Annotated in this window: 39 protein-coding genes and 5 pseudogenes; 19 read left to right on the top strand and 25 right to left on the bottom strand. The window is 61.7% G+C overall.

The window, feature by feature from the left end; translation table 11 throughout:
• Positions 1-102: 102 nt before the first annotated feature.
• Complete coding sequence (locus tag APH30_RS08370) at positions 103-603, bottom strand: ATP-dependent zinc protease (RefSeq protein ID WP_009682544.1); 501 nt, start codon at positions 601-603, stop codon at positions 103-105.
• A gap of 182 nt (positions 604-785) precedes the next feature.
• Here APH30_RS08370 and APH30_RS08375 point away from each other — a divergent pair, with 182 nt between their 5' ends.
• Positions 786-1,673 (top strand): acyltransferase, encoded by an 888-nt coding sequence (locus tag APH30_RS08375; RefSeq protein WP_054912218.1) that lies wholly within the window; start codon positions 786-788, stop codon positions 1,671-1,673.
• 223 nt (positions 1,674-1,896) lie between these two features.
• Positions 1,897-3,246, top strand: a complete 1,350-nt coding sequence (locus APH30_RS08380) for an APC family permease (protein ID WP_054912219.1) — start codon at positions 1,897-1,899, stop codon at positions 3,244-3,246.
• A gap of 258 nt (positions 3,247-3,504) precedes the next feature.
• Here APH30_RS08380 and APH30_RS08385 read toward each other — a convergent pair.
• Positions 3,505-3,798, bottom strand: a pseudogene (locus tag APH30_RS08385) (DUF2780 domain-containing protein); the annotation flags it as partial.
• Positions 3,799-3,895: 97 nt separating this feature from the next.
• On the opposite strand from APH30_RS08385, the gene APH30_RS29900 reads away from it, so the two are divergent.
• A complete protein-coding gene (locus tag APH30_RS29900; RefSeq protein ID WP_082416130.1) occupies positions 3,896-4,678 on the top strand; it encodes an RHS repeat-associated core domain-containing protein in 783 nt (260 codons plus the stop codon).
• A 175-nt stretch (positions 4,679-4,853) separates the two neighbouring features.
• Here the strand turns inward: APH30_RS29900 and APH30_RS28650 are convergent.
• A pseudogene (locus APH30_RS28650) lies at positions 4,854-5,198 on the bottom strand (hypothetical protein); the annotation flags it as partial.
• 257 nt (positions 5,199-5,455) lie between these two features.
• The gene (locus APH30_RS08390; RefSeq protein ID WP_054912220.1) at positions 5,456-6,031 is read right to left on the bottom strand and encodes a DUF2780 domain-containing protein; all 576 of its coding nucleotides are present in this window, start codon (positions 6,029-6,031) and stop codon (positions 5,456-5,458) included.
• Between the two features lie 229 nt (positions 6,032-6,260).
• Between APH30_RS08390 and APH30_RS27685 the strand changes: the two genes are divergently transcribed.
• Positions 6,261-7,244, top strand: coding sequence for an RHS repeat-associated core domain-containing protein (locus APH30_RS27685; RefSeq protein WP_082416131.1), 984 nt, complete (start codon positions 6,261-6,263; stop codon positions 7,242-7,244).
• An 84-nt stretch (positions 7,245-7,328) separates the two neighbouring features.
• Here the strand turns inward: APH30_RS27685 and APH30_RS28655 are convergent.
• Positions 7,329-7,463 (bottom strand): annotated as a pseudogene (locus APH30_RS28655) (formaldehyde dehydrogenase, glutathione-independent); the annotation flags it as partial.
• Positions 7,464-7,774: 311 nt separating this feature from the next.
• On the opposite strand from APH30_RS28655, the gene APH30_RS08395 reads away from it, so the two are divergent.
• The 3 genes from APH30_RS08395 to APH30_RS08405 all read left to right on the top strand — a co-directional run bounded on the left by APH30_RS08395 (position 7,775) and on the right by APH30_RS08405 (position 8,819).
• Positions 7,775-8,017, top strand: a complete 243-nt coding sequence (locus APH30_RS08395) for a hypothetical protein (protein WP_009682550.1) — start codon at positions 7,775-7,777, stop codon at positions 8,015-8,017.
• Between the two features lie 163 nt (positions 8,018-8,180).
• Entirely contained in the window at positions 8,181-8,450 is a 270-nt protein-coding gene (locus APH30_RS08400) for a DUF3077 domain-containing protein (protein WP_051095432.1), read from the top strand.
• A gap of 162 nt (positions 8,451-8,612) precedes the next feature.
• Entirely contained in the window at positions 8,613-8,819 is a 207-nt protein-coding gene (locus APH30_RS08405; protein ID WP_054912221.1) for a hypothetical protein, read from the top strand.
• A gap of 44 nt (positions 8,820-8,863) precedes the next feature.
• Here the strand turns inward: APH30_RS08405 and fdhA are convergent, their stop codons facing one another.
• The 7 genes from fdhA to APH30_RS08440 all read right to left on the bottom strand — a co-directional run bounded on the left by fdhA (position 8,864) and on the right by APH30_RS08440 (position 17,977).
• Positions 8,864-10,063 (bottom strand): formaldehyde dehydrogenase, glutathione-independent, encoded by a 1,200-nt coding sequence (fdhA, locus tag APH30_RS08410; protein WP_009683378.1) that lies wholly within the window; start codon positions 10,061-10,063, stop codon positions 8,864-8,866.
• 362 nt (positions 10,064-10,425) lie between these two features.
• Positions 10,426-11,283: a formyltetrahydrofolate deformylase gene (gene purU, locus APH30_RS08415; protein ID WP_054912222.1), complete on the bottom strand. Its 858-nt coding sequence runs from the start codon at positions 11,281-11,283 to the stop codon at positions 10,426-10,428.
• A gap of 12 nt (positions 11,284-11,295) precedes the next feature.
• On the bottom strand, positions 11,296-11,928 hold the full coding sequence (locus APH30_RS08420) for a sarcosine oxidase subunit gamma (RefSeq protein ID WP_009683376.1): 633 nt from the start codon (positions 11,926-11,928) through the stop codon (positions 11,296-11,298).
• Between the two features lie 168 nt (positions 11,929-12,096).
• Positions 12,097-15,111 (bottom strand): sarcosine oxidase subunit alpha, encoded by a 3,015-nt coding sequence (locus APH30_RS08425; protein WP_054912223.1) that lies wholly within the window; start codon positions 15,109-15,111, stop codon positions 12,097-12,099.
• Complete coding sequence (locus APH30_RS08430) at positions 15,108-15,443, bottom strand: sarcosine oxidase subunit delta (RefSeq protein WP_009683373.1); 336 nt, start codon at positions 15,441-15,443, stop codon at positions 15,108-15,110. The genes APH30_RS08425 and APH30_RS08430 overlap by 4 nt, the downstream gene beginning before the upstream one ends.
• Positions 15,444-15,457: 14 nt before the next feature.
• Positions 15,458-16,708 (bottom strand): sarcosine oxidase subunit beta family protein, encoded by a 1,251-nt coding sequence (locus APH30_RS08435; RefSeq protein WP_003255680.1) that lies wholly within the window; start codon positions 16,706-16,708, stop codon positions 15,458-15,460.
• A 15-nt stretch (positions 16,709-16,723) separates the two neighbouring features.
• Complete coding sequence (locus APH30_RS08440) at positions 16,724-17,977, bottom strand: serine hydroxymethyltransferase (protein WP_009683372.1); 1,254 nt, start codon at positions 17,975-17,977, stop codon at positions 16,724-16,726.
• Positions 17,978-18,319: 342 nt separating this feature from the next.
• On the opposite strand from APH30_RS08440, the gene APH30_RS08445 reads away from it, so the two are divergent.
• Positions 18,320-19,360, top strand: a complete 1,041-nt coding sequence (locus APH30_RS08445) for a low specificity L-threonine aldolase (RefSeq protein WP_054906170.1) — start codon at positions 18,320-18,322, stop codon at positions 19,358-19,360.
• Between the two features lie 106 nt (positions 19,361-19,466).
• Here APH30_RS08445 and APH30_RS29905 read toward each other — a convergent pair whose 3' ends face one another.
• The 4 genes and pseudogenes from APH30_RS29905 to APH30_RS08460 all read right to left on the bottom strand — a co-directional run bounded on the left by APH30_RS29905 (position 19,467) and on the right by APH30_RS08460 (position 22,135).
• Positions 19,467-20,204 carry a methyl-accepting chemotaxis protein gene (locus tag APH30_RS29905; RefSeq protein WP_371262805.1) on the bottom strand — a complete coding sequence of 246 codons (738 nt, stop codon included), beginning with the start codon at positions 20,202-20,204 and terminating at the stop codon, positions 19,467-19,469.
• Between the two features lie 126 nt (positions 20,205-20,330).
• Positions 20,331-21,404, bottom strand: a pseudogene (locus APH30_RS29910) (cache domain-containing protein); the annotation flags it as partial.
• A 201-nt stretch (positions 21,405-21,605) separates the two neighbouring features.
• Positions 21,606-21,908, bottom strand: coding sequence for a cell division protein ZapA (locus APH30_RS08455; RefSeq protein ID WP_029886391.1), 303 nt, complete (start codon positions 21,906-21,908; stop codon positions 21,606-21,608).
• On the bottom strand, positions 21,905-22,135 hold the full coding sequence (locus APH30_RS08460; protein WP_009683367.1) for a hypothetical protein: 231 nt from the start codon (positions 22,133-22,135) through the stop codon (positions 21,905-21,907). Before APH30_RS08460 ends, APH30_RS08455 begins: the two co-directional genes overlap by 4 nt.
• Positions 22,136-22,429: 294 nt before the next feature.
• Between APH30_RS08460 and APH30_RS29915 the strand changes: the two are divergent.
• Both APH30_RS29915 and APH30_RS29920 read left to right on the top strand, forming a co-directional pair.
• Positions 22,430-23,185: pseudogene (locus APH30_RS29915) on the top strand (MCP four helix bundle domain-containing protein); the annotation flags it as partial.
• The gene (locus APH30_RS29920) at positions 23,177-24,040 is read left to right on the top strand and encodes a methyl-accepting chemotaxis protein (protein ID WP_371262807.1); all 864 of its coding nucleotides are present in this window, start codon (positions 23,177-23,179) and stop codon (positions 24,038-24,040) included. The pseudogene APH30_RS29915 and the gene APH30_RS29920, both read left to right, overlap by 9 nt.
• 103 nt (positions 24,041-24,143) lie before the next feature.
• Here the strand turns inward: APH30_RS29920 and gbcB are convergent, their stop codons facing one another.
• Positions 24,144-25,244, bottom strand: a complete 1,101-nt coding sequence (gene gbcB / locus APH30_RS08470) for a glycine-betaine demethylase subunit GbcB (protein WP_009682911.1) — start codon at positions 25,242-25,244, stop codon at positions 24,144-24,146.
• 295 nt (positions 25,245-25,539) lie between these two features.
• Here gbcB and gbcA point away from each other — a divergent pair, with 295 nt between their 5' ends.
• Positions 25,540-26,832, top strand: coding sequence for a glycine-betaine demethylase subunit GbcA (gene gbcA, locus APH30_RS08475; RefSeq protein WP_054912226.1), 1,293 nt, complete (start codon positions 25,540-25,542; stop codon positions 26,830-26,832).
• A 92-nt stretch (positions 26,833-26,924) separates the two neighbouring features.
• Here the strand turns inward: gbcA and APH30_RS27700 are convergent, their stop codons facing one another.
• The 7 genes from APH30_RS27700 to APH30_RS08505 all read right to left on the bottom strand — a co-directional run bounded on the left by APH30_RS27700 (position 26,925) and on the right by APH30_RS08505 (position 36,245).
• The gene (locus tag APH30_RS27700; RefSeq protein ID WP_082416132.1) at positions 26,925-27,791 is read right to left on the bottom strand and encodes an RHS repeat-associated core domain-containing protein; all 867 of its coding nucleotides are present in this window, start codon (positions 27,789-27,791) and stop codon (positions 26,925-26,927) included.
• Positions 27,792-28,412: 621 nt separating this feature from the next.
• Positions 28,413-29,183 (bottom strand): electron transfer flavoprotein subunit beta, encoded by a 771-nt coding sequence (locus APH30_RS08480; RefSeq protein ID WP_054912227.1) that lies wholly within the window; start codon positions 29,181-29,183, stop codon positions 28,413-28,415.
• 10 nt (positions 29,184-29,193) lie between these two features.
• Positions 29,194-30,426, bottom strand: a complete 1,233-nt coding sequence (locus APH30_RS08485) for an electron transfer flavoprotein subunit alpha/FixB family protein (protein ID WP_029886396.1) — start codon at positions 30,424-30,426, stop codon at positions 29,194-29,196.
• Complete coding sequence (gene dgcB / locus APH30_RS08490) at positions 30,426-32,378, bottom strand: dimethylglycine demethylation protein DgcB (RefSeq protein WP_054912228.1); 1,953 nt, start codon at positions 32,376-32,378, stop codon at positions 30,426-30,428. The genes APH30_RS08485 and dgcB overlap by 1 nt, the downstream gene beginning before the upstream one ends.
• Positions 32,379-32,583: 205 nt before the next feature.
• Positions 32,584-34,644 (bottom strand): dimethylglycine demethylation protein DgcA, encoded by a 2,061-nt coding sequence (dgcA, locus tag APH30_RS08495; RefSeq protein ID WP_019096852.1) that lies wholly within the window; start codon positions 34,642-34,644, stop codon positions 32,584-32,586.
• Between the two features lie 15 nt (positions 34,645-34,659).
• On the bottom strand, positions 34,660-35,190 hold the full coding sequence (locus APH30_RS08500) for a DUF5943 domain-containing protein (RefSeq protein ID WP_029886397.1): 531 nt from the start codon (positions 35,188-35,190) through the stop codon (positions 34,660-34,662).
• Between the two features lie 77 nt (positions 35,191-35,267).
• Entirely contained in the window at positions 35,268-36,245 is a 978-nt protein-coding gene (locus APH30_RS08505) for a dipeptidase (protein WP_009682902.1), read from the bottom strand.
• Positions 36,246-36,530: 285 nt separating this feature from the next.
• Here APH30_RS08505 and APH30_RS08510 point away from each other — a divergent pair, with 285 nt between their 5' ends.
• The 3 genes from APH30_RS08510 to APH30_RS08520 all read left to right on the top strand — a co-directional run bounded on the left by APH30_RS08510 (position 36,531) and on the right by APH30_RS08520 (position 38,469).
• The gene (locus tag APH30_RS08510) at positions 36,531-36,947 is read left to right on the top strand and encodes a lysozyme inhibitor LprI family protein (RefSeq protein WP_054912229.1); all 417 of its coding nucleotides are present in this window, start codon (positions 36,531-36,533) and stop codon (positions 36,945-36,947) included.
• Between the two features lie 138 nt (positions 36,948-37,085).
• On the top strand, positions 37,086-37,778 hold the full coding sequence (locus tag APH30_RS08515; RefSeq protein WP_054912230.1) for a hypothetical protein: 693 nt from the start codon (positions 37,086-37,088) through the stop codon (positions 37,776-37,778).
• A gap of 73 nt (positions 37,779-37,851) precedes the next feature.
• Complete coding sequence (locus tag APH30_RS08520) at positions 37,852-38,469, top strand: hypothetical protein (RefSeq protein ID WP_033690411.1); 618 nt, start codon at positions 37,852-37,854, stop codon at positions 38,467-38,469.
• Between the two features lie 3 nt (positions 38,470-38,472).
• Here the strand turns inward: APH30_RS08520 and APH30_RS08525 are convergent, their stop codons facing one another.
• Positions 38,473-39,420 carry a GlxA family transcriptional regulator gene (locus APH30_RS08525; protein WP_054912231.1) on the bottom strand — a complete coding sequence of 316 codons (948 nt, stop codon included), beginning with the start codon at positions 39,418-39,420 and terminating at the stop codon, positions 38,473-38,475.
• Between the two features lie 142 nt (positions 39,421-39,562).
• On the opposite strand from APH30_RS08525, the gene choX reads away from it, so the two are divergent.
• From choX to APH30_RS08550, 5 genes are all read left to right on the top strand, one after another.
• Positions 39,563-40,507, top strand: a complete 945-nt coding sequence (gene choX, locus APH30_RS08530; RefSeq protein ID WP_054912232.1) for a choline ABC transporter substrate-binding protein — start codon at positions 39,563-39,565, stop codon at positions 40,505-40,507.
• A gap of 122 nt (positions 40,508-40,629) precedes the next feature.
• A complete protein-coding gene (locus tag APH30_RS08535; protein WP_054905537.1) occupies positions 40,630-41,514 on the top strand; it encodes a 3-keto-5-aminohexanoate cleavage protein in 885 nt (294 codons plus the stop codon).
• Positions 41,515-41,577: 63 nt separating this feature from the next.
• On the top strand, positions 41,578-42,543 hold the full coding sequence (locus tag APH30_RS08540; RefSeq protein ID WP_054912233.1) for an L-carnitine dehydrogenase: 966 nt from the start codon (positions 41,578-41,580) through the stop codon (positions 42,541-42,543).
• Between the two features lie 10 nt (positions 42,544-42,553).
• Entirely contained in the window at positions 42,554-43,048 is a 495-nt protein-coding gene (locus APH30_RS08545) for a thioesterase family protein (RefSeq protein ID WP_054912234.1), read from the top strand.
• Positions 43,049-43,334: 286 nt separating this feature from the next.
• Positions 43,335-43,521: hypothetical protein (locus tag APH30_RS08550; protein ID WP_054912235.1), on the top strand; the 187-nt coding region annotated here is incomplete at its 3' end.

Consider the following 43,521-nt stretch of genomic DNA (forward strand, 5'->3'; position numbering starts at 1 on the left):
GCGGGCATGCCCGCGAATGCCTCACCGGGGTCCCACAGGAAACAACTGCCCAATCCTGACCCAATCAGCGCCCGACCTGTTTGCCCTCCCTCAAGCTACGTATCAGCAGTCTGGCTTGCCAGCAGTAAATTTCTTCGCTGGGTTGACCGCCGCCTTGAACTCGCGCAGCGCCTTGGAGCCAATCAACAGCGGGTAGTTGAAGTTGCTGCGGTCCACCAGGTTCACTTCGACAGTGCGTTTCACGTCACCCAGGCACAACTGCAGGTCGACCACCGGGCGCTTGGAAACTTCCGGCGTATCCCCTTCGTCTTCCTCATCGGCCCGCCCTTTGATCTTGCTGATACGCGAGACCTTGTGCTCGTAAACTTTGCCATCGGCGTCCTTGGTCGCCAGGCGAAAGCGCACCCACTCATCGCCATCGCGGGTGAACAACTCGATATCCTTGGCCGACAGCGAGGCGGTAAAGGCGCCGGTATCCATCTTGGCTTTCAACGTTTCGCCCAGCTCGGGCAGGGCGATGTTCTCGTAGCGGCCGTAGAGGGTAGGGTCGGCGGCCATTACCGGCAGTGACAACAACGACAACAGGGCAAGCAAAGGTTTCACAGGCAGGCTTCCTTCAAAGAGGTCAGTGCTTAGACTGCACTGGCAGGATAGGTTCGTTGTCACAAGGTTATCCAACATGTTGTGAAACATTTGTTCCTGCCGCCGGGCATTGGACATTTGGCGTAGGCCCCGGCGCTGCTTATCATTGCGCCCTGCCAACTTCATACAACAAGAGTTTCCTTATGCGTCGCCTGCTTACCGGCATTCTTACGACCACCCTGCTGCTGCTCAACACCTTGGTGCTGATCTGCCCGCTGCTGGTCTTCGCCCTGCTCAAACTGGTGTTGCCGGGCCGTGGCCGTGACTATGCCTCGTGGGCGGTGATGTGGGTGGCCGAAACTTGGTCGGAAATCGACAAGGCCATCTTTGCCCTGTGCATCCCCACCCACTGGGATATCCGCGGCGTCGAGAACCTGCGCAAGGACACTTCCTACCTGGCGGTGAGCAACCACCAGTCCTGGGTGGACATTCCGGCCCTGATCGAAAGCCTCAACCGGCGCACGCCGTTCTTCAAGTTCTTCCTGAAAAAAGAGCTGATATGGGTACCGCTGCTGGGGCTGGCCTGGTGGGGGCTGGATTACCCGTTCATGAAGCGCTACAGCAAGGCTTTTCTGGCCAAGCACCCCGAGCTGAAGGGCAAGGACCTGGAGATCACCAAGGCCGCCTGCGAGCTGTTCAAGCGCCAGCCGGTGACCGTGGTCAACTACCTCGAAGGCACACGCTTCACCGACGCCAAGCGCCAGGCGCAACAGTCGCCATACCGTTACCTGCTCAAGCCCAAGGCCGGTGGCGTGGCGTTCGTGCTGGCGGCGCTGGGTGAGCAGCTCGATGCGCTGCTGGACGTGACCATCGTGTACCCAGGCAACAAGGCGCCGGGGTTCTGGGATTTGCTCAATGGCAGCATTAGCCGGGTGATTATCGACATTCAGTTGCGTGAGCTGGACCCTGGATTATGGGCGGGGGATTACGAGAACGATCCTGAATTCCGCCAGACCGTGCAGGCCTGGGTGAACCAGTTGTGGTTGGACAAGGACCAGCGGATCGAGCAACTGCGGGGGGAGATGGGCTGAGGTCTTTACCGCCTGATGGGGCCTCTTCGCGGGTGAACCCGCTCCTACGCAGGGTGGTGCTACCTTCGGGCTTGGGCTGCCACCCGCGGCCCGCTCAGGCAGCCCAACAATACGATTAAAAGCCAGGCTAATAATCAACATAAGGATTACTTTTTTGTCATCCCCCACTCAAGTGGATAAAAATCGACCAAAGCACAACTAAAAAAACGCTCTGGATCGTTCGATGGCCAACCCACCCAGCTCCAACTCCGCTCAGCTTCGCCGTGTTCTCGGCCTTCCGGCCCTGGTGTTCTTCGGCCTGGTGTACATGGTCCCGCTAACCATCTTCACCACCTATGGCATCGTGACAGAGCTGACCGGGGGCCGCACCGCCAGCGCCTACATGGTCACCCTGGTGGCCATGCTGTTCACCGCCGCCTCCTACAGTTTCATGGTCAAGCGTTTCCCAGTGGCAGGCTCGGCGTACTCCTACACCAACATGGCTTTCGGCCCCAACATCGGTTTCCTCGCTGGCTGGTCGCTGCTGCTCGACTATCTGTTCCTGCCGATGATCAACTACCTGTTGATTGGCTTGTTCCTCAATATCGCCTTCCCGGCCATCCCGGCGTGGTCCATTGCGCTGGCCTCGATCGCCCTGGTCACCGTGCTCAACGTGGTCGGCATTCATTCGGTGGCCAAAACCAGCAACCTGATCGTCGGCGCGCAGATCGTCTTCATCGTGGTATTCGTGGCCCTGTCATGCCAAACGCTGGCCGGCCAGCCGCTCGACCTGCTGTCACCGCTGCTGGGTGACGGCTCACAACCTGGCTTTGGCGCGCTGATGGCTGGTGCGGCGGTATTGTGCCTGTCGTTCCTTGGCTTCGATGCCGTTTCGACCCTGGCTGAAGAATGCCGCGATGCCCGCCGCGACGTGCCACGGGCGATCATCCTCACCACCCTGTTCGCTGGCGTACTGTTCACCGTGCTGGCCTATGTCAGCCAACTGGTCATGCCGGGCACCACCTTCGCCAATGCCGATGCGGCGGCCAACGAGGTGATGTTCAAGGCGGGTGGGCAGTTCCTGGCCAACTTCTTCACCGCAGCTTTTGTTGCCGGCAGCCTGGGCTCGGCGCTGGCCTCGCAGGCGGCAGTGTCGCGCATCCTGTTCACCATGGGCCGTGACAACGTGCTGCCGCGGCGCAGCTTCGGTTACCTGTCGCCACGGTTCGGTACCCCGGTGTTCGCCATTTTGCTGGTGTCGGCGTTTTCGCTGCTGGCGTTGGTGATCGACCTGGCGACCCTGGCCTCGCTGATCAGCTTTGGTGCGCTGGTGGCGTTTTCGGCGGTGAACCTGGCGGTGGTGAAGACCCACTTGATGGATGACGGGGCGCAGCGCAACCTCAAGGGGCTGCTGTGCTATGGCCTCGTGCCGCTGGTGGGCCTGGCGTTGACCTTGTGGCTGTGGACCAGCCTGTCGGCGCTGACCCTGGTGATCGGCCTTTGCTGGTTTGCCCTGGGTCTTGCCTACCTGGCCGTACTGACCGCCGGCTTCCGCCGCCCGGTGCGCCTGGTGGACTTCACAGAAACAGCCTGACTCCGCTTTCCTGGGCTTAACTCCGCTTTCCCGGGCTTGACTCCGCTTCCCGGGCTTAACTCCGCTTTCCCGGGCTTGCGCGGTCGCTTGTAGGAGCGGCCTTGTGTCGCGAAAGGGGCGCGCAGCGGCCCCGGCAATCTTTGACGCGAAGCTGAAATCCTGGGGCCGCTGCGCAGCCCTTTCGCGACACAAGGCCGCTCCTACAGGACAGCGCCAGCTTTCAACGGCTGTGATGCCAGCCCTGGCGCTAAAGAACCATCAGACCGAAGGCTGAGCCAACGGCGCCGGCGGCGTCCATGAACTCGGTATCCATGCCCAGGGCCTTGATGGCATTGTCCAGGTCGCGGCGGTTCTGCCCGTCGTTACCCAACGCCTTGTCCAAGGCCGACTGGCTACCCTTGTTGCTGCCCAGCAAATCCCCAAGCCACTTAGCCCGCCCAGGGCATTGGCAGCCGACAACGGGTCCAGGCCCGGAATCGCCTTGGTCAGCTGGCCTTAGTCCTCGCTGCTCAGACTGTTGCGTGCCAACCCCAACATCGCCCCGCCCCGCCCACGGTGTGGGAGCATTACAGGCTGTTATTTCTATCAGTATCGAATTCTCGGCAGTTGGTCAAAATGCTCAGGTCCCCTACAGCAGGTCAAACCAGACATGAACAACCATAAGAGCGAAAGCCATCGGGAAAGTCATCACTACTCAGTTTACGGTCATGATCCGAAATTGCCCTCAGGGAAGACGTTGCTTGGCTTCAACGGCGAACACTTGCAGATTGCCACCGCAAGTTACCATCTCGGCAGCGGCTATCGGACATACAGCCCTGCTTTGATGAGATTTTGCTCACCTGACAGCTGGAGCCCCTTTGGACTGGGAGGGATGAATCCCTACATCTACTGTGGCGCAGATCCTGTAAATCGGAATGATCCGAGCGGCCACATGCTTAAAACGATTAAGGGCCGGCGTTACAAAGTCACCGAGAACTACGCAGTTCAGATAATTGGTGCGCCAGTGAGTCCCGGGCCAGTGATTTCGCAACCTGTCACCTCAAGCCGCCGCAGCCTTGGTCAAAATGTCGGAAAATTAGTCAGCCAATTCGAAACGCGTACAGTTACTAACGGATCGCCCACGGCAAACGTTTCACGCATAATGCAACCCTCCCGCCAAGTAAAACCTGTAGCGATCGTTGCTCCGGTTCAACGCCAGAATCAGCCAACCCAATTGCCTCCCCACCCCAACCGCCGAGGCTTCACGACTCCAAATCCAACAGCTGATGCTGCTGGATACCATCCAGAGGAGCTCACTAGATCACCGAGTGTTACTCGCAGCAGGAGTAGTTCACCCGCGTCGACTAACTCATGGGATGAATGGCGCCGGAACCCCGAATCCGTGGAACGCGAGTTGAACGAGGGAATCGCTGCAGCTATCAGACGAAACTAGCCATCACGCTGAAACCGCTCAGGCCCCAAAGCTTCAGCGCGAGTGCTCGAAACTGTTATTTCTGCCAGTATCAAAAAAATACCTGCAACGGTCCAGAACAGGCGCCAGGCAGTTCCCATTCATCCACTGCGGCAGGGACTTCAACCATGAACAAAGTACCGAAGGAAGACGATCACCTCATGGTCGGGGTCTGGCCGGTGTGGAAGCTGTGCGACTTGGCCCAGCCCAGGCCGAAGCGGATGCTCAGCGCGTCGATCTTGGCGGCAGCGTCCACCGCGCCCGGGTCTTCGGTCACGTACAGGCCCGGGATACCGATGTTGCCGGCTACGCGGGTAACCTGCATCAGCGAGTTCAGCGGGGTGTCCTTGTGGGCCTAGCCGGCAGTGACGGCGCCGTGGTAGCCGCTTGGCAGGATGTCCGACAGGCAAGTCAGGTCACGGATATACTCCATGGCCTTGCCGCGCTCGGGCAGTTACAGCATGTTGAAGTCGGCGTAGGGCACCAGCACGTATTCGGCCCGTACCGACCGCCGGCTTCCGCCGCCCGGTGCGCCTGGTGGACTTCACAGAAACAGCCTGACTCCGCTTTCCCGGGCTTGCGCGGTCGCTTGTAGGAGCGGCCTTGTGTCGCGAAAGGGCCGCGCAGCGGCCCCGGCAATCTTTGACGCGAAGCTGAAAACCTGGGGCCGCTGCGCAGCCCTTCGCGACACAAGGCCGCTCCTACAGGACAGCGCCAGCCTTCAACGGCTGTGATGCCAGCCCTGGCGCTAAAGAACCATCAGACCGAAGGCTGAGCCAACGGCGCCGGCGTCGTCCACAAACTTCCCAGGTTCTGCAACAGCGAACCAGCAATCCCCTGCTGCCCCAGGTACTGCAGCAACAACGGCGCGAACTGCCCGATCATGCCGGTATCCATGCCCAGGGCCTTGAAGGCATTGTCCAGGTCGCTGCGGTTCTGCACGTCGTTACCCAACGCCTTGTCCAAGGCCGACTGGCTACCCTTGTTGCTGCCCAGCAAATCCCCCAAGCCACTTAGCCCGCCCAGGGCATTGGCACCCGACAACAGGTCCAGGCCCGGTACCGCCTTGGTCAGCTGGCCATAGTCCTCGCTGCTCAGACTGTTGCGTGCCAACCCCAACATCGCCCCCGCCCCGCCCACGGCCTGTTCGGGGGTGATGTTCAACTGGCTGCCCAGGGTGTTGAGCAAATCGGCCTGCGCCTGGGGCGCCTGTACCTGGCCTTGCTGTTGCTGGTTTTGCATGGCGGATACGGCGTTGGCGGCGTCGCTGAGGTTGAAGGCGAACACCGGGCTTGCGGCCAGGGTCATCAGGGTTGCCAGGGTGAATGCTTTCATTGGAGGGACCTCATGGGCCGGAATGGCAAGGGAAACTTGGTTTTGTTGGACTGGAAGGCTGCAAGGTTGTTCCAGGCCGATCATCGGCCCATCATCGTGCAAGGCCTGAAGCGTTACCCTGCAACCTACCCGCGGGCGAAACGCCTCCACCTATCAATATTGCCAGTTGTTGCCGTTGGAAAGGACGAGCAAAGTGAAGCCACATCAATAACACCTCTGGACCGTAACCATGACTTTTGCCTCCCCAAGCAAGAATGATCAGGCCCCAGACGCCTCGGCTAGCTCCATCGCCAAAAACGGACCCGCTCGCGCGATGCACTTCTACCAAGATAAAAGACTGGCCACGGAAGTCACCCTGCAAGGTCATCGACACATCGTATGGGCAGCTGACATGGCGTTGGCCCAGCTTGAACAGTCGAAAAGAGCCAAAGTGCTGAAGGTTGACCAAACCAACTCGGTACTGGGTGTACCAGCAGAATTAGCAGCGTACACGCCTTATGGTCATTTACCCGCGGATAAAGCGCTCGCCTTAATTGGATTCAACGGCGAATGGCGTGACCCCTTGGCTCAAGGCGATATGCTGGGTGCGGGACGACGGTTGTACGCTCAGGCTATCAAGCGCTTCTGCAGCAGTGATCTGCAGAGCCCTTTCGGTGAAGGTGGATTGAATTCCTATGCGTACTGCGCAGGCGACCCGATTAATTATATCGACCCTACTGGCGAGATGCGGTTGCCGCTATGGCTAAGTAACACCTTATCAAAACTCGGGAACCATATCACCAACTTTGCCATCTACGGAGTTCACTCACCTAAAGCGAACGGCCCTAATCCAAGAATGAATATCACGTCCGATCTAAGCTCAGCCCGTGGTCAACTAGGTTCGAACAGCAACATCAATCTAGCCTCTCCGGCATTAGATAAATTTGCGCGACGCCCATCTGGAGCCGCGGCCCCGACCGCTGCAGATAACATCCACACCCGTGTGCAAAATCCAGTCGCCAAAGGCATGACAGATCTGTCCGAGCAAAGATTGCACACAACGCCTTACTCCCTTCAAAAGGACCTGAAGCCCAAATCAAATGTTCATATAAATAGAAGTACCGGACGTGGCTGGAAGGGTTCAGGCAATCTGGCCGCAGTAATGCAGACTTTCTTCGGTGCACTCGTAGTAGGCGTAGCAGTTTTTGTGATCGTCAAAAAAATACGAGAATGACGCCGAAGCAAAGGCAAAAGGCAAAAGGCAAAAGGCAAAAGGCAAAAGGCAAAAGGCAAAAGGATAGGTTGATCATCTGCACGCTACCACTTCGGCAATATTGATGCGGTCCCACATGATCGCCTGCATCAGCTGGCGGTTGTACTGCATGGTGGCTGTCTGGCCTGTGTGGGAGCTGTGCAACTTGCTCCAGCTCAGGCCGAAGCGGATGCCCAGCGCGTAATTCTCCCTATGACTTTCAGATTTTTACGCTTACTTGTAGGACGCTTCTGAATTACAGTCACAAGCCGCTTAAGCCATTGCGATGATCTGGGTTGGGCTCTAGTCTCGGGCGGTCGCTGCGAAATCAGCGGCCGGCTTTGACAGGCCGCACTCGTCAACCACATGGCTTTTGCCGTTATGGCAGCTGTGCATGGGGCACTCATGTGCGCCGGGTTTTGGTTGACCTACCGGTCTGTCAACCCATGTACAGCTGCCTCCCTCTTGTTTGACAGCAGGCCGGTGGTGGCATCACTTAGAGGTCATCCAGCATGCTTAAGATCGTCCCCGATCCACCCCACACTTACCATTCCCTAGAAGACACACTCATCCAGGCCGCGGAGTACGCCCTGTGCGCGCAAACGGTCGCGCAGCAGGCGGTGCTGCTGCAGCCCAAGTCGCCAGGCTCGGTACTGATCATGGCGACGATGCATGAACTCGAGGCGTTGCGAGCGCTGCTCGAGGCAGCCTTGATCCAGGCCCAGTTGCCTTCTGAGCCGCGGACGTTGCATTAAGGGCTTCAAGCCTTGCGTTGCCTGAGCTGGCCTCTTCGCGGCTAAAGCCGCTCCCACAGTGATTTTGCGCTCGGCTTTGCGCCTGTGACGAACCTGACCTGTGGGGGCGGGTTCACCCGCGAAGAGGCCGGAACAGGCGCAGCTAAGTTCAAGGGAATAAACAATGACAACAGAAAACACCAAACCCAATACCACCGTTGGCAAAACCATGTTTTACCAAGGCGAAAACAAGACCCACGCGTTGTTCTGCATCGCCCCAGGCATCCCTTGCCAGGATGCACGAGAACAAGCGTCGGAACTGATGGGCTATGTGCGGGATTTGACCATTGACGGCCTGATGGACAACAAACCGCAGTTGCTCTGGGCTTCACATTACCTGAGCGCGTTGGCCAAGGCGCTGATGGATGATGCTGAGTTGGGGATGATGCGCTAAGTGATGGGTTGGTAGGGCTGGCCTCTTCGCGGGCACGCCCGCTCCCACAGGTTTCGTGTGAGGCTGTAAAACTAGTACTTCTGCCAGTATCAAAATCCCTGCCGCTGTTCACAATGGGTTTCAAGCGACCTCCATTCATCCAGCACGGTAGGGACTTGAACAATGAGCAAAGCATCAAACAGTACGCTGTTCTTCTACCAGGGCGACAAGCTCTTTACCGTAAAAGAAGGCGATAAGGGTCGCACCATCGTGCGCAATGCGGAACAACCGCTGGCAGAGCTGAGTACAGACGACACCAAAGCCGGCGGCCCGCTGGCAACCGATCAGATGGGCTCGGTGCTTGCCGTGCAAGGCTCAGTCAAGCCATAAAAAAGAGCCCCTCAAGATGAGGGGCTCTTTTTTACATCACGCAATCAAGCAGCGCCCCACATCTTGTGCGGGTCGATCACAAACTTCTTCGGCACACCGGCATCAAACTCGCCATACCCTTCCGGCGCCTGGTCCAGGTTGATCACCTGCACGCCCACCACTTCGGCAATGTTGATGCGGTCCCACATGATCGCCTGCATCAGCTGGCGGTTGTACTTCATGGTCGGGGTCTGGCCGGTGTGGAAGCTGTGCGACTTGGCCCAGCCCAGGCCGAAGCGGATGCTCAGCGCGCCGATCTTGGCGGCAGCGTCCACCGCGCCCGGGTCTTCGGTCACGTACAGGCCCGGGATACCGATGTTGCCGGCTACGCGGGTAACCTGCATCAGCGAGTTGAGTACGGTGGCCGGGGCTTCGTGCTTGGCACCTTCATGGCCATGGCCGCGGGCCTCGAAGCCGACGGCGTCAACGGCGCAGTCCACTTCCGGCTCGCCGAGGATATCGACGATCTGCTCGTGCAGCGGGGTGTCCTTGGACAGGTCGACCACTTCAAAGCCCTGCGACTTGGCGTGGGCCAGGCGGGCCGGGTTGAGGTCGCCGACGATGACGCAAGCGGCGCCCAGCAGGCGCGCCGAGGCAGCGGCGGCCAGGCCGACCGGGCCGGCACCAGCGACATACACGGTGCTGCCTGGGCCTACGCCGGCAGTGACGGCGCCGTGGTAGCCGGTTGGCAGGATGTCGGACAGGCAAGTCAGGTCACGGATCTTCTCCATGGCCTTGTCGCGCTCGGGCAGTTTCAGCAGGTTGAAGTCGGCGTAGGGCACCAGCACGTATTCGGCCTGGCCGCCGGTCCAGTCGCCCATGTCGACGTAACCGTAGGCACCGCCGGCGCGGGCCGGGTTGACGGTGAGGCACACACCGGTGTGCATCTCTTTGCACGAGCGGCAACGGCCGCAGGCAACGTTGAACGGTACCGAAACCAGGTCGCCGATCTGCATGCGCTCGACGTCGCTGCCTTTCTCGACGATCTCACCGGTGATTTCATGGCCCAGAACCAGGCCGACCTGGGCAGTGGTGCGGCCGCGGACCATGTGCTGGTCGGAGCCGCAGATGTTGGTGGAGACCACCTTCAGGATCACGCCATGCTCGATTTTCTTGCCGCGTGGGTCCTGCATTTTCGGATAGTCGATCTTCTGCACCTCGACCTTGCCGGCGCCGAGATATACCACTCCACGATTGCCAGACATGCTCTTACCTCGCTTGATTTTTATTTATGCAGCGGTGGTTGAACGCGCCGCCATCCTTGGGCGGCATGTGTTTCTGGATGAGGGGAATTGTGGGCCGGATGGGGCCGGGTGCACTGACTGGGAGCGACAGGGAGATGCCTTTTAGCGGCAGGTTTGTCGTTGGAGGATATGGGGTAAGCAGAGGTGGTGGCCTGTGATATCCCTGTGGGAGCTGGCTTGCCGGCGATCACCGGCGTAGCCGGTGCCATACACCGCGTCGCCTGCTTCGCGGGCTTGCCCGCTCCCACAGGTACTGCGCTGGCTTTGAGTTCACGCAGTACCTGTGGGAGCGGCTTCAGCCGCGAAGAGGCCGGTACAGGTCATTACAGAACCACAGTCCGGTTGGCGTTGAGGAACACCCGCCGCTCGATGTGATACCCCACCGCCCGCGCCAGGGTCAGGCATTCGATGTCGCGGCCCTTGGCGATCAGGTCTTCCGGGTAATGGCTGTGGTCCACCACCTCGACGCCCTGGGCAATGATCGGCCCTTCGTCGAGGTCGTTGTTGATGTAGTGCGCCGTGGCACCGACCATCTTCACGCCCTTGTTGTAGGCCTGGTGATAAGGCTTGGCACCCTTGAACCCCGGCAGCAGCGAGTGGTGGATGTTGATCGCCCAGCCGTCCAGGCGCCGGCACAGCTCAGGCGACAGCACTTGCATGTAGCGCGCAAGAATCACCAGCTCGGCGCCGGTTTCCTCGATGACCTGCAACACCTTGCGCTCTTGCCCAGGCTTGTCCTTGGGGTCGAGGGCAAAGTGGTAATACGGGATCTTGTGCCAATGCGCCAAGGGTTCGAGGTCGGGGTGGTTGGACACCACCGCGACCACGTCCATGCCCAGTTGGCCAATGCGCTGGCGATACAGCAGGTCGTTCAGGCAGTGGTCGGCCTTGGACACCATGATCACCACTTTGGGGCGGTGATTCGGGGCGGTCAGCTCGAACACCATGCCGAACGCTTCGCCGCGGTCGGCAAGGCCGGCGCGAAAGCCGGCTTCATCGAAATCGTCCGGCTGGCGAAACTCCACGCGAATGAAGAAACGCCCCGACTGCCGGTCGTCGAAGGAGTGGTGCTCCGTCACGTAGCAGCGCTGCTCGAAGAGATAACGCGTCACCACGTCGACGGTGCCGAGCATGCTCGGGCAGTCGGCGGTGAGAATCCAGGTATCCGGTGCCCGACTCATGTTCTGCGCTCCTTAAGCCTCGATGCTCAGGCCGTACTCGGCCGAAGCGTCCTGCAGCCACAGCCACCAGTAGTCGGCGAAGCTGCGGCGAATCACCAGCTCCCAGGTGTCTTCGGCAGTACGGCGGATCACCAGTTGCGACTTGGCGAACACGGTACCGACGGCCTTGCCCACCGGGAAGTTGTTCGGGTGAACATCATAGCTGGTGGACTTCATCAGCACTTCACGTACATGGGGGCCGCGCAGTTCCAGCAGGCTTTGCCCGCCGCTCACATTGACCACCTGAATGTGCTGGCCTTCGAGGGCTGCACGCAGCTTTTGCTCGACCGCCAGTTCCTGGCCGCCAGGCACGATCAGCAACCACTCATCAGGGCCGACCCATTGCAGCGAGGTGTCGCCGTTGGCCACCACGGTCAGGGCTACAGGCAACTCCAGGCCCAGGGCCTTGTGTACACCCGCGGCGAACTCCGGGTCATGGCCATCGCCGCGCAGGGTCAGGTGGCCGAGAAACTTCTTTTCGCGCAGGGTTACGCCTGCGTTCTTGCGGCCTTTGCCAACCAGGCTGGCCAGGTCGGCGTGGTGCAGTGGCGACTGGGCCTTGGCCTCGGCGCCGGGGTTTTGCTGGAAGACGTTGATAGCGCTCATTTCTTACCTGCCTTGAATTCTGTTGTCGACCACGATGCCTGCAGGAAACGCCGGCCTTGTGGGAGCGGGCATGCCCGCGAATGCGAGGGTGGATTCACCGCCCTCTTCGCGGGCACGCCCGCTCCCACAGAGACCTCATTCCAACCAGGGACCATTGGTGCCGGGGCCTCAAACGTTCTGCCGCTCACCCTTCGGATCGAAGAACACCGAAGACACGATTTCCGCCTCGATCACGCTGCCATCCGCCTGCGGCGAGTAGACGCGCTCGCCCATGCGCTTGAGGCCGCCTTTGACCACGCCCATGGCGAACGAGTAGCCCAGCGAGTTGGACGCATAGCTGGAGGTCACATGGCCAACCATGTCCATCGGGATCGGCTGCTTGGGATCGAATACCAGCTGGGCGCCTTCCGGCAGCCACTTGGTCGGGTCGATCGGCTTCAGGCCCACCAGCTGCTTGCGGTTTTCACGCACGCAGTCTTCGCGGTTCATGCCACGCAGGCCGATCCACGAGAACGGCTTGTTGCGGCCCACGCACCAGCTCATGTTCAGGTCGTCCGGGTTCATCGAGCCGTCGGTGTCCTGACCGACGATGATGAAGCCCTTCTCGGCGCGCAGAACGTGCATGGTCTCGGTGCCATACGGGGTCAGGTTGTACTTCTTGCCCGCCTCGATGATCTGCTCCAGCACGCCCATGGCGTAGTTGGCCTGCACGTTCACTTCGTACGACAGCTCACCGGTGAACGAAATACGGAACACCCGGGCCGGTACACCGCCTACGTTGCCTTCCTTCCAGGTCATGAACGGGAAAGCTTCCTTGTCCATGTCGATGTCGGTCAGCTCGCTGAGCAGCTTGCGGCTGTTGGGGCCGGACAGGGTCATGGTGGCCCAGTGGTCGGTGACCGAAGTGAAGTACACCTTCAGCTCTGGCCATTCGGTCTGGTGGTACAGCTCCATCCACTGCAGCACGCGTGCAGCGCCGCCGGTGGTGGTGGTCATGATGAAGTGGTTGTCGCCGACGCAGGCGGTTACGCCATCGTCGAAGACCATGCCGTCTTCCTTGCACATCAGGCCGTAGCGGGCCTTGCCCACGTCGAGCTTGGTCCAGGCGTTGGTGTAGATGCGGTTGAGGAACTCACGGGCATCCGGGCCCTGGATGTCGATCTTGCCCAGGGTGGAGGCGTCCAGCAGGCCCACGCTGTCACGCACGGCCTTGCATTCGCGGGCCACGGCAGCATGGATATCTTCACCGGCCTTGGGGAAGTACCAAGGGCGCTTCCACTGGCCGACGTCTTCGAACTCGGCGCCGTTCTTCACGTGCCAGGCATGCAGGGCGGTGAAGCGTACGGGCTCGAACAGGTGACCACAGTGGCGGCCCGCTACCGCGCCGAAGGTGACCGGCGTGTAGTTGGGGCGGAACATGGTGGTACCCATTTCCGGAATGGTAATGCCGATGGAACGGGCGGCAATGGCCAGGCCGTTGATGTTACCCAGCTTGCCCTGGTCGGTACCAAAGCCCAGCGCGGTGTAGCGTTTGACGTGCTCGACCGACTCGAAACCTTCACGGGTGGCCAGTTCGATACCGGCGGCGGTCACGTCGTTCTGCTGGTCGACGAACTGCTTCGGCCCTTTGGTGCCCTTGTCGTGCGGTACCAGGAACAGCGCCACGGTGGCCTCTTCCTTGCGCGCAACGGTTTTCGGCAGGGTGCCAACGGTGGCCTTGAAACCAGCTTCGGTGGCCGCGCGAACGCCGCCTTCGAAACCATCGGCAATCACATCGCCCAGGGCGTAGACGCCATTGATGCCACCCACGCATTCGCGTTTTTGCGGCGCATCGCCCGGTACGAAACCGAGGATGTCGTCACGCCATACCGGGCGGCCGCCCAGGTGCGATGCCAGGTGAACGATCGGGCTGTAACCGCCCGACGAGGCGATCAGGTCGCACTCAAGGGTTTCGCCAGGGCTGGTGACCTTGTGCCCCTGCACATCGATCGCCGCCACACGGGCGCCGGTCACGTGCTTGCTGCCCTTGGCCTCGATCACGGCACTGGAGGTAAGGATGCGGATGCCTTTGGCACGCGCTTCTTCAACCAGCGAACCACGCGGGTTGTGGCGGGCATCGGCAATGGCGACCACTTGCAGGCCGGCATCGTGCCAGTCCAGCGCCGCGCGGTAGGCGTGGTCGTTGTTGGTCGACAGCACCAGCTTGCGGCCCGGGGCCACGCCGTAGCGGCGTACATAGGTGGACACGGCACCGGCCAGCATGTTGCCCGGCACGTCGTTGTTGCCGTACACCAGCGGCCGCTCGTGGGCGCCGGCAGCCAGTACCACGCGCTTGGCGCGCACACGGTGCACGCGGTGGCGTACCTGACCGATCGGGGCGCGGTCGCCGAGGTGGTCGGTGAGGCGCTCGTGAATGGTCAGGAAGTTATGGTCGTGGTAGCCGTTGACCGTGGCACGTGGCAGCAGGGTCACTTCCGGCAGGCCTTCCAGCTCTTTGACCACGGCGCTGACCCATTCGGCGGCAGGCTTGCCGTCCAGGGTTTCGCGGGTATCGAGCAGGCTGCCGCCGAACTCTTCCTGTTCGTCAGCCAGGATCACCCGGGCACCGCTGCGCGCGGCGGCCAGTGCTGCTGCCAGGCCAGCAGGGCCGGCACCGACGATCAGCACGTCGCAGTGCTGGTTCATGTAGTCGTAGCTGTCCGGGTCGTTCTGCAGCGGTGCACGGCCCAGGCCGGCTGCCTTGCGGATGTACTTCTCGTAAGTCATCCAGAACGATTTGGGGTACATGAAGGTTTTGTAGTAGAAGCCCGGCGGCATCATGCTGCCGCCGACCTTGCCCAGGATGCCCATGACGTCGTTGTTGACGTTCGGCCAGCCGTTGGTGCTGGTGGCGACCAGGCCTGCATACAGCGCCTGCTGGGTGGCACGCACGTTGGGGATCTGGGTGGCTTCGCTGGAGCCGATCTGCAGGATGGCGTTCGGCTCTTCGGTACCGGCGGCGATGATGCCGCGGGGACGCGAGTACTTGAAGCTGCGGCCAACGATGTCGACGCCGTTGGCCAGCAACGCGGCGGCCAGGCTGTCACCGGCATAACCCTGGTAGGTCTTGCCGTTGAAGGTGAAGTTCAGGACCTTGCTGCGGTCGATACGGCCGCCGCTGGCGAGGCGATAGGTCTGGCTCATACTTTTTCCCCTTGGCCTTTGACGGCGGACGGTGCGCTGGCAGCTTTACCGTTGGCGGTCACTTGCGGCTTTTCGCCAATCTTGTAGGTTTCCAGAATTTCGTAGGTCACGGTGTCGCGGGTGACGTTGAAGTACTGGCGGCAGCCGGCAACGTGGTCCCACAGTTCGTGGTGAATACCGCGTGGGTTGTCACGGTAGAACATGTAGGTACCCCACTCCTCGTCGGAGCAGGCAGCCGGGTCCAGCGGGCGGGCGATGTGCGCCTGGCCAGAGGCGTGGAACTCTTCTTCGGAGCGCAGCTCGCCGCAGTGGGGACAGAAAATATGCAACATGACGGTGTCTCCGGTTAGTGGGCGACGGCGGCGGCGCCGTGTTCGTCGATCAGTGCGCCGTTGTAGAAGCGGTCCATGGAGAACGGCGCAGCCAGTGGGTGCATTTCGCCCTTGGCCAGGCTCGCGGCAAAGACGTTGCCCGAACCCGGGGTCGCCTTGAAGCCGCCAGTACCCCAACCGCAGTTGAAGAACATGTTCTTGACCGGGGTCTTGGTGATGATCGGGCAGGCGTCCGGCGAGGTATCTACGATGCCGCCCCACTGGCGGTTCATGCGAACGCGCGACAGGTTGGGGAACATTTCGACGATGGCTTGCAGGGTATGCTCGATCACCGGGTACGAACCGCGTTGGCCGTAACCGACCCAGCCGTCGATACCGGCACCGATCACCAGGTCGCCCTTGTCGGACTGGCTGATGTAGCCGTGCACGGCGTTGGACATGATCACGCTGTCGATGATTGGCTTGATCGGCTCGGATACCAAGGCTTGCAGCGGGTGCGATTCGAGCGGCAGGCGGAAGCCGGCCAGCTTGGCCATGTGCCCCGAGTTACCGGCGGTGACCACGCCGACGCGCTTGGCGCCGATGAAGCCCTTGTTGGTTTCCACGCCGATGACGGCACCGTTTTCCTTGCGGAAACCGATCACCTCGGTCTGCTGGATCAGGTCCACACCCAGGGCGTCGGCGGCACGGGCAAAGCCCCAGGCCACGGCGTCGTGACGGGCCACGCCGCCGCGGCGCTGCACGGTGGCGCCAAGGATTGGGTAGCGGGTGTTCTTCGAGCAGTCCAGGTACGGGATTTCGGCCGCGACCTGGGCGGTGTTCAGCAGCTCGCCATCCACGCCGTTCAGGCGGTTGGCCGATACGCGACGCTCGGAGTCACGCATGTCCTGCAGGGTGTGGCACAGGTTGTACACGCCGCGCTGGGAGAACATGACGTTGTAGTTGAGGTCCTGGGACAGGCCCTCCCACAGCTTCATGGCGTGCTCGTACAGGTGGGCCGACTCGTCCCACAGGTAGTTGGAGCGCACGATGGTGGTGTTACGCGCAGTGTTGCCACCGCCCAGGTAGCCTTTTTCGATCACGGCCACGTTGGTGATGCCGTGTTCCTTGGCCAGGTAGTAGGCCGTGGCCAGGCCATGGCCGCCACCGCCAACGATCACCACGTCGTAGACCTTTTTAGGGGTCGGCGTGCGCCACATGCGCTGCCAGTTCTCGTGGTGGCTGAGGGAGTGTTTGAAAAGGCCGAAGCCCGAATAGCGTTGCATTGTCGTTTACTCCACTCAGCGGTAAACAGGGAAATCAGCGCACAGCGCCGCGACGTTCTTCGCCACATCGGCTTCCACGTCTGCGTCACCGAGGTTGTCGAGGATGTCGCAGATCCAGCCGGCCAGGGCCACGCACTGGGTGACCTTGAAGCCGCGGGTGGTGACGGCCGGGGTGCCGATGCGCAGGCCCGAGGTCACGAACGGCGATTGCGGGTCGTTCGGCACGGCGTTCTTGTTGACGGTAATGTGCGCGCGGCCCAGGGCTGCGTCGGCATCCTTGCCGGTGAGGCCCTGACGAATCAGGCTGACCAGGAACAGGTGGTTGTCGGTACCGCCGGACACCACGTCATAGCCGCGGTCGATGAACACCTGGGCCATGGCCTGGGCGTTTTCGATCACTTGTTGCTGGTAGGCCTTGAAGCCAGGTTCCAGGGCTTCCTTGAAGCACACGGCCTTGGCGGCGATCACGTGCATCAGCGGGCCGCCCTGGGCGCCCGGGAAGACCGCGGCGTTGAGCTTCTTCTCGATCTCTTCGTTGGCCTTGGCCAGGATCAGGCCACCACGCGGGCCACGCAGGGTCTTGTGGGTGGTGGTGGTGACCACATCGGCGAACGGGATCGGGTTCGGGTACAGGCCAGCGGCGACCAGGCCTGCCACGTGGGCCATGTCGACGAACAGCAGTGCACCCACTTTGTCGGCGATGGCGCGGAAGCGCGGGAAGTCCAGGGTCTTGGAGTAGGCCGAGAAACCGGCAACGATCATTTTCGGCTTGTGCTCGACGGCCAGGCGCTCGACTTCGTCGTAGTCGATCAGGCCAGTATTGGTGTCGATGCCGTATTGCACAGCGTTGTACAGTTTGCCCGAGGACGACACTTTGGCGCCGTGGGTCAGGTGGCCGCCGTGGGCCAGGCTCATGCCGAGGATGGTGTCACCAGCCTGCAGCAGGGCCAGGTAGACAGCGCCGTTGGCCGACGAGCCGGAGTGCGGCTGAACGTTGGCGTAGTCGGCGCCGAACAGTTGCTTGGCGCGCTCGATGGCCAGGGCCTCTACCTTGTCGACGTGCTCGCAGCCGCCGTAGTAGCGCTTGCCTGGGTAGCCTTCGGCGTATTTGTTGGTCAGGCCGCTGCCTTGGGCCTGCATCACGCGCTTGGAGGTGTAGTTTTCCGAGGCGATCAGCTCGATGTGGTCTTCCTGGCGCTGCTCTTCGGCATTCATCGCCGCCAGCAGTGCATCATCGTAACCCTGGATCTGGTCTTGCTTGCTGAACATCGTGTATCTCCCGGCAGCGATCGTTTTTTGTCGTGGGGCACTGCGGCCCTTTGTGGCGATGTTATGACTGGGCGGGGTAGGTCAGATGCCTGCGCACGCCTTGCAATGGCGCGTTTACGACATTCGTTTTTTTGCCGTTGCTGCCGGCCCGTTCGCGGGCATGCCCGCTCCCACGGGTATGGCGGTGTTCTGAGGGCTTGAGGCAGCCCTGTGGGAGCGGGCTTGCCCGCGAAGCGGCCAGCACAGGCAACCCAGCAACCGACTGTTGCACAGCTTGTATAGGCAACCGCCGAATCGATGGTTTAGAGTGCTGATCTGCGTCGTTCACAGGACAGTAGTGTCATGACAGACAAGAGCCAACAATTCGCCAGCGACAACTATTCCGGCATCTGCCCCGAAGCCTGGGCGGCGATGGAGAAGGCCAACCACGGCCACGACCGCGCCTATGGCGACGACCAATGGACCGAGCGCGCGGCCGAGTACTTCCGCAAGCTGTTCGAAACCGATTGCGAAGTGTTTTTCGCCTTCAATGGCACTGCCGCCAACTCCCTGGCCCTGGCCTCGTTGTGCCAGAGCTACCACAGCGTGATCTGCTCCGAGACCGCCCACGTCGAAACCGACGAATGCGGCGCACCCGAGTTCTTTTCCAACGGTTCCAAGCTGCTGACCGCAGCCAGCGTGCACGGCAAGCTGACGCCGGCGTCCATCCGCGAAGTGGCGCTCAAGCGCCAGGACATCCATTACCCCAAGCCCCGCGTGGTCACCATCACCCAGGCCACCGAGGTCGGCACGGTCTACCGCCCCGACGAACTCAAGGCCATCAGCGCCACCTGCAAGGAACTGGGCCTCAACCTGCACATGGACGGCGCGCGCTTCACCAATGCCTGCGCGTTCCTGGGCTGCAGCCCGGCGGAGCTGACCTGGAAGGCCGGCGTCGACGTGCTGTGCTTTGGCGGCACCAAGAACGGTATGGCGGTGGGCGAGGCGATCCTGTTCTTCAACCGCCAGCTGGCCGAGGACTTCGGCTACCGCTGCAAGCAGGCGGGGCAACTGGCGTCGAAAATGCGCTTCCTGTCGGCGCCGTGGGTGGGGCTGCTGGAAGGTGGCGCCTGGCTGCGCCACGGCAGCCACGCCAACCAGTGCGCGCAGCTGCTGGCATCGTTGGTGAGTGATTTGCCGGGGGTCGAGCTGATGTTCCCGGTGGAGGCCAACGGGGTGTTCCTGCAGATGCCGGAGCACGCCATTGAAGCACTGCGGGGCAAAGGTTGGCGGTTCTATACCTTTATTGGCAGCGGCGGGGCGCGGTTCATGTGCTCGTGGGATACCGAGCAAGAGCGGGTGCGTGAGCTGGCGGCGGATATCCGCAGCATAATCACCGCCTGACAGCTTGCATTCGCGGGCATGCCCGCTCCCACAGGGTTACCGCCGCCTTCGAGCGCTGTGCAGTACCTGTGGGAGCGGGCAAGCCCGCGAAGAAGCCAACCCCAATCTAAAGTTTGAACCCACCCATCTGCCGCGCCAGGTCATCAGCCAAGCTACGCAACGCCTGACATTCCTCCCGGCACCCTTGCACCTCGGCCGCCGTCTCCCGCGCCAGATCGGAAATCCCCTGCACCGTGCGGTTGATTTCCTCGGTCACCGCCGACTGCTCTTCAGTCGCCGTAGCCACCTGGTGGTTCATGTCGCTGATGTGCTCCACCTGATCAGTAATCGCACCCAGCGACGCCCCTGTACGCTGGCTCGCTTCCACCCCAGTGCCCGTCGCCTGTTGCCCTGCCTGCATCGAAGTCACCGCAGAACCTGCCCCTTGCTTGAGGCGCTGGATCATCTGCTGCACTTCATCGGTGGACAACTGCGTGCGCCGGGCCAGCGTCCGTACTTCATCGGCGACCACGGCAAACCCGCGGCCCATGTCCCCTGCCCGCGCGGCTTCGATGGCGGCATTCAGCGCCAACAGGTTGGTCTGCTCGGAAATACTGCGGATTACCGCCAATACTTCATCGATCGAGGCCACTTCATCGGCCAACTGGCTGACCGCATCGGCGGCCTTGCCAATGTCGCCCGACATGCCCTCGATGCCCTGCACCGACCGCTGCACCACCTCGCGCGCCTGCAATGCCTCATCCCGTGCCGCCTGCGACGCTTGAGCTGCCTGACCGGCGTTGCGCGCAATGTCCTGCACGGTCAGGCCCATCTCGTGCACGGCGGTGGCGACCATTGCGGTCATGTCTTGCTGGCGCCCAGAGCGCTCGGCGGTGTTGTCCACTACCTGTGTCACCTGCTCCACAGCCCGGTGCAGGCGCTCGGAAGTATTCAGTACCTCGCCGATCAGGTCGCGCTGGCTGCCCTGGAAGCGGTTGAAGCCACGGGCCAGGTCGCCCAGTTCATCCGGGCGTGAGTCATCCAGGCGCTGGCTGAGGTCGCCCGCACCGCTGCCAATCTGCACCAGCGCAGCAGTGACGCGCCGCAGCGGCCGCACCAGGCCGCGTGCCAGCAACACCACCAGCAGCAACGATACCAGGGCCACGGCGCCACCAATCAGGCTGGTCAGCCATACCGCCTGTTGCATGGGGGCGTAGATTTCCGCTTCCGGCACTTCGGCGACCAAGGTCCAGTTCAGGTCACGCAAAGGCAAGCCAAAGGCCAGGTATTGTTCGCCGTCACGCTCGAAGCGGCCGCTGCGCAGGCTGGCGCCGCCGCTCAGTACCGCCTTGGCGGCCTGGGCGCCAAGCTGCTCGCCGAGCTGGCGCTTGCCACTTAACGCCGCTTCCGGGTGCACCTGGACAAGGCCATCGTTGCGCACCAGAAATACCTTGCCATGCTCGCCGAAACTGAAGTCGTGGATCAGTTTCGACAGTTCGGTCATTTGCAGGCCCATACCGGCCACGCCGACCAAGCGGCCGTTCTTTTCCACGCGGTAGTCGATGAACAGCGCCAGCTCGCCCGTGGAGCCGTCGACATCGATGTTGATGAACCGCTCGGCACCGCTGTCGACGTAGCCGTAGAACCAGCTGTCCTTGGGGTTGCTGCGGTCGAGGGTTCGGTCCAGGCCATTTTCGTTGTAGTAATGGCCGGTTTCGGTCGCCACGAACAGGGTGGTGAACGCCCGGTTGCGCTGCTTGGCTGCCGTGAGGTATTCGAGAAACTGCGGGACCTGGGCGGGGTCTTCACCGGCGGCAAGCCAGTCGCGCAGCAGGGTATTGCCGGCAATGTCCGCCGCTGCCACCAGCGGCTGGCCCAGCATGTGTTCGATTTCGTTGCGGATGGCCTCGATGCTGGCCGGCAGGGCGGTGTCCACCAAGTAACGCTCGGTGAGGCGATTGAGCGCCACGGTGAAGATGATGACCACCACCAGGATGCTCGCCAGCAAGGCACCACCCATGCTGGTTATCAATTGCCACTGGATGCTCTTGCGCCAGAAACCCATGCCCTACTCCCGCAACGTTATTGTTTTGCGAGAAGTGTATACACTTGAGTATTCAGTTAATCCAGTCGTTGGGGACAATGCTCTGGAACTTGGGGCTGCTTTGCAGCCCATCGCGACACAAGGCCGCTCCTACAGGGGTCGGGTCAACCTGTAGGTGCGGCCTTGTGTGGCGAAAGGGGCGCGCAGCGCCCAAACGACCGATCAGGACTCTGCGATTGTGCGGACGATGGCATCCACGGTCGCGTCGATCTGCGCCTGGGTGCGCGCCAGGGTTTGCTGGTGTTCTTTCTGCAACTCGACCTGCCTGGAGCAAAGGTTGAGGGCAGCCAGTACCAGCAGCTTGTCACCGATCAATGTCGGGTACTGGCGCTTGGTTTCGTTAAGGGCAGTGTTGAGCATCCGTACCGCCTGGGCCAAGGTTTCTTCCTGGCCTTCGGGCGCCTTGATCGAATAGTCGATGCCGAGAATCGACACGACATTGATCGGCTGCTCTTGCAGTCTCATGCGCCGACAACGCCCGCACTGGCGCGCTCAACCAGGGCCTGGATGCGTGCGGCGGTGGCGCCGTTCTTTTCTTCCTGCTCCATCAGCGACAGCTGCAGGGTTTCGTTTTCTTCCTTGGCCTGGGCCAGTTCCTGGCCAAGGGCGGTGTTCTGCTCGGCAAGTTGAGCGTTCTTCTGCATCAGGTCGCTGACCAGTTGCTCGATTTGATTCAGGGAAGCTTCCAGCATGGGTCTATCTCAGGTTGTTGCGAGGGGCGCACACGATAAAGAAAACTGCCGCCCATCGCCATTAAATATCGGATTCACAAGGTTGCTGACCCGCAGATTGACAGAGGAACCACCCCCTTGTTCCGGCCTGGGTCAACCGCCGGTCAGGAAATGGTTAGCGCCCTCATAATTATTTCGCAGCCGCACTCAAGACTCGGCGGCCACGACCGATAGCCCGGCAAGTCCCATTTCGTCGCACCTCAAGCCCCCCTCCTCTTCCTTGCCTGGAACCCTTCTGCCATGTCTCTACGCAACATGAATATCGCCCCGCGCGCGCTACTTGGCTTCGCGTTGATTGGCCTGTTGATGCTCGGCCTCGGCATCTTTTCGCTGGTACAAATGGGCAACATCCGCCAGGCAGGCGAGGTCATCGAGCAGGTCAACGTACCGAGCATCAAGATTCTGGATGAGCTGACCGGGCTGAACCTGCGCATGCGCACGCTCTCGTACCGCCTGTTGGTCAACCGCGATGCCCAGACCCAGCGCGATACCCTGAACCTGCTCGACCAGCGCAATGCCCAGATGGACCGCGCCCGCGAGGCCTACGTGCCCATGATCCGCGCCGACGACGAACAGGCAGCCTTCGACCAGTTCGGCCAGTTGCTCAGCCAGTACCGCCAACTGGAGTCGCGCATGCGCACCCTCAGCCAGGAGAACCGCCTCGATGAACTGAGCGACATGCTGAACCGCGACCTGATGGCCAACTCCGAGCAGATGAACAAGGTCATGGATACACTGCTACGCATCAACACCGAGCAGACTCGCGCCACCAACGAGAAGGCCGCCGAGCAATACGGCACGGCCTTCGCGCTGGTCATTGGCCTGTTGATCGGCGCCAGCGTACTGACCTTCGTCTGTGCCTTCCTGCTGACCCGCAGTATCGTCAAGCCGATCGAAGAGGCGCTCAAGAGCGCCGAGCAGATTGCCGACGGTGACCTGACCCACACCGTACGCGCCGAAGGTACCGACGAGGCTGCCCGCCTGTTGCGCGCCATGGCCCGCATGCAGGACAAGCTGCGCGACACCCTGCAACAGATCGCCGGCTCCGCCACCCAGCTGGCCTCGGCAGCCGAGGAGCTGAACACGGTCACCGATGAAAGCGCCCGTGGCCTGCAACAGCAGAACAACGAAATCCAGCAAGCCGCCACCGCCGTTACCGAAATGACCAGCGCCGTGGAAGAGGTGGCGCGTAACGCAGTGAGCACTTCCGAGGCGTCCAGTGAAGCCAGCCGCTCGACCGGCGACGGCCGAGACCTGGTGCTGGAAACCGTGGCTGCCATCGAGCGCATGAGCGGCGATGTGCAAGGCACTGCCAAGCTGGTCACCCACCTGGCCGAGCAGTCGCGAGACATCGGCAAGGTGCTGGACGTGATCCGTGGCCTGGCCGACCAGACCAACCTGCTGGCACTCAACGCGGCCATCGAAGCAGCGCGTGCTGGTGAAGCGGGCCGTGGCTTTGCCGTGGTGGCGGACGAAGTGCGGGCACTGGCGCACCGTACCCAGCAGTCGACCAGTGAGATCGAACGCATGATCGGCAGCATTCAGGGGGGTACGGAACAGGCTGTGGAGTCGATGCGTACCAGCACCGAGCGGGCTGAATCAACGCTCAACATCGCGCGCGGGGCCGGCCTGGCGCTGGACACCATTGCCGGGGCGGTGGCGCAGATCAACGAGCGTAACCTGGTGATCGCCAGCGCCGCCGAAGAACAGGCACAGGTGGCGCGGGAGGTGGACCGCAACCTGGTGAATATCAATGACCTGTCGGTGCAGAGTGCGACCGGGGCGCATCAGACCAGTGCAGCGAGTGCCGAACTGTCGCGCCTCGCCGTGGACCTCAATGGCCTTGTAGCCCGGTTCCGTACTTGAAACAGCGGGGCCGCTTTGCGGCCCATCGCGACACAAGGCCGCTCCTACAAGGGACCGCAACCTTGTGTCGCGATGGGCTGCGCAGCAGCCCCCCAATTTCGGATCAATAATCGATCCGCACATCCCCTTTCGGCACGCTGCAGCACGACAGGATGTAGCCCTCGGCTTCGTCCTCTTCGGTGATACCGCCGTTGTGCTCCATTTCCACTTCGCCACCCAGCTTGAGCACCTTGCACGTACCGCAAATGCCCATGCCGCAGGCTTTCGGGATCATCAGGCCAACCTTGGCCGCCGCGGCATGCACGGTCTCGCCCGGGGCAATGCGAATGCTCTTCTCGCTGCCGATGAACTCCACCAGGTTGAGGTCGGAGACGTCCAGCTCTGGGGCATCGGCCGCCTGCTCGGCGTGTTCCACGGCGTCGGCCTTGGCCTCCGGCGGCGTGGCGCCGAACGATTCCTCGTGGTAATTGGCCATGTCGAAGCCGACCGCTTCCAGCAGGCGCTTGACCGCGTTCATGTACGGCGTCGGGCCGCAGCAGAACACCACGCGCTCCATGTAGTCCGGCGCGATCAGCTCCATCAGCCGCTGGTTCAGGTACCCGCGGTAACCCGCCCACGGCTCACCCAGGCCATGCTTTTCGCAAATGATGTGCAGGCTGAAGTTGGGGATGCGCGAAGCCATCTGCTCCAGCTCGCGGTGGTAGATGATGTCCTTCGGCGAGCGGGCGCTGTGCACGAACACCATGTCGACATTGGCGTTGGTGTCGTAGAACCAGCGCGCCATCGACATCACCGGGGTAATGCCCACCCCGCCCGACAGGTACAGCACCTTGCCCGAAGGGAAGTCGATGGCATTGAACAGGCCCACAGGGCCGTGCACCGGCACCTCGAGGCCTTCGTGCATGGTGTCGTGCAGGAAGTTCGAGACCAGCCCGCCCGGCACGCGCTTGACGGTGATCGAGAAGCTGTACGGCACCGATGGCGAACTGGAGATGGTATAGGAACGCATCACCGGCTTGCCTTCGATCTCCAGCTCCAGGGTGACGAACTGCCCTGGCTTGAAGAAGAACATGATTGGCTGGTCGGCCATGAAGCAGAAGGTGCGCACGTCCCAGGTCTCCTGGATGACCTTGACGCAGCGCACGATGTGGCGGCCATTGGCCCAGGTCTGGGTAGTGACCGGATTGAGGAAGGTATCGGACATGTTCATCTCCAGCGGCCGACTATGGCCCTTTTTATGGCTGCGATAATGCGCAAGCTGAACACGACGCACATTCCTGCCTGCGACATCGACGTGCTTATCGCGACCAGGCCCGTGGCACAAGGCCTGGCGCGTCGTTATTCAATTCGGCCATGTCGCCCATGGATACGGTTCACGACGTCTTCGGACGCACACTCCACGGCAAAACAACATGCTGTTTTTTCAACGACAGCCTTGCGGCACCACCACAACGATTAGCCACCTTTTGCCGGCCGCGCACGGCCCCGAGGAATACACGATGGACGTCACCGCAACCCTGAGCCTGGGCGATCCACTTGAACCTGCACGCAAGGCTACCGCCGAGATGCTGCAGACCCGCGAGCGCACCTACTCGCTGCCCCAGCCGTTCTACACCGACGAGCGTCTGTTCCAGATCGACATGCAGGAAATCTTCCATAAAGAATGGTTGATTGCCGGCATGACCTGCGAGATCCCGGCCAAGGGCAACTACATCACCCTGCAGATCGGCAAGAACCCGATCATCGTGGTGCGCGGTGCCGAAGGCAAGGTGCATGCCTTCCACAACGTCTGCCGCCACCGCGGCTCACGCCTGTGCGTCAGCGAAAAAGGCAAGGTGGCCAAGCTGGTATGCCCATACCACCAGTGGACCTACGAGCTGGACGGCCGCCTGCTGTTCGCCGGCACCGAGATGGGTGCCGACTTCGACATGAACCAGTATGGCCTCAAGCCCGTGAACGTGAAGGTCGCTGGCGGCTACATCTTCATCAGCCTGGCGCAGAACCCGCCAGCCATCGACGAGTTCCTGGCCACCCTGGACCACTACATGGAACCGTACGACATGGAAAACACCAAGGTGGCGGTGCAGACCACCTTGATGGAAAAGGCCAACTGGAAGCTGGTACTGGAAAACAACCGCGAGTGCTACCACTGCAACGGTTCGCACCCGGAGCTGCTGCAAACCCTGCTGGAATGGGACGACACCAACGACCCGCGCGCCAGCCAGGAATTCAAGGACCACGTGGCCGCCTCTGCCGCCGCCTGGGAAGCCGAGAAGATCCCTTACCTGCACAAGAGCCATGGCCTGCGTAACCGTATCGTGCGCATGCCGCTGCTCAAGGGCACCGTGTCGATGACCATGGACGGCAAGCAGGCCTGCCAGAAACTGATGGGCCGCATCAAGAACCCGGACCTGGGCTCGATGCGCATCCTGCACCTGCCGCACTCGTGGAACCACTGCATGGGCGACCACATGATTGTGTTCACCGTATGGCCGATCAGTGCCCAGGAAACCATGGTCACCACCAAGTGGCTGGTGCACAAGGACGCTGTGGAAGGTGTGGACTACAACCCGGAAAACATGCGCAAGGTGTGGGACGCCACCAACGACCAGGACCGCCGTCTGGCGGAAGAGAACCAGCGTGGGATCAACTCCACCGCTTACCAGCCTGGGCCTTACTCGAAGACTTACGAGTTTGGTGTGGTGAACTTCATTGACTGGTACAGCGACCGCGTATTGGCCAACTTGGGCGCAGAGCCCGCCCCCTACCTGAAGGAGGTAAAGGCTCAATAACCCATGAGGGCGTCGCACATTACGGTAGTGTTCGTGATGTGCGATGCGGCCTCGGTATACATTTGATAGATGAGCGTAACGTCATGCTCATCTCAAGCAGGCTGTCGAACTCGCTTGTTCATAGCACTCATGTAGCTCATGTCACCTTCCAGCAGTTCGAGTGATGTAAAGGGTCGAGGCACTGTTACCGCAACATCCGGGCGAAGCGCCACGGCACTAAGACGAAAGACCGGGCTTTCAGGGGGCGCTGAAGGTAAGAGAACACTGGCTAAAGGCACGTCTCGCACCGGGGAATTGATTTCCAGATCTTGAGATCTGGGTTGTTTCGCCTTCACCCCCACAGCGGCGCGAAGGTTGGTAAGCACCCTGCTAGCAAGGCTACTGCGCTCGTCATAAAGCGTTTTTACAAAGCCCGCTACAGTTCCCCCTCCCGCCAAGACGAGGCCTGCGTTGGACACATACGCAAACGAAGCCGCACCAGCAGTCTGCCCCACTGCCCCTGCGATACTCAACTTGCCACCCCCTAAAGTCATGCGCAAAATCACGCGATCAACCCAGGTTGTGGGAGGCTTGCTCAGGAGTGCTTTCCCAATTGAAACTGTGCCGAACAGTGCTGTCATTACCCGCTGGGCGAACGCCGAGATAAACAAGGCATTATGCCCGCTAGGATCTCGGGTATTAACGGGATCACTATAGGCATAGGCGTTGATGCCTCCAAGACCAAAAGGACTTATTGCGTCAGGTGAGTGAAAGCGCATGAGTACAGGGTTAAAAGTGCGATAGCCCTGGCCCAGGTGATAGCAACCAGTCAGTTGATCTCTAATCTCGCCGGAGAAACCCGTGTATAGGCTATCGACGGGATTGAACCCACCGTAAACGGTAAAGGCACGGACGATATCGCTACCCTCACCCAAGACAGACTGCTGTCGGTCGACCTTAAGCAAATGTGAGACGGTCATGATGTGCCCTAATGACTTGAAATCACTAGCACTCTACCCATCCAACTCAATCACGTGATACTGGCAAAATTATCAGTTACCCCTTGGCCTGTCATGGCTCTCAAGCCAAAATCCCGCCGGGATTTTGGCTAAAATTTGATCATTTCTATCAATTCCGCGCGATAGAGCACCTGTAGAGTGTTCTTTACATCTTACCCACAGAAACACCAACAAAATTTGTGGGCAACACAAGCGCATTCAGCGAGAAGGTTGTGGATAAGCGAATCAACACCCTGATTCTCAGGGATAAAGGGGATCTCCGCCTGGATTGACTGTTTTTTAACCAAACCTGTCACGGCCTTGAACTGCGTGGTTTGCAGACACTACCAAACAGATTATCCACAGACCAGCTCACAGCGATTGTGGGCAAGATCCGGCTATTCACAGCTATGCGCGACAAATTTGAAAGTGGCCACAGTTATCGTGCATGACTTGAAGAAGATGCGGTCGATGTAGGAGCGGCCTTGTGTCGCGATGGGCTGCGCAGCAGACCCTGGATTTCGAGCCTGACTCAAGATTGCCGGGGCTGCTGCGCAGCCCATCGCGACGCAAGGCCGCTCCTACAAGGGATCGCGTGAAGCCTTAACGCAGCACGCCCTCTTCCACCAGCAGCTTGAGGATGGCCTCGGCGCCTTCCTGTGGAGAAACGTCCTTCAATACCTTGCCGCCCCCACCACTGGCCTTGGCCGTCGCTGCCTTCATGCGGTCGGCACCGCTCTTGGCCTTGATCACCTTCAACCGCTTGGGCCGTGGCCGGGCCGGTTGCAGCTCTGCCTCGGCCAGCAGTTCGTCTTCGACGATGGCCACGTTACGCGCCGCCAATACGCCCCGGCGTGCCGGGCCAAAGGCACTCTGGCGCGGCTTAGGTGCGGCGTTATCCACAGTCGCCAGCAGCGGTAAGCGAACCTTCAGCCGGCGCCGCTGGCCACGTGGCAGAGCCTGCAGGACCTGGGCGGTGCCGTTGTCGATCGACTCCACCTCGGCCAGCCCTACAATCAACGGCCAACCCAGCTTCTCCGCCAGCAGGAACGGCAACATGCCCGACCCCTCGCCCGTCTCTGCCTGGCTGCCGGTCAGTACCAGTTGCGCCCCGGCATCGCGCAGGTAATCCCCCAGCACGCCCAGCACATCGGCACCGGCCGGTTGCTCCAGCACGTCCAGGTGCTCAAGGCCCATGCCCAGGTAGGCGCGCAGCGCTTCTTCACGAGGGTCGCCGGCATGCACCACTTGCAAGTTATCCCCAGCCAGCTGCAAGCCCAGTTCCACGGCGCGGGCATCCTGTTCGGCGCGGCGGGCGCGGCCGGAGCTGGGGTGGGCACCGATGGAAACCAGGCTGATCACTTTCGTACTCATGCTCGTGCCCTTATGCCGCGTCGCGCTGGCCGCCGCTGCGGTAGTTGTCCACAGCTTCGATCAACGCTTTGAGAATCGCCGAGCTGTCGCCAATTACCGACAGGTCAGCCCGTTTGATCATGTCGCAGCCCGGGTCCATGTTGATCGCCACCACCTTGTCGCAGGCACCGATGCCCTGCAGGTGCTGGATCGCGCCCGAGATACCCACAGCCACGTAAACCCGTGCAGTGACCCAGGTACCGGTGGCACCCACCTGACGATTACGCGGCATGAAGCCATCGTCCACCGCCACCCGCGAGGCGCCTTCGGTCGCGCCGAGGGCCGCAGTGGCTTTGTGGTACAGGTCCCAGTCCTTGACGCCGTTGCCGCCCGACACGATGAATTCGGCTTCGGCCATGGCGATGGTGGCCGGGTCTACAGCCACCGAGCCAAGGTCCTCGATGCGCGACAGGCTGCGCGCGATGCTTGTGGACAACTCTACCGGCAACGCTTCATGGCGGGTTTCGCTGACCGGCTCGGCACACTCGGCCGCCGCCAGGATCAGCCGTGGCACGGCGCGTTGCAGGTCTTGCTGGCCGGCACCGGCCCGGCCAATGCACTGGCCGTCCTTGACCTGCCAGACCCGCGTCGCCGGGCGCTCGCCCAGGGACGCACCCAGGCGCCGGCCCAGTTCGCCGCCACCGCTGCGGCTGTCGGGCAGCAGCCAGTGGCGCGGGGTGAACTGGTTATCCACAGCGCGCAGGCCCTGCACCAGTTGCTCCGGCGCATAACCTGCGAATTCCTCGCCTTCGAGCACCAGCAGGCGATCGACACCGGCTGTGGAAAAGTTGCTTTCCTTGTGTTCGCCAAACACCACTGCCAGCACGGCGCCGTCGCTGCCGGCCAGGCTATGGGCCAAGCCGAGCAGGTCGCGGTCGTGGCTGCTCAGGCGGCCGCCGACCATGTCTGGCACCACGGCAATGTAGAACGCCGGCTCAGGCACCTGGTGCAGCGGCAACTTGACCTCGGCCGCCGCGGTGCGTCGGCCGCCCACAGCCGTGCCCTGCTGGGCGCCACTGCGGTCGATACGCTTGAGGCCGGCCGGGCCCACAAAGCCTGCGGCCAGCGCATGTGGATTCTTGCGGATGATGCCGTTGGGGCCCATCCAGCTGGTCTGTTGCGTCTGCATCGCAGCATGCAGCGGATGCAGACGGTTACGGGCGATCCACTCGGCGCGTGGGTCGCGGCGGACAATGTCGCTCATCAGTGCACCTCCGCAGGTTCACGTTTGGCCGCTTGCGGCTTTGCGGCGGCAGGCGCGTCTTCTTCGATCAACACATCAGCCACCAGCTCGGCCAGGTCCTTGATCTGTGGGCGCGGTTCGACCACGCCTTCGAGCATGGCGGTGCACTGTGGGCAACCCACGGCTACCAGCTCAGCCTTGGTTTCGCGGATGTCGTCCATGCGCATGTCCGGAATACGCTGCTTGCCGGGGATGTCGGTGATCGGCGCACCGCCGCCACCGCCACAGCACCGCGAACGGAAGCCCGAGCGCTCCATTTCGCGCACTTCGATACCCAGCGCCTTGAGCACCGCACGCGGGGCTTCGTACTCGCCGTTGTAACGGCCCAGGTAGCACGGGTCGTGGTAGGTGACACTACCACCCTTGTGCTGGCCCAGGTTCAGCTTGTTGGCGGCGATCAGCTCGGCAATGTAGGTGCTGTGGTGCTGCACCTGGTAGTCGCCGCCCAATGCACCGTATTCGTTCTTCAACACATGGAAGCTGTGCGGGTCGCAGGTGACGATACGCTGGAACTTGTACTTGGCCAGGGTCTGGATATTGCGCTTGGCCAGTTGCTGGAAGGTCGCTTCGTCGCCCAGGCGGCGCGCCACGTCGCCGCTGTCGCGTTCTTCCAGGCCAAGCACGGCAAAGTCGACACCCGAGGCCTTGAGCACTTTGACGAACGAGCGCAAGGTGCGCTGGTTGCGCATGTCGAATGCGCCATCGCCCACCCAGAACAGCACCTCGGTGGTTTTCACCTCCGACAGCAGTTGCAGGTTGAGGTCGGCGGCCCAGTTCATACGCCCGCCAGGCGTGAAACCGCCAGGGTTGTCGGTGGCGATCAGGTTGTCCAGCACCTCGGCGCCCTTGTTCGGCGTGGCACCCTTTTCCAGGGTGAGGTGGCGGCGCATGTCGACGATGGCATCGACGTGCTCGATCATCATCGGGCACTCTTCGACACAGGCACGGCAGGTGGTGCACGACCACAGCGTTTCAGCGTCGACCAGGCCATTGACGATCGGCTGGTGCGGGCTGCCGCCGTGCTCGCCAATCGGCTTGCCAGGGTACGGGCTGCCGGCGAACTGGGCGTCGGTGCCACCGGCCAAGCCGATGACCATGTCCTGGATGAGTTTTTTCGGGTTCAACGGCTGGCCAGCGGCAAAGGCCGGGCACATGGCTTCGCACTTGCCGCACTGCACGCAGGCATCGAAGCCAAGCAACTGGTTCCAGGTGAAGTCCACCGGTTTTTCCACGCCCAGCGGCGCGTTGGGGTCTTCCAGGTCCAGTGGCTTGAGGCCGGTGGAGCGGCCACCGCCAAAGCGTTCGGCGCGGCGGTGCCAGGCCAGGTGCAGGGCACCGGCGAAGGCGTGCTTCATCGGGCCGCCCCAGGTCATGCCGAAGAACAGCTCGGACACGCCCCACAGCACGCCCAGGCCAAGGATGCCAACCATCACCCAGCCACCGGTGTTGGCCGGCAGGATGCCAGCAACCGGCAGGGTGGCGATGAAGAAGCTCACGGCAAACGCCAGCAGGCTCTTGGGCAGGCGCATCCACGGGCCCTTGGACAGGCGCGAAGGCGGGTTGAGGCGGCGCTTGAAGACAAAGATGGCACCGCTGAACATGATCACCGTGGCGACCAGCAGCGCGTAACCAAGGATCTTACTCTGCAGGCCAAAGCCGTGCACCAGGATCGCCAGCACGGCCGACAGCACGAAGCCGCCTGCGGTGGCCACGTGGGTCTTGGACATGTACTTGTCGCGCTCGACCACATGGTGCAGGTCCACCAGGTAGCGGCGCGGCATGGCCAGCAGGCCGCCGATCAGGTCAACCTTGGAGGCCCGGCCACGTCGCCACATACGCACCCGGCGCAAGGCGCCGAGCACTGCCAGGCCAAGGGCAGCGAACAGCAGGATGGGTAACAGGGTGTTCAACATGGGAGGCTCCCACAACAGCTGGATTCTTGCGCCACCTCAAGGGCGGCGCGGACCCCTGTAGGAGCGGCCTTGTGTCGCGAAAGGGCCGTGAAACGGCCCCAGCATTCTCAGCGCTGATGAATTGCTGGGGCCGCTTCGCAGCCCTTTCGCGACACAAGGCCGCTCCTACAGGGGGGCCAGTCCCGTCTCTAGATAGACGGTGCGATCAGAAGTCCTTGCACAGGCGCAAGGCGTCGTAGATCGCCGCATGCACGTTGCGCTGGGCCACGCAGTCACCGATGCGGTACAGCAGGTAGCCTTCGCCCGGCTGGCTGAGGATCGGCTGTGGCTTGATTGCGAACAGCGCCTCCACGTCGATCTGGCCCTTGTTGCGCGAACCTTCCTTCAGCGCGTAATACAGCTGCTCGTCAGGGCGCACGCCGTTTTCCACCACCACCTGGTCAACCACGCGCTCTTCCTTGGCGCCGGTGTACTCGTTCTCCAGCACCGCCACCAGCTTGTCGCCTTCGCGGTAGACCTTTTCCAGCATCATGTCGCCGGTCATGATCACTTCTTTCGGGTACATGCTGCGGTAGTAGGTCGGGAAGGTAGTACCGCCCATGGCGACGCCCGGCTTGATGTCGTCGGTGACGATCTCGACCTGGCTGCCCTTGTCGGCGATGAAGTCGGCCACCGACATGCCGGTGAACTCGCAGATGGTGTCGTACACCAGCACGTTCTTGCCCGGCGCAACCTTGCCGTCGAGTACGTCCCAGCTGCTGACCACCAGCCCTTCGGCGGCGCCCCAGTGTTCGTTCTGCTCAAGGAACGAGTGGCCACCTACCGCCAGCACGATCACGTCCGGGCGCAGGTCCTGGATCGTCGCCACGTCGGCGGCGGTGCCCAGGCGCAAGTCGACCTTCAGGCGCGCCAGTTCCAGCTGGTACCAGCGGGTGATACCGGCAATCTGGTCACGTTGCGGTGCCTTGGCGGCGATGGTGATCTGCCCGCCGATCTGGTCCTTCTTCTCGAACAGGGTCACATCGTGGCCACGCTCGGCGGCCACGCGGGCCGCTTCCATGCCCGCCGGGCCGGCACCTACCACCACCACCTTGCGCTTCACGCCAGTGGTCTTCTCGATGATGTGCGGCACGCCCATGTATTCACGGGAGGTGGCGGCGTTCTGGATGCACAGCACATCCAGGCCCTGGTACTGGCGGTCGATGCAGTAGTTGGCACCGACGCACTGCTTGATCTGGTCGATCTGGCCCATCTTGATCTTGGCGATCAGGTGCGGGTCGGCCATGTGCGCACGGGTCATGCCGACCATGTCCACGTAGCCGCCTTCGAGAATGCGCGTGGCCTGGTTCGGGTCCTTGATGTTCTGTGCGTGCAGCACGGGTACCTTGACCACTTCCTTGATACCGGCCGCCAGGTGCAGGAACGGCTCTGGCGGGTAGCTCATGTTCGGAATGACGTTGGCCAGGGTGTTGTGGGTGTCGCAACCCGAGCCGACCACACCGATGAAGTCCAGCATGCCGGTCGCGTCGTAGTAGGCCGCGATCTGCTTCATGTCTTCGTGGCTGAGGCCATCGGGGTGGAACTCGTCGCCACAGATACGCATGCCCACGCAGAAATCGTCACCGACTTCGGCGCGCACAGCCTTCAGCACTTCCAGGCCGAACTTCATGCGGCCCTCGAACGTGCCGCCCCATTCGTCGGTACGCTTGTTGACCCGCGGGCTCCAGAACTGGTCGATCATGTGCTGGTGCACTGCCGACAGCTCGACACCGTCCAGGCCGCCCTCTTTGGCGCGACGCGCGGCTTGGGCGTAGTTACCGATCACCCGCCAGATCTCTTCCACCTCGATGGTCTTGCAGGTGGCGCGGTGCACCGGTTCGCGAATACCCGAAGGCGACATCAGGGTCGGCCAGTTGAAGCCGTCCCAACGCGAGCGACGGCCCATGTGGGTAATCTGGATCATGATTTTGGCCCCATGCTTGTGCATGGCGTCGGCCAGGTTCTGGAAGTGCGGGATGATGCGGTCGGTGGAAAGGTTGACCGATGCCCACCATTCCTGGGGGCTGTCGATGGCCACCACCGACGAACCGCCGCAGATCGCCAGGCCGATACCGCCCTTGGCCTTTTCTTCGTAATACTTCACATAGCGGTCGGTCGTCATGCCGCCGTCAGTGGCGTAGACCTCGGCGTGCGCGGTGCTGAGCACGCGGTTGCGGATGGTCAGTTTGCCGATCTGGATCGGCTGGAACATTGCTTCGAATGCCATGACGCTATCTCCGGCTTACAACGGCTTCGTAACGAACAGGCCATCTTCGTGGCCTTCTTCCGACCCGCCATAGACCTGTTCGGCCACAGTGCGGATAGCGCTGCCGCGGGCAGCGAGAATCTGGTCCATGGCGCCGGCGAACCAGCCGGTGAACATGTAGTCGACCTTGCGGCCGCACTTGCCATAGACGTACACGAACGCAGAGTGCTTGAGCTTGACGCTGCAGGTGCCTTTATCCAGGTCGATGTCCTGGATCTCGAACAGGCCCCAGCCACGCTGGCTCAGGCGCTTCATGTAATGCTCGAACACCGCCACGCCTTCCAGGCCATGGCACTCGGCTTCTTTTTCACACCAGTGCCAGGCGGACTTGTAGCCGGCCTTGTAGAGAATCTCGGCGTACTTGTCGGCGCCCAGTACCTCTTCGATACCCATGTGGTTGTTGACGAAGAAATGGCGCGGCACGTACAGCATCGGCAAGGCGTCGCTGGTCCAGACACCGGTCTCGCTGTCGACTTCGATTGGCAATTGCGGGGCGATCTTGGCCATGGAAACTCAACTCCATAAAAATTTTTGTTTGGGTGCCCCGGCGTTGCTGGCAGGGGCATTCAGGCTTGGAGAGCGGCTTATTCGCCCCACACGTCCTTGAGGACGTTGACCCAGTTCTCGCCCATGATCTTGCGCACCACGCGCTCGGAGTGGCCGCGCTTGAGCAAGGTTTCGGTGAGGTTGGGGAATTCACCCACGGTACGGATACCCAGCGGGTTGATGATCTTGCCGAAGTTGGTCAGGCGCCGGGCGTAACCCTTGTCGTGGGTCAGGTACTCGAAGAAGTCCTGGCCGTGGCCTTGGGTAAAGTCGGTACCGATGCCGATCGCGTCTTCACCCACGATGTTCATGGTGTACTCGATGGCTTCGGCGTAGTCGTCGATGGTCGAATCGATACCCTTGGCCAGGAACGGGGCGAACATGGTCACGCCAACGAAGCCGCCGTGGTCGGCGATGAACTTCAGCTCGGCGTCGGACTTGTTACGCGGGTGCTCCTTGAGGCCCGATGGCAGGCAGTGCGAATAGCACACCGGCTTTTTCGATTCGAGGATGACTTCTTCGGACGTTTTGGAGCCGACGTGGGACAGGTCGCACATGATGCCGACGCGGTTCATTTCGGCGACGATCTCGCGACCAAAGCCCGACAGGCCGCCGTCGCGCTCGTAGCAACCGGTGCCCACCAGGTTCTGGGTGTTGTAGCACATCTGCACGATGCCAACGCCCAGCTGCTTGAACACGTCGACGTAGGCGATCTGGTCTTCGAAGGCGTGGGCGTTCTGGAAGCCGAAGAGAATGCCGGTCTTGCCCAGTTCCTTGGCCTTGCGGATGTCGGCGGTAGTGCGCACCGGCATTACCAGGTCGCTGTTGTCGCGGATCAGCTTCTGGCTGGCGGCGATCTGGTCGACGGTTGCCTTGAACCCTTCCCACACCGATACCGTGCAGTTGGCCGCAGTGAGCCCGCCTTTGCGCATGTCCTCGAACAGCTCGCGGTTCCACTTGGCAATGATCAGGCCGTCAATGACGATACTGTCGGCGTGAAGTTCGGCTGGGCTCATCAGGCTGTCCCCTTTTATCGAATGGGTTGGCGCCAAACCTTGTGCCGGCGCTTTGGGGCCAGCATATGCCTGTGCCCAAAGGCGCCCCGATGCAAAAACGACAGGGGGTTTGCCGAAAGCGTCAATGCGCGACAACAGGGCATCTGGCGCGCGGGCTGGCGATGCGAGACAGTCTCGACAACGGCATTTGCGGCCACTTCATGAACATTTGGTCAGGTAGCTACCACCAGAGCGCAGGCTGAGCGAGAATCCCTGCGATTCGACAGCCAGGTGAGGGGAAAAAGGATGAAATCTATGGCATGGCTGGCGCTGCTGGCCGTTGTGAGCGGGGCCCAGGCCAGCGAGGAAGAAAGCACACCTTGCGACAATGTGGAAACCGACCAGCAAACCTTCGCCTGTGCAGCATTCAACAAGCAGGTCGCCGAGCGTGAGCTGCAGTCGGCCTACCACGAACTCGCCGCGCGCATGCGTGACCAGTTCGGCGACGAAGCCGGCCTGATGTCGCGAATAGAGGCCGCCGAGCAACTCTGGCGTCAACTGCGTGATGCAGACTGCAAGGTCGAAACCCACGCTGAACAGCCAGGCAGCAAGGCCTACCAGACCGCCTGGAACAGCTGCATTGCACAGCGCAGCGATGAGCGGGCGGAATACCTGCGCAGCCTGGGCACGCAAGACAGTGACGAGCCAGCGCCTGAAGATTGAACAGCACGCACAAGAGAAGGACCAACGCCCGAGGAACCACATGCCGCTGATGCCGCCTGCGTCATTGCCCGATAGTGCCCTCAGACCACGTGCTCACCACGTGTGTCTTGAAATTCAAAACTATCAAGGAATTACAAAGTGGCTGACATCAAAGTTGAAATGGAAAAAATCCGCAAAGAGGGCCAGGAGCGCGTTGCCGCTACCGGCCAGGCCCTCTGCGTTTTCGCTGACAATGTGCCTGCTGACATTGCACAAGACATCCTGTGCGGCTTGGGCTTGATGACCGCACTGGCCAACAAGAAGTTCAACCAGGAAACCCAGCAGCGCGAGTGGTACAACTTCTACAACGATGGCCTGAGCAAATTCGGCTGGACCATGACAGGTGCTGCACATGCCGAAGACGCCATTGACGAGGACAACCTGACCCTGGCAGATCTGATCACCAAGTCGGTCACCATCAGCGTTTCCGCGGACCCTCGCCGCACCGCTTGCGCCAAGCGTGCTCTGCAAATCGTCGTGCAGAAGCCGGAAGTCAAGGCACATCTGGAAAAGCACAGCCATAGCGAATCCGGCAAATCGAGCACCTTCGTGATAGCCCAGTGCGAAATGACGCCACAAGGCCTGCCCGCCATGCACATGACCAGCTTCCAGGCCAGCTACGACTCGAAAATCGAGCGTGAGGGCGCCCTGACCCGCAAGGTCGATAAAACTTCCACCCGCGTCTATCGCGCTTCGCAACAAGGCACTTTCAGCGTTCGTCACTTCGACGCTGCGCGGGAACTTGTGAACGAGAAAATCAAAAAAGACCTCGGCGATTTTTTCACTAGCTGATGAGCGAGGCCGGGTACCAGAAAGCGCTGGTACCCGGTTCTGGTCATGTGCAGCCATCGAGGAACAATGCCACATGAGCGATACAAGCCTGGACACCCGAATCTTCGAGGAGCGGCTAAGAATAAAGCCTGCCCCCTGGCTGACACTCGAGACCTGGGAAGACTTGCAGCTATGCCTGCGTCATTCACAAGCATTGGCCAATGAAAGCTACTCGATGGAGACCCAGCCTCGGCAATGGTTCGCGCACGCCCTCGCCACCTTGAAATCATTGAAATTCAGCCTGTGTGAACATACACACAAAACCATTGTGTATGAGCCGCACTTGCTTGCGCTCAGCGATGTATACAATGGCTTTCTACCGCCACTGCGCGCCAAAGGGCCTTGGTTCAAAAGCCTGGAAGAAAATATTCAAAACGCCCTGCAGTCGGCGGGTGCACGTAAATTCACCGTCATGAACGCTTCTTCACATCTAAGTATCGAAATGGACCATGAAGGTGACCAGGTTCCGGTGGCGATCCTGTTTTATACCTACTGCGTTACCGACCCGGTCGAGCCCACCCGAAAGTTGAACCTGACATTCGACCATCTGGGTGCACGCTTCAATGCAGAAGGTTTTGCCCCGCTTCGCAAGGACCTGCAAGCGAGCAACCGGGAAAAACTGAGGGCAATTCTCGAGCGCGAGCTTGAGTGAAGCTCATTTGGGGCCGCCCGGCCGACGTTCCTCCCGCGGGCACCGTCCAAACTTCAGCTTGTAGCGCCGCGTAAAATACGATGGAAGTTCAAACCCGCACGCAATGCTGACCTCGGTCACCGACATGTCGGTCTGGGCCAACAGCTGACGCGCCTTGTCCAGCCGTAACGCGAGATAGAAACTGCTGGGTGTGGTATCCAGGTGTATGCGAAACAACCGCTCCAGTTGACGCCTCGTGACCTTGATCGCGGCCGCCAGATCCAGCGTGGTCAGTGGTGGCTCGAAGTGTTTTTCCATTTCGCCAATGGCATGGATCAGCTTCTTGTTACTGATGCCATAACGCGCGCCGATCTGCATGCGCTGGTGGTCCTGGCGCTGACGGATACGCCCCAGCACGAACTGTTCGGACACTTTCACCGCCAGGTCGCTGCCATGAGCCTGGGCAATCAAGTACAGCATCAGATCGATCGAGGCCGTTCCGCCTGCGCAGGTGATGCGGCTGCGGTCAATCTCGAACAGCTCCTGGGTGGCCTGAAGACCTGGATAGCGTTCCTTGAAGGCCTCCAGCGCCTCCCAATGCAATGTCGCCCGGTAGCCCTCGAGCAGCCCCGCCTCGGCCAACACCATCGCACCGGTGTCGATACCCCCAAGCATGACAGCGTCATGGTTGAGCCGGCGCAACGCATGCAACAGTTTGGGTGCGACATTGCCAAGTGGCTCGAAGCCCGCAACCACCAGCAGGATGTCGGGCGGCTCGCCCTCCCCCAGAGCGGCATCGGCATTGATGGACATGCCATTGCTCGCCAGCACCGCCTCACCGTTCAGGCTCAGCACCTGCCACCGGTACAACGGCCCGCCAAAACGGTTGGCTACCCGCAGTGGTTCCACCGCGGAAATGAACCCCATGGCGGAAAAACCGGGCACCAACAGAAAGGCAATCGTCTCCATCATCCCCCTCCACAGAAACTGGTCGCCCAGGTGCTAATTCCTGTCGCTAGCGTGCGCTTGGGCAAGATGGCGCCAGCGTAGCGTATCCACACGGCCCAGAGAGACCGAACCCCATAACAATATGCCCTGCCGATGGAGAGCCACCATGCACAGCTTGATCCGCCGCAGCCTGTTGACCCTTGCCCTGAGCAGCATCGCCACTTCCCCACTGTTGGCCGCCGAACCCGCGGCCTGCAAGAACGTTCGCCTGGGCGTGGTCAACTGGACCGACGTCATTGCCACCAGTGCCATGGCCCAGGTGCTGCTCGATGGCCTGGGCTACCAGACCAAACAGACCAGCGCTTCGCAGCAGATCATTTTTGCCGGCATCCGCGACAAGCGCCTGGACATGTTCCTGGGTTACTGGAACCCGATCATGACCCAGACCATCACCCCGTTCGTCGACGCCGGGCAGGTCAAGGTGCTCGACAAGCCAAGCCTGGAAGACGCCCGCGCCACCCTCGCCGTGCCGAGATACCTGTATGACAAGGGCCTGAAAAACTTTGCCGATATCCACAAGTTCGAAAAGGAACTGGGCGGCAAGATCTATGGCATCGAGCCAGGCTCGGGGGCCAATACGCAGATCAAGGCCATGATCACCAAGAACCAGTTTGGCCTGGGCAAATTCCAGCTGGTCGAGTCCAGCGAAGCGGGCATGCTCGCCGCGGTCGACCGCGCCGTGCGGCGCAAGGAAGCCGTGGTGTTCTTCGGCTGGGCACCGCACCCGATGAACGTGAACATCGACATGGCCTACCTGGGTGACAGCCAGGACGCCCTCGGCCCCGACGAAGGCCGTGCCACGGTGTGGACGGTGACCGCGCCGGACTACGCCGAACGCTGCCCCAACGCCAACCGCCTGCTGGCCAACCTGAAATTCAGCGCCGAGGACGAGAGCCGCATGATGCAGCCGCTGCTCGACCACAAGGACGCGCTGGAGTCGGCCCGCCAGTGGCTGAAAGACCACCCCGAAGACAAGGCGCGCTGGCTGGAAGGGGTGACCACCTTCGATGGCAAGCCGGCGGCGGACAACCTCAAGCTTACCGCCAACTGACAGCGCCTCTTCGCGGCTGAACCCGCTCCCACAGGGCATACCTGGGCAGGGCCATCACGGTCCCCTGTGGGAGCGGGCTTGCCCGCGAAAAGGCCAGCACATACACCACAAGGAACCGCACCATGAACCACGACGTCATCATCACCTGCGCCCTTACCGGTGCCGGCGACACTGCCTCGAAAAGCCACCTTGTCCCCGTCACCCCCCGGCAAATCGCCGACGCTGCCGTAGAGGCTGCCAAGGCGGGCGCCACCGTGGTCCACTGCCACGTGCGCGACCCGCAAACCGGCCGCTTCAGCCGTGACGTGGCGCTGTACCGCGAGGTCATGGAGCGCATTCGTGAAGCCGACGTGGACATCATCGTCAACCTCACCGCCGGCATGGGGGGTGACCTGGAAATCGGCCCGGGTGAAACGCCACTGGAGTTCGGCGCCGGCACCGACCTGATCGGCCCACTGGAGCGCCTGGCCCACGTGGAAGCGTTGTTGCCGGAAATCTGCACCCTCGACTGCGGCACCCTCAACTTTGGCGACGGCAACTCGATCTACGTGTCCACCCCTGCGCAACTGCGCGCCGGCGCCAAGCGCATCACCGAACTGGGCGTGAAGGCAGAACTGGAAATCTTCGACACCGGCCACCTGTGGTTCGCCAAGCAAATGATGAAGGAAGGCCTGCTGGACGACCCTCTGTTCCAGCTATGCCTGGGCATCCCGTGGGGCGCGCCGGCCGACACCACCACCATGAAAGCCATGGTCGACAACCTGCCGGCCAATGTTACCTGGGCGGGTTTCGGCATCGGCCGCATGCAGATGCCGATGGCAGCGCAGGCCGTGTTGCTGGGCGGCAACGTGCGGGTGGGGCTGGAAGACAACCTGTACCTGGACCGTGGCGTGCTGGCCAGCAATGGCCAGCTGGTCGAACGGGCGGTGGAGATCATCTCGCGCCTTGGCGCCCGGGTACTGACCCCGGCCGAGGGCCGGGAAAAAATGAACCTCAAGCGCCGCTGATCCCGCCCGCTCCCCCAAGGACTGGCGCCAATCCTGAGCATTCTTTTAGCCCGAGGACTCGATATGCCCTTCATCACCGAGATCAAGACCTTCGCCGCGCTGGGTAGCGGCGTGATCGGCAGCGGCTGGGTTGCCCGCGCCCTGGCCCACGGCCTGGACGTGATCGCCTGGGACCCTGCACCTGGCGCGGAGCCGGCGCTGCGCAAGCGTATTGCCAATGCCTGGCCAGCGCTTGAGAAGCAGGGGCTGGCGCCCGGCGGGTCACAAGGCCGCCTGAAGTTCGTCGCCACCATCGAGGAATGCGTACGCGATGCCGATTTCATTCAGGAAAGCGCGCCAGAGCGGCTGGACCTGAAGCTCGACCTGCACGCAAAAATAAGCGCCGCGGCCAAGCCCGAGGCCATCATCGGCTCCAGCACTTCCGGTCTGCTGCCCAGCGAGTTCTACGAGTCTGCCACGCACCCGGAGCGCTGCGTGGTGGGCCACCCGTTCAACCCGGTGTACCTGCTGCCGCTGGTGGAAATCGTCGGTGGCAAACGTACCGCGCCCGAAGCCATCGAGGCGGCGAAGGTCATCTATAGCGCCCTGGGCATGCGCCCGCTGCACGTGCGCAAGGAAGTGCCCGGTTTCATTGCCGACCGCCTGCTCGAAGCACTCTGGCGCGAGGCCCTGCACCTGGTGAACGACGGCGTGGCGACCACCGGTGAAATCGACGACGCAATCCGCTTTGGCGCCGGCCTGCGCTGGTCGTTCATGGGCACCTTCCTCACCTACACCCTGGCCGGTGGCGATGCAGGCATGCGCCACTTCATGTCGCAGTTCGGCCCGGCGCTGAAACTGCCGTGGACCTACCTGCCCGCACCGGAACTGACCGACAAACTGATTGACGATGTGGTGGACGGCACCTCGGCGCAACTGGGTGAACGCAGCATTGCCGCACTGGAACGCTATCGTGATGACACCCTGCTTGCAGTGCTTGAAGCCGTAAAGAGCAGCAAGCAAACGCACGGCATGTCGTTCGGCGAATGAGGAGCCCACAATGCCCGCACTGATCACCTATCGCACCCCAGTCCAGGAGGACTGGGTGGACTACAACGGGCACCTGCGCGATGCCTTCTACCTGCTGATTTTCAGCTACGCCACCGATGCGCTGATGGAGCGCATCGGCCTGGATGCCGACAGCCGAGGGCAGAGTGGGCATTCGCTGTTCACCCTGGAGGCGCACATCAACTACCTGCATGAGGTGAAGCTTGGCACCGAGGTGTGGGTGCAGACGCAGATCGTCGGCGTTGATCGCAAGCGCGTGCATGTCTATCACAGCCTGCACCGGGCCGGGTTCGATGAGGTGCTGGCTGCCAGCGAGCAGATGCTCCTGCACGTTGACCTGGCGGGGCCGAAATCCGCGCCGTTCGAAGCGCGCAGCATGGCGGCGATACAGCGCCTGCAAACGCAACAGGATGATCTGTCGATACCCAACTACGTTGGCGCAACCATCCGCCGCCTGAGCCAGCCGGCTGATGGCTCAACCTGCTGACCCTTGCCGAACATACCGCGCCCAAAAAATAACCCCGGAAAGCCGTGAGCATCCGGGGCCAAGAGCGAGCAACATCCACTGTGCATGAACGAGGGTGACCAAACCCTCTGGTACCGTGAATGGCCTCAGTGTGGGGCCTGGGAAGGCGCTGGATTTAGCCGTAAACGACCTGTTCTTAGCCATGGCAGCCATGCCGGCATTCTGTTGTTGCGGGTCTGTCGCCCGCGTCACAGAATCGGTCGTAAATCACAGCAGCACTCTCTTCGCGATAAAAGGGACAACAGCCATGATGCATGCGGATTTGATTGATCAGGACGACCTGGCAGGCCACCTGCGGGCGCGTGGGTTCGACATTCCAGCCGGGGCCACTGCCGAGCAGGCCTGCGAGGCAGTGGTGCGCGGGCTGACCGAGCCCAATGCACGGGCCCTGAAGGGGATGGTGGAACAGATGTATACCGGTAGCGCGACGATTC

The organism is Pseudomonas sp. NBRC 111127, from assembly GCF_001320345.1.
Taxonomy (GTDB): domain Bacteria; phylum Pseudomonadota; class Gammaproteobacteria; order Pseudomonadales; family Pseudomonadaceae; genus Aquipseudomonas; species Aquipseudomonas juntendi.

What these genes read in the sequence shown, in the direction of transcription:
- APH30_RS08425 (WP_054912223.1), bottom strand. Translation starts at nt 15,111, where the DNA reads ATGAGCCAGACCTATCGCCTCGCCAGCGGCGGCCGTATCGACCGCAGC.
- APH30_RS08375 (WP_054912218.1), top strand. Translation starts at nt 786, where the DNA reads ATGCGTCGCCTGCTTACCGGCATTCTTACGACCACCCTGCTGCTGCTC.
- APH30_RS08405 (WP_054912221.1), top strand. Translation starts at nt 8,613, where the DNA reads ATGAGCAAAGCATCAAACAGTACGCTGTTCTTCTACCAGGGCGACAAG.
- APH30_RS08510 (WP_054912229.1), top strand. Translation starts at nt 36,531, where the DNA reads ATGAAATCTATGGCATGGCTGGCGCTGCTGGCCGTTGTGAGCGGGGCC.
- dgcA (WP_019096852.1), bottom strand. Translation starts at nt 34,644, where the DNA reads ATGGCATTCGAAGCAATGTTCCAGCCGATCCAGATCGGCAAACTGACC.
- gbcA (WP_054912226.1), top strand. Translation starts at nt 25,540, where the DNA reads ATGGACGTCACCGCAACCCTGAGCCTGGGCGATCCACTTGAACCTGCA.
- APH30_RS08400 (WP_051095432.1), top strand. Translation starts at nt 8,181, where the DNA reads ATGACAACAGAAAACACCAAACCCAATACCACCGTTGGCAAAACCATG.
- dgcB (WP_054912228.1), bottom strand. Translation starts at nt 32,378, where the DNA reads ATGTTGAACACCCTGTTACCCATCCTGCTGTTCGCTGCCCTTGGCCTG.
- APH30_RS29900 (WP_082416130.1), top strand. Translation starts at nt 3,896, where the DNA reads ATGAACAACCATAAGAGCGAAAGCCATCGGGAAAGTCATCACTACTCA.
- APH30_RS08435 (WP_003255680.1), bottom strand. Translation starts at nt 16,708, where the DNA reads ATGCAACGCTATTCGGGCTTCGGCCTTTTCAAACACTCCCTCAGCCAC.
- APH30_RS08430 (WP_009683373.1), bottom strand. Translation starts at nt 15,443, where the DNA reads ATGTTGCATATTTTCTGTCCCCACTGCGGCGAGCTGCGCTCCGAAGAA.
- APH30_RS08525 (WP_054912231.1), bottom strand. Translation starts at nt 39,420, where the DNA reads ATGATGGAGACGATTGCCTTTCTGTTGGTGCCCGGTTTTTCCGCCATG.
- APH30_RS08500 (WP_029886397.1), bottom strand. Translation starts at nt 35,190, where the DNA reads ATGGCCAAGATCGCCCCGCAATTGCCAATCGAAGTCGACAGCGAGACC.
- APH30_RS08480 (WP_054912227.1), bottom strand. Translation starts at nt 29,183, where the DNA reads ATGAGTACGAAAGTGATCAGCCTGGTTTCCATCGGTGCCCACCCCAGC.
- APH30_RS08460 (WP_009683367.1), bottom strand. Translation starts at nt 22,135, where the DNA reads ATGCTGGAAGCTTCCCTGAATCAAATCGAGCAACTGGTCAGCGACCTG.
- APH30_RS08440 (WP_009683372.1), bottom strand. Translation starts at nt 17,977, where the DNA reads ATGTTCAGCAAGCAAGACCAGATCCAGGGTTACGATGATGCACTGCTG.
- APH30_RS08455 (WP_029886391.1), bottom strand. Translation starts at nt 21,908, where the DNA reads ATGAGACTGCAAGAGCAGCCGATCAATGTCGTGTCGATTCTCGGCATC.
- purU (WP_054912222.1), bottom strand. Translation starts at nt 11,283, where the DNA reads ATGAGTCGGGCACCGGATACCTGGATTCTCACCGCCGACTGCCCGAGC.
- APH30_RS08520 (WP_033690411.1), top strand. Translation starts at nt 37,852, where the DNA reads ATGAGCGATACAAGCCTGGACACCCGAATCTTCGAGGAGCGGCTAAGA.
- APH30_RS08395 (WP_009682550.1), top strand. Translation starts at nt 7,775, where the DNA reads ATGCTTAAGATCGTCCCCGATCCACCCCACACTTACCATTCCCTAGAA.
- APH30_RS08445 (WP_054906170.1), top strand. Translation starts at nt 18,320, where the DNA reads ATGACAGACAAGAGCCAACAATTCGCCAGCGACAACTATTCCGGCATC.
- choX (WP_054912232.1), top strand. Translation starts at nt 39,563, where the DNA reads ATGCACAGCTTGATCCGCCGCAGCCTGTTGACCCTTGCCCTGAGCAGC.
- gbcB (WP_009682911.1), bottom strand. Translation starts at nt 25,244, where the DNA reads ATGTCCGATACCTTCCTCAATCCGGTCACTACCCAGACCTGGGCCAAT.
- APH30_RS08485 (WP_029886396.1), bottom strand. Translation starts at nt 30,426, where the DNA reads ATGAGCGACATTGTCCGCCGCGACCCACGCGCCGAGTGGATCGCCCGT.
- APH30_RS08420 (WP_009683376.1), bottom strand. Translation starts at nt 11,928, where the DNA reads ATGAGCGCTATCAACGTCTTCCAGCAAAACCCCGGCGCCGAGGCCAAG.
- APH30_RS08390 (WP_054912220.1), bottom strand. Translation starts at nt 6,031, where the DNA reads ATGAAAGCATTCACCCTGGCAACCCTGATGACCCTGGCCGCAAGCCCG.
- APH30_RS27685 (WP_082416131.1), top strand. Translation starts at nt 6,261, where the DNA reads ATGACTTTTGCCTCCCCAAGCAAGAATGATCAGGCCCCAGACGCCTCG.
- APH30_RS08505 (WP_009682902.1), bottom strand. Translation starts at nt 36,245, where the DNA reads ATGAGCCCAGCCGAACTTCACGCCGACAGTATCGTCATTGACGGCCTG.
- APH30_RS08545 (WP_054912234.1), top strand. Translation starts at nt 42,554, where the DNA reads ATGCCCGCACTGATCACCTATCGCACCCCAGTCCAGGAGGACTGGGTG.
- APH30_RS08535 (WP_054905537.1), top strand. Translation starts at nt 40,630, where the DNA reads ATGAACCACGACGTCATCATCACCTGCGCCCTTACCGGTGCCGGCGAC.
- APH30_RS27700 (WP_082416132.1), bottom strand. Translation starts at nt 27,791, where the DNA reads ATGACCGTCTCACATTTGCTTAAGGTCGACCGACAGCAGTCTGTCTTG.
- fdhA (WP_009683378.1), bottom strand. Translation starts at nt 10,063, where the DNA reads ATGTCTGGCAATCGTGGAGTGGTATATCTCGGCGCCGGCAAGGTCGAG.
- APH30_RS08380 (WP_054912219.1), top strand. Translation starts at nt 1,897, where the DNA reads ATGGCCAACCCACCCAGCTCCAACTCCGCTCAGCTTCGCCGTGTTCTC.
- APH30_RS29920 (WP_371262807.1), top strand. Translation starts at nt 23,177, where the DNA reads ATGCAGGACAAGCTGCGCGACACCCTGCAACAGATCGCCGGCTCCGCC.
- APH30_RS08540 (WP_054912233.1), top strand. Translation starts at nt 41,578, where the DNA reads ATGCCCTTCATCACCGAGATCAAGACCTTCGCCGCGCTGGGTAGCGGC.
- APH30_RS29905 (WP_371262805.1), bottom strand. Translation starts at nt 20,204, where the DNA reads ATGACCGCAATGGTCGCCACCGCCGTGCACGAGATGGGCCTGACCGTG.